Origin of the sequence: Planosporangium spinosum, assembly GCF_049999945.1 — a bacterium.
Taxonomy (GTDB): Bacteria; Actinomycetota; Actinomycetes; order Mycobacteriales; family Micromonosporaceae; genus Planosporangium; species Planosporangium spinosum.
This window is the reverse complement of record NZ_JBLYUB010000035.1, coordinates 1-56542: the sequence shown is the minus strand read 5'-3', so window position 1 is coordinate 56542 and position 56542 is coordinate 1. Positions and strand designations below refer to the sequence as shown.

Sequence of the window (56542 nt, the reverse complement as noted above, 5' to 3'; positions counted from 1 at the left end):
CCGGCGTCCTGCTGCTCGCGACGGTGTGGGTGTTCCTCCTGCGGTACGTCCCCGGCCGTGCGCTCATCGTCCCCGGCTCCACTGACATCCCCGCTGCCGATGTTTTTCCCGTGCGGTCCAGCCTCCTGCACGTCTTCGCGCCGAGGGTAGCCGCGGTGCTGGCCTTCCTGCTGGCGTTCGGCCTCGTCGGGGGGTGGATTCTCGCCGGCCGGATGCTCGCACCACTCGCACAGATCACGGATGCGGCCCGGATGGCCGGGAACGGGTCGCTGTCCCACCGGATTCGCTTGCCGGGTCGCCGGGACGAATTCCGTGAACTCTCCGACGCGTTCGACTCGATGCTCGAACAACTCGAATCCCACGTCGTCGAGCAGCAGAGGTTCGCCGCGAACGCCTCCCACGAACTGCGCACCCCGCTGGCGATCTCGCGGACGCTCCTCGACGTCGCCCGCCAGGACCCCACTCAGGACCGGGACGAACTCATCGAACGCCTACACGCTGCCAATACGCGGGCGATCGACCTCACCGAGGCCCTCCTGCTGCTCAGCCGCGGCGAGCGCGGAGACTTCACCCGCGAGAACGTCGACCTCTCCCTCATCGCCGAAGAAGCCGCCGAGACGCTGCTCCCCCTCGCCGAACAGCGCCGGATCACGCTGGACGTCACCGGCGGGGCGGCCCGTACCAGCGGCTCCGCCGAACTCCTGTTGCGGATGGTGACGAACCTCGTCCAGAACGCCATCGTCCACAACCTCCCCGCCGACGGCACCGTGACGGTCCACACCGAGGCGCACGGCGACACGAGCGTGCTGCGGGTCGAGAACACGGGTCGTCGACTCCCCCTCGAACTGGTGCCGACCCTCACCGAACCGTTCCAGCGGGGAACGGAACGGGTACGCACCGACGGGCACGCCGGCGTCGGTCTCGGCCTGGCCATCGTGCACAGCATCGTCCGCGCCCACGACGGGACCCTCGACCTCGTCCCCGGCCCCGCCGGCGGTCTCCTGGTCACGGTCCGGCTTCCCGGCACGCCATAGGATCCTCCCCGAGCGGGGCCTCGTTCGGGCTGGCGCCCTCAACGACCCGATGGCCGCTGCAGAGCTGGCCCGTCGAGGTGTCGAGCCGGCGTTGCACCCTTTCGTACGTCTGGCGTACCTGGCTCTGCATAGCCCCTTGCTTGGCACGCTGGGAACGCCCCAGAACACCAACTACAACAGTCCCAACCACCCGAAAGAAGTGCCGGCGTGCAGAACACCACGCTTCTGCTGCCGGCAGCGGCGACGTCCGCGCAGTCGACCGGGCAGCCGCCGAACCGGTCGACGTCCTCACCGCCGGGTTCCCGGGGACGGACATCTCGAACGCGGGCAAGCGGGCCGGCATCACCGGCGCGCAGTCCAACCTCTGGCGATGCGTCGTGGACGCCGTTCGCGCGCTTCGAATCTGGTCAGACGTATCTTGCGGATTCGATGGGTCGTGGCCGAATCATTGGGGCACTCACCGGGTGATGGACACCATGTGTCTACCTAGGTAGAGTGCGGTGTCGTGGCTGATCGTCCGAAGTTCTCCGCCCAGACGTTGTCCGTGCTGGCCGCGCTGGAGGCGGACCCTACCGCGTGGCTGCACGGGTACCTCGTCGCCAAACAGACCGGGCTGGCGTCGGGCACGTTGTATCCGATCCTGATCCGGTTGGCCGAGCGGCGGCTGATCGAGGCGCGCTGGGAGGACGAGCAGCCGGCCGGACGCCCACGCCGACACCTGTACCGGCTGACCTCCGACGGTCTGGTCGCCGCCCGCACGGCGCTGGCCCAGGCGGCACCCAAGCGGCAACCCGCGGCCGGACGGGCGGCCCGACGACGACTGTCGACGGAGGGCGGCGCGTGATGGACCGAGTGGTGCGGATGATGGCCGGTCTGATACGGGGCCTGGCCGGGCTGCTGGGCGAACACCGCCGCGACTGGGTGCACGCCCTGCTGGCCGAGACCGACCACCAGCCCACCTCCTCGGCCCGGCTGGCCTGGCTGGGTGGTGGACTGTGGCTGGTGGCACGAGAGGTACTCATGACTCGGATCATCCAGGCGCTGGCCTTCACGGCCGGGGCGGTGGGGCTGGTGTGGATCGCCTGGCCGGGGGCGTCGACGAACTCCGCCACCCCGGTCAACCGGATGTACGTGGTGGGCACGCTGGTCCTGCTGGCCGGCCTCCCACTGCTGGTGCGCCGCTACGTCGGGCCGGTACGCCCGGGCTGGAGGCCTCCGGCGGTCCGGGTAGGTGGGTACGCGGTGGTACTCGCGCTGATCGCCGCCACCGCCGTTCAGCAGCGCATCGGCAGTCAACTCGGCGGGTACTTCCCCGTCATCCTCCCGATCTGGGCGATGGACGTCGGGTTCCTGCTGATCCTCGCCGGCTACGTGGCCGGACTGCTCATCCTGACCTCCCGCCGCGTCCAGTTCACCCGCCGGGTCCTGCCGACCGCGCTGGGCGTCGGGGCACTGACCGCCGGGGTGCTCTACCCGCTGGCACCTTTCGGCATCAACGACACGGCCGAGACCGCCGCCCACTCCCTGCACGGCGGACCTGTCGTCGTCGCGGACTACCTGGTGCTCGCCTGCTTCGTCCTGGCCGCGCTGGCCGTCCCCGTGACCGTGCACGCCGCGGCCACCCGCCTGGCCGACCGCGACACCCGACCCGGCATCCTCACCCCGGCCCGGCAGGCCCTGCTGGCCACCACCGGCGCCATGGCCACCGCGGCCATCCTGGTGGCCCTGTTCACCACCCTGACGATCGCGCTACTGCCCCAGCACTTCACCGGGCCGCAACAAGCCGCCGGTGATGGCACCTGCCCCACCTGCGAGCCGAGCACCATCGTCATCCCCATCAACCTGCGCCACGAGTACTACTTCCAGGAGAGCGTCAACGGGGCCGGCGACGGGACCATCGCGTTGCTGATCGTGCCGCTCACCGGGGCCGCACTCGGCGCCCTGCGCGGCCACCTCCGCTACCCACCGGCCGCCACCCGACCCGATGGCCTCCCCGAGAGTGCGTGACGGACCCGTTGGGACGGTTCGCTGCCAGTCAGTCGATACCCGGGAAAGACCAGCCGCCGCGGCACATCGGACGCGTCCGGGCCAAGCCGGCGCGTGCCGGCGCTCGGTGCGGCGCCTGGCCGGGCTGCTTGGGAACAATCTCGCCGTCGCCCGGGACAGGACCTTGTCGTTCCTCGGTCCGGCAACGACTCGCAGGTTGATTCGACGAGCGGTGTCATCGCCGCTATCCGGCGAGCGACAAACGCGCCAGCTGTGATGCACCGAAGGCGAGCGTGATCCGGTCCATTCATCGTCATGATTGACTGCGGGACAGGCCGCGCGTCGATGAACGTCGGCGCGCGTGCGGCCGCCGCCGCAGAGCGACTGAACCTCTTGCCTGCGAGGACCAGCCGGCCTCGGCACAGTCGGTCACCGTAGGACACCACGACGGCGAGGACGGGCCCGGGAGGACAACGGGGAGCGGCTCTGCAATCCGGCGCGGCTGACCCAATCCCCGGGGTCATCTCTTCGGAACAGTTATTTCCAGGACCCGCCGACACCCACCCTGGAACACCTGCCCTCGCCGTCTCTTGACATAGCGGGGAGCCCGATCGGTCGCAGTGCCACTCGCCGATCATCCCGGCAGGTACCAGCCCACGAACCCCCAGCTCAACCGCACGGACGACGTTCTGGCGCCTACACGTTCGATGCAGATCATCGCCGCACTTAAATACCCGCGCGGTGACTAGTAATCGACGTCCATCACGTGTAGAAGTCAGTAACCGCCCCGCATCAAGCGGGCGTGGGAGGAGTTGAGATGAGTTCCAGACGTGTCCTGCGTTTCGCAGCGGACACCCGGCGAGGCATCCGTCTCGCCGGCATCGGTTTCGTGGCCACGAGCCTCGCCGCGCTCGGCGCCGCCTCACCGGCGGACGCCGCCACCCCCGCCCATCAGTTCACGCCGGCGCCTCCCGGCTCGACCGTCGCCCATCGGCCGCTGGGCCTGAGCAACGCGCAGGCCACCCTGATGGTGCAGTTGGCCGGCGACCCGGTCGCCGTCACGGACGCCGACGCGCCCGCGCCGCTGACCAGCGGCGAGAAGCAGGCGCACAAGAACCAGTTGAGATCGCAGCAGACCCCTGTCGAGCAGCGCGTCCGCGAGCTCGGCGGCACCGTGCTCGGCAACTACCAGTCCGCGTACAACGGCGTCAAGGTGCGCATGTCGGAGCGCCAGGCGGCGTCGCTGCTGAGCGTGCCGAACGTGGTGGCGGTGCACCGGATCCAGACGATGAAGCCGGACAACACCAAGGGCGTTCCACTCATCGGCGCGCCGGAAGCGTGGGCGGGCCTCGCCGGCTTCCACGGCGAGGGCATCAAGGTCGCGGTGATCGACACCGGTATCGACTACACCCACGCCGACTTCGGTGGTCCGGGCACGCCCGAGGCGTACCAGAAGGCGCACGCGACGGAGACCGCGCCGGCCGACCCCGCGCTGTTCGGTCCGAACGCGCCCAAGGTCAAGGGCGGCATCGACCTCGTCGGTGACAGCTACAACGCCGACCCGACCAGCCCTGACTACCAGCCGGTACCGCACCCGGACCCGAACCCGCTCGACTGCAACGGGCACGGCACGCACGTGGCCGGCACCTCGGTCGGCTCCGGCGTGCTCGCCGACGGTACGACGTACCACGGCCCGTACAACGCCACGACGGTCAGCAGCAACTCGTGGAAGGTCGGGCCGGGCGTCGCGCCCAAGGCCGACCTGTACTCGATCCGCGTGTTCGGCTGCCAGGGCTCCACGGACGTCACCGTCGACGCGATCGACTGGGCGGTCGACCACGGCATGGACGTCATCAACATGTCGCTGGGCTCGCCCTTCGGCACCGCTGACGACCCGAGCGCGGTGGCCGCCGCGAACGCCGCCCACGACGGCGTCATCGTCGTGGCGTCGTCCGGCAACTCCGGCCAGAACCCGTACATCACCGGCTCGCCGGCCTCCGGCACCGGCGTGATCAGCGTGGCCGCGAACGACCCGACGCCGAGCTTCCCGGGCGCGCACGTGGCGCTGAGCACCGGCACCACCGTCGACGCGATCGACGCGAACGGCTCCGCCCTGCCCAGCACCCCGCTGCCGGTGAAGGTGCTGAAGACGCCGAGCGGCGGTATCTCGCTCGGCTGCGACCCGCAGGAGTACGTCAACGCGGGCGTGACCGGAAAGCTGGTCGTCGTCCAGCGCGGCACCTGCGGTCGGGTTTCCCGCGCCATCTACGGCCAGCAGGCCGGCGCGGCAGCGGTCCTGATGGTGAACACCTCGAACAGCCTGCCGCCTTTCGAGGGTCCGATCACGAGCAACCCGGACACCGGCGAGGCGTACACCGTCACCATCCCGTTCCTCGGCGTCAAGAGCAGCGACGCTGCCAAGCTCGTCGCGGCGGATGGCGGCACCGCGTCGCTCTCCGCGTTCAACCTCGACAACCCGACCTACCTCGCCCCGGCGGACTTCACCTCGGGTGGCCCGCGCACGGGTGACAGCTGGCTCAAGCCGGACGTGACCGCGCCCGGTGTAAGCATCGCCTCGGCCGGCGTCGGCACCGGCAACGACTTCGAGGTGCTCTCGGGTACCTCGATGGCGGCGCCGCACACCGCGGGTATGGCCGCGCTGGTCCGCCAGGCCCACCCGACGTGGAAGAAGGTCCAGTACTGGAAGGCCGCGATCGTGAACACGGCCGACTCGGGCAAGGTGGCCGGCTACACCACGCGGGTCGCCGGTTCCGGGCTGATCCAGGCGGTCGGCGCGACCCAGACCCAGGTCGTCGCAGAGGGCGACAAGGGCACGGCGACGCTGAACTACGGCTTCGCGGAACTGGACAAGGACTACAACGTCAAGAAGACCGTCAAGCTGCGCAACTTCAGCGACAAGCCGGCCACGTTCACCGTGTCCACCGCCCGGGACGCGGGCAGCCCGCACACCATCGGGTTCGACAGGTCCCAGGTGACGGTCCCCGCTCGCGGTGACACCGAGGTGCAGGTCACGCTGCGCGTCCCTGCGGCCACCGCCGGCGACTCGAGCACGTTCAACGACGTGGCCGGCCTGGTCCGGTTCACGCCGAAGAACGGCGGCAACAACGGCGTCGCCCTGTCGGTTCCGTACTACCTGGTGCCGCAGGCGGTCTCCACCATCAACACGGAGATCGACACCAAGCAGCTGGCGCGTACGGGTACCGCGACCGCGACCGTGACCAACAAGAAGGGCGCGACCACCGGTACGGCCGACTGGTACGCCTGGGGTCTGACCGACGGCAAGGACAAGGGCCTCGGCTCCAACGACGTCCGCGCGGTCGGCGCGCAGGCCTTCGACGGTGGCCTGGCGTTCGCGATCAGCACCTACCACCGCTGGTCGAACGCGGCGGCGAACGAGTTCGACGTGTACGTCGACGTGAACGGCGACGGGGTCGACGACTACGACGTCGTCGGCGTCGACTACGGCGCGACCACGTCCGGCTCGAACGACGGCCGGATGGCCACGGCCGTGTTCAACCTGCACACGGGCGCCGGCTCGATCGAGTTCCTCGCCGACGCGCCATACGACAGCAGCACAATCGTGCTGCCGGTCCTGACCAGCCAGCTCTGCGACGCCGGCTCGCCGTGCCTGTCGAAGGACAACCCGCGGCTGCGCTACCACGTCACGTCGTTCGGCCTGACCGACAACACGTCGGACACGGTTGACGGCACGGCCACCTTCAACGCGTTCACGCCGGCGGTCAGCACCGGCATGTTCGACACCGTCAAGCCGAACAAGTCGGCGACGGAGAAGGTGACCCTGAACGCCACCGAGTTCGCGAAGTCGCCGGCCCTCGGCCTGATGGTCGTCAGCCACGACAACCGCAGCACCGACGAGGCGCAGCTCATCTCCGTCCGGAAGTAACAACCAACAATCAGCGGCGGCCGCCTCGACCAGTCGAGGTGGCCGCCGCTGCCGTTACCCGGAGGCGGTACTACGCGGCCTGCGAGTATTCGCCGATCAGGCCGACCCGCTGTCCTACGGCGCCGCGACGCCGACAGACCCGCAACCGCTGCTCGACGCGGCGGCCGCGGCCGAGAAGGCGCTCGGCGGTCACCTCGCGTCCACCGGTACGCGCTGCCCGACGGCTGACCGAGACGACCGACGGGGCCCGCCGAGCCGACGGCCGGGCTGGACAACCGGGCGCTGCACGGTATCCGTGCGTCACCGGCGACGGCCACGCAGGTGATCGGTCGGGTTCTGTCGACGCACGGCGCGACGTGAACACTCTGCGGTAGATCCGGTGCCGGGGAAACGGTGGCCGTTCGAGATCACCGGTTCAATCGCCACCCTGCTGGGGAGGTCACCCGGTGACGTGACCTTCAGCGCCGGAGGGATGCCATGGCGGACGACAACGATGCCTTCGACGTGATCGTGATCGGGGCGGGACCGGTCGGGTTGACCGCCGCCGCGCGCGCCGTACGGGGCGGCCTGACCGCGGCCGTCGTCGAGGAGCGCCTGGCCGGCGGCGAATGCGAGTACTACGCGTGCATCCCGAGCAAGGCCCTACTGTGGCCGATGGAGCTGGCGGCCGAGGTGGACCGGATGCCGGGACTGGAACTGCGCGGCCCGATCGACGCCGCCGCGGTGCTGGCCCGCCGCGACGCCACCGTGTCCCACCTCGACGACAGCCACAACGTGAGCTGGGTCGACAACCTCCCGGCGACGTTCGTACGGGGCCACGGACGCCTGGCCGGGCCCCTGCGGGTCGAGGTGAGCACCCCGGACGGCGGCCCCCGGACGCTGCGGGCCCGGCACGCCGTCGTCGTCGCCACCGGCAGCGACCCCGCGATCCCCAGCGTGCCCGGGCTGCGGGAGGCACGGCCGTGGACCAACCGGGAGGCCACGCAGGTCCAGCAGGTACCCAAGCGGCTGATCGTGATCGGTGCCGGGCCGGTGGCCTGCGAGATGTCCCAGGCACTGCACTCCCTCGGCGCTGTAGCGACGACGATGCTCGTACGCCGCGACCGCCTGCTCGAGCGGGCCGAGCCGTTCGCCGGCGACCTGGTCGCGGCGTCGATGCGGGAGTTCGGCATCGACGTGCGCTTCGGCCGCCAGGCCGCGCGGGTCGAACGGCCGGTGCCAGGTGGGCCGGTGACCGTCCACACCGACGACGGCACACAGATCGACGCCGATGAGGTTCTCCTCGGTACCGGCCGCCGGCCGGCGGTGGACGACATCGGCCTGGAGACCATCGGCCTGCGACCACACGGCCCGATCGAGGTCGACAACAGCATGCGGGCCACCGCCGTGCCCGACGGCTGGCTGTACGCCGTCGGCGACGTCAACGGCCGTAACCTGCTCACCCACATGGGCAAGTACCAGGCCCGGGTATGCGGCGACGTGATCGCGGCCCGGGCCGCCGGCCGGCCCGACGACGCGCCGGGGCTGCGCGACACCGCCGACGACCGGGGTGCCCCGCAGGTCGTCTTCACCGAACCGCAGGTCTGCATGGTCGGGCGCACCGAGTCCCGGGCCCGCGCCGACGGCTACAACGTTCGGACCGTGGAGTACGACATCGGCTCGGTCGCCGGCGCCGAGGTCCGCGGCGTCGGCTACACCGGCCGCGCGAAGCTCGTCGTCGACGAAGACCGCCGGGTCCTGCTCGGCGCCACCTTCGTCGCCCCCGACGTGGACAGCCTGCTGCACTCGGCCACCGTCGCGGTCAACGCCGAGGTCCCCCTCGACCAGCTGTGGCACGCGGTCCCGACGTTCCCGACCGTGAGCGAGGTCTGGCTGCGCCTGCTGGAGCAGTACGGCCTCTGACGCTCGCGTGCCATCCACCGCAGCGCGGCGTTTGTCGTGCACCCGGATCGGGTAGCGCGGGCCGTGTCGATGGTATTCGGATCCCCGCACGACCTGTGGTGGGTCGTGGTCAAGACCGTGCTGCTTTACGTCACCGCCGTGGCCTGCTTCCGCATCGGTGAACGCCGCACCCTGGCGGAAATGTCGGCGTTCGACTTCGTCGCAGCCGTCGCCGCGGGAGCGATCGTCGGTCGGGTACCCAATGCGCACGATGCCGGTTACCTGGCCGGCGCGGCGACTCTGATAACGGTTCTCCTCGCCCACCGGCTCACCGCCCGGCTGCGCTTCCGGCCGCTGTTCGCCAGGCTGATCGACCACCCGCCACGGCTGCTGGTCGCCGACGGCAAGGTACTTGACGCGGAGCTTCGCCGCAGCGGCGAAGATCCACCTGTTGCCCGATGTCCACCGCGCCTCGCGACCGTCCATTGAGATGGCATACGCGGACCCCGCCTGCCGTCCGCGGCCGGACGTCCCCTCGGGTACAAATAGGCCGTGGCTCATGTCCTGTTGATCGAAGACGACCAGGCCGTTCGGGACGGGCTGGAGTTCGCGCTGCGCCGGCAGGGCCATACGGTGGCGTGCGCGGCGACCGGCGAGGAGGGCCTGACCCGGGTCCAGGCGGCGACCCCCGACATCGTGGTGCTCGACCTGATGCTGCCGGGCATCGACGGGTTCGAGGTGTGCCGCCGGATCCGGGCCGCCGGGTCTGTCCCGGTGGTCATGCTGACCGCCCGGGGCGACGACTTCGACGTGGTGGGCGGCCTGGAGGCGGGCGCCGACGACTACGTGGTCAAACCGGTCGAGCCGCGGGTGCTCGACGCCCGACTGCGCGCGGTGCTGCGGCGCACCGCGCGCGAGCCGTCCCTGCCCGACACGGGCAGGTTCGGTGACCTCACCATCGACCGGGCCGGGCTGACCGTCCACAAACGAGGCGAGCCGGTCAGTCTCACCCCGACCGAACTGCGGCTGCTGCTGGAGCTGTCCAGCGCGCCGGGTCGGGTCCTCACCCGCGAGCAGCTGCTCCAGTCGGTATGGGACCACGACTACCTGGGCGACTCGCGACTGGTGGATGCCTGCGTGCAACGACTGCGTCTGAAGATCGAGAACTCCCCGTCCGCGCCGGTCTACGTGCAGACGGTGCGGGGCTTCGGGTACCGGTTCGGGCCGGTATGACCGACCGCACGGTCACGCCCGGCGACCGGCCCCCGCCGCGCCGCCCGGTCCGCTCCCGGCTGCTCGGCCTACGGCCCCGGCTGGTGGTGGCGTTCGCGCTGGTGGCCCTGCTCAGCGGTGCAGCGGTGGCCGGGGCCAGCTACCGGCAGGCGCGCACCATCGTGCTCGAGAAGACCCAGGACCAGTTCGCCGACCGGACCCGCAAGAGCCTGGAGTCGCTGAACCCGCCGCCGCAGCTTCCCCCCGGCCAGGAGGAACTGGAGCGGCTGGGTGACGCGGTCGGCGGCCTCGTGGTCTACGGCGACCTGCGGTCCAGTTACCGCCCGGTGCCGCTGGACCGGGTGCCGCCCGAGTTGCGCGCGGCCGTCCGGGAACGCGACCGGCTGGTCGTCCAGCGGATCGAACTGGACGGCCACCGGTACGTCCTCGCCGGCGGCCAGCTGCGGGACCAGCTCGGGCAGCCCACCGGCATCGAGGTGTACGGCGTGCAGGACCTCACCCCGGAGCAGTCGACGATCGACCGCCTGGCCAGGTCCGCGGCGGTCATCCTGCTGCTGGCCCTGCTGCCCGCCGTCCTGCTGGCGCTCATCGCCGCCGCCGGCGTGCTGCGGCCGGTACGGGACCTGCGGCGCGCCGCCCGCCGGCTGGCCGAGGGGCGGCTGGACACCAGGCTGCGCGCCCGCGGCTCGGACGAGCTGGCCGAGCTGGTCCGCACGTTCAACGCGATGGCCGGCCGGCTGCAGCACAACGTCGACGAACTGCGCCGCATGGAGGCGAGGGGGCGGCGGTTCGTCGCCGACGTCTCCCACGAGCTGCGTACCCCGCTGACGGCGATGACCGCGGTGACCGACGCCCTGGAGGAGGAGGCGATGGGCCTGGGCGGCGACGCCGCCACCGCGGCGCGCATCATGGGCACCGAGACCCGACGGCTGCGGCAACTGGTGGAGAACCTCATCGAGATCTCCCGGTTCGACGCCGGTGGGGCGGTGCTGCGGCGCGGCCCGGTGGACGTCGCGGCGGCGGTGTCGGCGACCCTGGCCGCCCGGGGCTGGACCGGCGCCGTACACGCCGACCTGCCCGCCGGGATCACGGCGGAGCTGGACCGGCGCCGCCTGGACGTGATCGTGGCCAATCTCGTCGGCAACGCGCTGCGGCACGGCGCCCCACCGGTCACCGTCGCGCTCGGCGTCGACGATACCGACCACGTCGTGGTGACCGTCACCGACCACGGCCCGGGGCTGGCGCCGGAGATCATGCCGCACGTGTTCGAGCGCTTCTACAAGGCCGACTCCGCGCGTACCCGCTCCGAGGGCAGCGGCCTCGGGCTGGCCATCGCGTGGGAGAACGCGCACCTGCACGGCGGGGCGCTGGAGGCGGCCAACGACACCGACGGCGGAGCCCGGTTCACGCTGCGCCTCCCCCGCCGCCCGCCGGCTGCGGCGTCGACCGCCGGCCGGGTCGGCGGTGCGGACCGGGGACGGCAGGAACGGGAAAGCCCGGAATGAGGAGGCCCGGAATGAGGAGACTGCGCCCGCTCGCCGCCGTACTGCTCACCGCCGGCGCCGCCGCCCCGGCGGCCGGTTGCGGGATCTCTCCCACTGAACCGATCTCGTTCGGTCCGGCGCCGCGGGCGAGCCTGGTCGCCGAACAGGTGTACTTCGTACGGGAGGGCCGGCTCCACCCGAGCGCGCGACAGGTCCCGCCCTCCCCGGCCAGCACCCGCCGGATCGACGAACGGCCGCTGCCCTCCCCGGCCGGCACCCGCCGGATCGAGGGGCTGGACCTGCTGGCGGCCGGCCCGCTGCCCGTCGAGCGCGACGCCGGCCTCACCACGGAGCTGCCGTCCGGCATCCGGATCATCCCGACGGAGCGGGCCGGCGGCGACCTCACCCTGCTGCTCGCCAGCGCCGACGAGCGGTCCGACGACGAGCGGTCCGATCCGGCCGGGCTGTCCGAGCTGGCGGTCGCGCAGATCGCGTGCACCGCGGCCGCCGACGTCACGGCACCGGCCCGGGTGACCCTGTACGACAAGCTCAGCGGTCACCAGCGGGGCCCGGTGAGCTGCCCCGTCACGCTGCCCGGACGGGACGGACCGAACCCGCCGGAATGTACGCACAGTGACCGCCCGAGCGGGGCCTGTTGCACGATCGTGACATGGCCCGGACGCGCCGGTGAACTGAGCTGTCCACCGTGGCCAGGTGATCGATGAAGGCCACACTGTTGTCATCCCCGGGGCGGTCGGTGCCCACCGGGCCGGCGAGGCGGTCGGTGCCCACCGGGCGGGCGGGGCGGGCGGTGGCCGGCGCTTCCGGGTGCGCCGGTCAGGGACGGTCCGGCACCTTGCCTTCTCACGGGCCGTCCGGCGCCTGACCTACGTTCTGGCGGCCGTCCTGATGCTGATCACGGCCGGCGGCGCCGGCGTCGCCGGGTACGCCGCCTCGGTGCCGCTGCCCGCCGACCCGGTGATCGACCAGGCTTCCGTGCTGTACTACCGCGACGGGCACACCGTGCTGGCCCGGGTCGGGGTCAACAACCGCACCGACGTCCCGCTGCGCCGGGTACCGCTGCCGGTGCGCCGGGCCGTGCTGGCCGCCGAGGACCGCGGCTTCTACGGCCACGCCGGCCTCTCGGCGCGCGGCGTCGGGCGCGCCGTACTGGCGAACGTGTTCGACGGCGCCGGCCAGGGCGCCTCCACGATCACACAGCAGTACGTCCGCAACGCGTACCTGACGCAGCAGCGCACGGCCGAGCGCAAGGCCAAGGAGGCGGTGCTCGCCGTGAAGATCGAGCGGCGCTACCCCAAGGACGCCGTCCTCGAGCGCTACCTCAACACCGTGTACTTCGGGCGTGGGGCGTACGGCATCGAGGCGGCCGCGTCGGCGTACTTCGGCACGACCGTGGACCGGCTCACGCTCGCCCAGGGCGCGGTGCTCGCCGCGGTGATCAAAGATCCCACGAACTTCGACCCCGCCGTCGACGCCGCGGCGGCGCGCGATCGATGGCGCTACATCGTGACCACGATGGCGGAGCTCGGCTGGGCGGACCGCGCCGAGGTCGCACGCCTGCCCTACCCGACGGTGCCGCCGCGCTCCGCCGACGCCACGGCCGGCCCGCTCGGCCTGGTGGTCGACCAGATCGAGCGGGAACTTGCCGGGCACGGGGTGCCGCCGCGGGCGCTGCGTACCGCCGGCCTGCGGGTGGTCACCACCCTCGACGTCGGGGCCCAGCGGGCCGCCCTCGACCGGGTCGCGGCCGCGCTCACGGGCCAGCCGGCACAGCTGCGCGCCGCGCTCGTCGCGGTCGAGCCCGCCACCGGGGCGGTCCGCGCCTACTACGGCGGCCCGCACGGCAGCGGGTTCTTCGACGACGCGGTGGCGGCCCGCCCGCCGGCGTCGACGTTCAAGCCGCTGGTCCTGGCCGAAGGCCTACACCAGGGGATCTCCTACCGTTCGCTGTGGAACGGCCGTTCACCGCGGACGTTCCCGGGCCGGCGCGGCGTGCCGCTGGTCAACCACGACGGGCTGCAGTGCCCGGTGTGCCCGCTCGACCAGGCGATGGTGGACTCGCTCAACACGCCGTTCTACGCGCTGGCCGAGAAGGTCGGGCCGCCCGCGATCCGCCGCCTGGCGACGGCCGCCGGCGTCGCGGAACGCTACGACGGCAAGCCGTCCCTGGTCGACCAGCCGGGCGATCCGGAGCCGGGCCGCACCCGGGCCGACATCGCGCTCGGCATCTATCCGGTCAGCCCGGCCGACCTCGCCAGCGTGTACGCCACGTTCGCCGCCGGCGGGGTACGGGCCGAGCGCCACCTGCTGGAGTCCGTGGCGGGGCCGGACGGCGCGCCGTGGTACCGGGCCGCACCGCAGCGGGTACGGGTCCTGCCGGCCGCCGTTGCCGCCGACGTGTCGGTGGTGCTCGCCGAGACCGTCGACGCCCACGGACCGGTCCCCGGCCGGGCGGCGGCCGGCAAGACCGGTACCCGCCAGTTCGGCGACACCGACGACAACTCCGACGCCTGGATGGCCGGGTACACCCCGCAACTCGCCGCCGTGGTGTGGATCGGCCGGGCCGAGCCGGGACCGATCCGCGACGCCGCCGGCACGCCCATCGAGGGCGAAGGGCTGCCCCTCACGCTGTGGCAGGGCTTCCTCGACGCTGCCCTGGCCGGTCAGCCGCCGGCCGCCCTGCCCCCCGCCGCCCACGTGGGCAGCGACGACGCCGGTGACGCCGGCCGGTACGGCGTGCTGCCCGCGCCGCAGCCGAGCCGGACGGCCGTGCGGCCGGCAGTGCCGGACCGGCTACCGGGCGCGTCGCAGCCGCCCTCCGCCCTCACCGCCGGTTAGCTGTCCGTGGCTCCGCTGTCCGGAGATTCCGGTGCGCGCCGTTTCAGCCGGCGACGGGAACCCACACCCGCATCGCGCCCGGGCCGCGGTTGCCCCACAGGAAGTACGGCACCGACGTGATCGTGAGCGGCCGCGACACCCCGCCGGTCAGGGGGTGGTCCCGGTACAGCTCCACGACCGGCCCGACCACCGCTCCGCTCGTGGTGAGCACGACCCGGTCTCCGTCGTCCCGGACGGTGACCGGCCCGTCGACGTCGAGGCGGACATCCTCGACGTCGACGCCGTCCGGCAGGTCCGCCTGCTCGACGCAGTACACCAGCGGGCCACGGGCGAGCGCGACGCAGCCGCGTACCGCGTCCACGCGCGGGTGGGCGACCACCAGCCGCGGCGGCATGGCCAGGTCCAGACGGACCACGGTCGGCCGGCTCCAGTCGCGCGTGAGCCGGACGTAACCGGCTTCGGCGGCGGCCGCGACGGCAACGCCGTCGACCTCGACGCGGTACTCCGCGCACCAGCCGGGCACCCGCAGGGCGAGGGTCCGTGGCCGCGCGGTGCCGGCACGGACGGTGACCTCGATCCGCCCGTGCCACGGGTACCCGGTGCGCACCTCGACGTCGAGGTCGCCCGCGCGGATCGTCCCCGCGCCGTACAGGTGCAGCTGGACGCCGTCGTCGTCGGCGGTCGCGACGTACCCGTGCAGCGAGGCCATCAGCCGCGCGAGGTTGGGCGGGCAGCAGGGGCACCGGTACCAGGCCAGCCGCTGCGCGGGCGCGTCCTCGTCGGACCCGTCGTGTCCGGTGCGCAGTTGCAGCGGGTTGGAATAGAAGAAGTGCCGGCCGTCGGCGGAGATGGCCCCCGCGACGGCGTTGTGCAGGGTGCGCTCCATCTCGTCGGCGTACCGGTGCCGGCCGGTCGCCAGCAGCATGCGCCAGTTCCACTGGAAGCTCGCGATCGCCGCGCAGGTCTCGGCGTACGCCCGGTCCGGCGGCAGCTCGTGCGGGTCGCCGAACGCCTCGTCGCGGTGGCGCGACCCGTGCCCGCCGGTGACGTAGGTCTTGCGGCTGAACGCGTCGTCCCACAGCCGGGTCGCGGCGTCGAGCAGCGGCGTGTCGTGCGTCTCGACCGCGACGTCCACCATGCCGGCCAACAGGTACAGCTGCCGCACCGCGTGCCCGGTCACCTCGCGGGCCTGCCGGACCGGTACGTGGTCCTGGAAGTAGCCGGGCCCGAACCGGTCGGCGCCCAGCAGGCCGTGACCGCGCAGGTCCACAAACCGCCGCGCCTGCTCCAGGTACGGCCGGTGGCCGGTGGTCCGGTACAGCTCCACCAGTGCGGTCTCGATCTCCGGGTGACCGCACACGCCGTCGGTGTGGGCGAACACGTCGACGACGAGATCGGCGAACCGGCGCGCGATCGGCATGAGTTCGCTGCCGACGCCGGCCCGTTCGGCGGCGACCGCGGCCTGGATGAGGTGCCCGGCGCAGTACAGCTCGTGGCTCCAGGGCAACTCGCGCCAGCGCTGTTCGGGCCGGTCCACCATGAAGTACGAGTCGAGGTAGCCGTCCTCGTCCTGTGCCTTGCCCAGCAGTGCCGTGGTGGCGTCGAGCCACTCCCGCAGCCCCGCGTCGGCCCGCGCGCCGGCCAGCTGCCAGGCCACCGCCTCGGCGGTCTTGTAGATGTCGGAGTCGGCGAAGAACAGCCCCCGGAAGTCCCGGGTGCTCTCCCCCACCACGCGGCGCACGTTGTCGAGCGGGCCGTGTGCCTCCACCTGCGCGACGCAGTGCGGCACGGTGGCCGTCGCGTTGCGCTCCTGCCATGCACCGAGCAGCCCGGCCGGATCGAGGCGTACCGCATCGAGTGGCAGCGGCCGCAGCGCGGCGACGGCGGACGGGGTCGGGGCGACCGGGCCCGGATGTGAGTTCGCCATGCTCAACCCTTCAGCGCGCCGGAGAGGAAGCCGCGGACGTAGTAGCGCTGCAGCAGCAGGAAGACCAGCACGCACGGCACGGCCGCCGTGACCACTCCGGCCTGCAGCGCGCCGAAGTCGACCGAGCCGAGGGTGCCGCTCTGCAGGTTGAACAGCGCGACCGGCAGGGTGAACTTGCCGCCGTCGGTCAGGAAGATCAGCGGCGCGACGAACTCGTTCCAGGCGGCCAGGAAGGAGAACAGCGCGACGGTCACCATGCCGGGTGCCACGCCGCGCAGCAGCACCCGGCGCAGCGCCCCGGTGGGGGTGCAGCCGTCGATGAGCGCCGCCTCCTCCAGTTCCACCGGCAACGCCTCGAACGAGTTGCGCATCATGAACAGCCCGAAGGGCAGCTGGAACACGGCCAGTACCAGACCCAGGCCGACCAGCGAGTTCTGCAGGCCGATCCAGCCGAGCAGGACGTACAGCGGCACCAGGATCGTGGTGTACGGCACCATCAGGATCGCCAGCGTCACCAGGAACAACAGGTTCCTGCCGGGGAAGTCCAGCCGCGCCACGGCGTACCCGCCGAGCGTCGTGGCCACGACCGTGACCACGACCGCGACCAGCGCGACCACGGCGGTGTTGAGCAGGTACACCGGCAGCCCGCTGCCGTAGTCGGCCAGGCGGCGGTAGTTGTCCACGCCCCAGCCGTCCCGGGCGCCGCCGGCGGCCTGGCGGCCGTGCACGGACTGCACCGTGGTCCAGAACATGGGCAGCAGGAACAGCACCGCCAGCACCGACGAGGTGGCGTAGAAGTCGACCGTTCGCCGGGTCATCGTCAGCCCTTTCGCCGGATCAGGTGGAGCTGTGCGCCGTTGAGCGCGATCAGCACGCCCAGGATGACCACGGAGATCGCCGCGGCCCGGCCGAGGTCCTGGGACAGGAACGCTTCCCGGTAGATGTCGATGACCATCGTCGCGGTGCCGTGCCGGCCGCCGGTGAGGATGAAGAACTGGTCGAAGGCCAGCAGCGACCCGGTGACCGACAGCACCATCATCAGCGCGAGCGTGGGCCGCAGCAGGGGCAGCGTGACGCGGGTGAGGATCTGCCAGCGGGAGGCCCCGTCGGTGCGGGCCGCCTCGTACAGGGCCGGGTCGATGCTCTGCAGGCCGGTCAGCAGGATCAGCATGTAGAAACCGGCGAACCGCCAGGTGATCATGCCTACCGTGGACAGCAGCGCGTTGCCGGTGCTGCCCAGCCAGTCCACGGTACCGAGGCCGACCAGCCGTACGAGCTGGTTCAGCGCGGAGGACTCGGTGTGGAACAGCCCGTAGAACAGCAGGCTGGCCGATGCCAGCCCGACCGCGCTGGGCAGGAAGTACACGGTCCGCAACAGCCCGACCCCGGGCCGGGCCTCCTGTACCAGCAGGGCGAGCCCCAGGGCCACGAGGCTGAGCACGACCGTGGTCACCGCGGTGTACTCGAGGGTGAACACGATGGCCCGGCCGAACAGCGGGTCGCCAAGGGCCCGGTAGTTGGCCACGCCGTTCGGCTCGGACGCGCCCAGCAGTGGCCAGTGGTTGAACGACATCCAGACCATCAGCCCGAGCGGGACGACGAACAGGACCGTCACGATCGCCGCCATCGGGGCCGCGTAGAGGGCGCCGAGCCGCCGGCGCGACAGCGTGGGCCGCGCCGGCGGGGCCGGTGTCCCGGCGGTTACCGGGGTGGCAACGGCAACCATCGCCTCAGCCGCCGGCCAGGGACTCGGTGATGGTCGGGTTGTGTTGTCTGAGTACCGCCGCGGGGTCGGCCGTGCCGAAGACCGCCTCGATCACGGTGGAGGTCCACGGGCCGTTGGGGTCGTTGTACGTGCGGCCGAAGTTGACCGAGATCGGCGTCCGCCCCTGCCCGGCCAGCCGGTTGAACATCGCCAGGCGCTTGTCCTGCTGGGCGTAGGTGTTGTCGGCCAGGTCGCCGCGTACCGTGATGTTCTTGTTCCTGGCCACGACGTTGACCTGGGCGTCGCGGTCCAGCGTCCAGGAGATGAAGTCCCATGCCTGCGCCGCGTGCTTGCTGGTGGCGCTGATGCCGAGCACGTCGCCGCCGACGAAGGAGGAGCTCCCCCCGGTCAGTCCGGGGATCGGTGCGACGCCGACGTCGAGGTCGGCGCCCTCCTTGAGGGTCTGCAGCACGGTGGCGCCCATCGGCTGGATGCCGATCGTGCCGTTGCCGAACTCCTGGGTCCAGGTGGGCCCGTTCTCGTTCTTCACCGCGGCCGGGGTCAGGCCCTCGGCGTACATCTTCCGGTACAGGCGGTAGACCTTGGCGGCGGCGTCGTTGTCGATCGTGGACGCGGTTCCCTCGTCGTTGCTGACCGTGGCGCCGGACGCCCAGATCATCGGCCATGTGGTGAACAGCATGCAGCCCGGGCACGCGCCGCCGAAGTAGTACCCGTGCGCTCCCCCGCCGAGGGCGTTGATCTTCTTGGCGTGGTCGTACAGCTCGTCCAGCGTGGTCGGCGGTCGCTCCGGGTCCAGCCCGGCCCTGCGGTACAGGGCCTTGTTGTAGAAGACCGCGGACAGGTCGATGTCGTGCGGTACGCCGTAGATCCTGCCGCCGTGGGTGGCGGTCTTCAGGTGCGCCGGGGCCAGGCTGTCCTTGAACGGCAGCCGGTCGACCCGGCCGGTGAGGTCGAGGAAGGTGCCCTTGGCGGCGTAGTTGGGCGCGTAGACCACGTCCGCGGCGAGGACGTCGGGCAACTGCTTGGCGCCGGCCGCCGTCCCGACCTTCTGCTGGTACGAGTCGGCCGGGATCACGGTCAGCTTCACCTTGTTGCGGTGGCCGGCGTTGTACGCGTCGATGAGCGTCTGGCTGAAGGTGGCGGTGGGCGAACGGGTCCACATGGTGATCTCGGTGCCGTCGTCCCTGGCGGTCGTGTCGTTCGCCGACGAGGACGACGGGGCGCTCTGACAGCCGGCGAGCAGCGCGGCGGCGAGGAGGACGGGTGCAACACGGGTGGTGACGGGTCGACGAGCCATCAGGTCTCCAGCCCCGGGACGGTAGGAAAATCAGGCAACCGTTTTCCCAGCCCAGGCTAGGTTTAAATTCATCAATATGTCAAGGTGAAGGTCCAATCCAGTTGTCCACAACAGAAGCGGTGTGAGGAAAGCGGGAAACTGTGAAGCAGCCGATCCGCCCGGCGACCATCAGCGACGTCGCCGCCCTGGCCGGCGTCTCGGTCGGCACCGCCTCCAAGGCGCTCAACGGCCGCGGCTCGCTGCGCGCGGAGACCCGCGAGCGGGTCCGCGCCGCTGCCGAGCGGCTCGGTTTCCAGGCCAGCGCGGCGGCGCGCACGCTGCACTCCGGCCGCAGCTACACCGTCGGGATGATCACGACGGACACCATCGGCCGGTTCAGCATCCCGTTGATGACCGGGGCCGAGGATGCGCTGGGCGCCGGCCGGATGTCGGTCTTCCTGTGCGACGGCCGGGACGATCCCATCCGCGAGCAGTACTACCTGCGTACCCTGCTCGGCCACCGGGTCGACGGCATCATCGTGACCGGCCGCCGGGCCCGCACCCGGTCACCGATCGCGACTGATCTTCCGGTGCCCGTGGTGTACGCGTTCGTCAGCTCCACCGACCCGCGCGACTGCTCGGTGGTGGCCGACGAGGAGGGCGGAGCCGCCAAGGCGGTCGAGCACCTGCTCGCCGTCGGGCGCCGCCGGATCGCCCACGTCACCGGGCCCGAGCACCACCACTCGGCGCGGGTCCGGTCGGCCGCCGCGGCGGACCGGCTCGCCGAGGCGGGGCTGGCGTACGTGACACCGACCCTGTACGGCGAATGGAGCGAGGCCTGGGGCCGCCGCGCGGCCGGCATGCTGCTCGCCTCCGGCGCCGAGTTCAACGCGGTCTTCTGCGGCAACGACCAGGTCGCCCGCGGGCTGACCGACGGGCTGCGCGCGAGCGGCCGGCGCATCCCCGACGACGTCGCGGTCGTCGGCTTCGACAACTGGGACGTCATGGCGCTCGCCTGCCAGCCGCCACTGACCAGCGTCGACATGGAACTCGAGGGGCTGGGCCGGACCGCCGCCGACCTGCTGCTGGCCGCCATCGACGGCAGGCCCGCACCGGGCCGGCACGTGCGGCCGTGCCGGCTGGTGGTACGCGAGTCCACCGCCGTCCCGCCCGGCTCCCCGGCCTAGCCGGCCGGCCCGCTCGAGTCGCGGACGACCAGCCGGCAGGGCTGCCGGATGACCCCGGAGGCCCGCTGGCCGTCGAGCGCGGCGGTCAGGTACTTCACCGCGGTCGCGCCCAACTGTTCGAGGTTCAGGTCGACGGTGGTCAGCGGGCGCCGGCAGTCGGTGGCGAAGACCTCCCAGTTGTCGTACCCGACGACCGCGACGTCGTCCGGTACCCGCACGCCGGAGTCCAGCAGCGACTCCACCACGCCGCTGGCGATCTGGTCGTTGCCGCAGAAGATGGCGTCGACGTCGGGCGTGGCGTGGCGGACCATCGCGACGGCGTGCCGCCCCCAGCGCTGGGACCACTCGCCGTACCGGGGCTCTCCGCCCGTCAGCGGCAGGCCCGCGTCGCGCAGCACCGCCTGCAGGCCGACGGCCCGCTCGCGGGCCGCCCGGTACGTCTGCGGGCCGGTGATGTGGGCGATCCGCCGCCGCCCCAGCGACACCAGGTGCTCGGCGGCCAGCCGCCCGCCGCCCCGGTCGTCGGCGATGACCGACAGGTCCGCGGGATCGTCCGACTCGCCGTAGACGTAGACCACCGGGACCGGGATGTCGCGGGTGACCGACGGCAGCACGTCGTTGGAGTCACCGAGCACGATGAAGCCTTCGACCTGCCGGGCGAGCAGCGTCTGGATGTGGTGCCCGCGCCGGATGACGTCACCGCGGGCGTCGCACAGCAGCACGCACATCTGCTCGTTGCCCAGCGCGTTCTCCACCCCGAGCAGGACCGGGAAGGCGAACCGCTGGCCGAGCTCCTCGGTCAGCAGCCCGATGGCGCGCGAACGACCCGAGATGAGGCTCCGGGCCAGCACGTTCGGCCGGAACGACAGCTGCTGGGCGGCGTGCATGACCCGGCGGCGGGTGGTCGGCGCCACCTCCTCGCGGGCGTTGAGCGCCTTGGAGGCGGTGGCCACCGACACCCCGGCCAGCTTGGCCACATCCGCCAGGGTCACGGACCGCGAACGTTGCCTGCCCACCGAAATCCTTTCCGGCTTTGGGGCGGGGACGCCCCCGGCGGTCAGGCTACCGGACCGCGACCGGCACGGTCACGACGTGCGACCGCACGTTCACGGCCGCCGCCGAAACGGTTTCGTCACCGGCCTCGGGCCGGGCTTGTCACGCGACCACGATCCGGTCGATGTCCGGTGCCCAGCCGCTGGTGTTGCCGAAGGTGAGGGTGTTGGTGCCGGCGGCGAGGGTCAGGCTCACCGTGACCGACCCGATGGTGTCCCAGCCACCGGTACTCGGCGTGCCGACCGTGACGGCCGCGCCGCCGTTGACGCTGATCTGGACCGACCGGTCCTCACCGGAGGCATAGTGGACGGTGACGGTACGGCTGCCGGCCGCCGCCGCGGTGACACCGTTGAACCGCAGGGTGTTGCCGCCGCCACCGCCGACGTACCCGACGACCCGGCCGCCGGAGGCGTTCGGCGAGGTACGCGCCGCGGCCTGACCGGTCAGGGTGTTGGCACTCGACTCCGCCTCGTAGCTGGTGCCCGTCGGTGGGGGCGGCGGCTGCCCGCCGCCCCGGTTGTAGACCTTGACCTCGGTCAGCCCGGTCCTGGCGCCGGACGCGTGGGTCATCACGACGCGCAGGCGCTGCGTGGACACGGCGGTGAACCGGACGTTGTTGTCGTTGCCCTGCGGCACGGCCGGCGTCTTCACCTGCCCGGCGACGTCGACGAACCCGCTGCCGTTGAAGTACTGGACCTGGTACGAGGCGGGCGCGCGGTACGTGCCGCTGGCCGGCCGGCTGTCCTTGACGTACAGCCGCACCTCGTCGACGGTCTTGGCGGAGCCGAAGTTCAGCTCGTACCAGTCGGAACTGTTGGCCGATCCCCCGGCGCCCCAGAACGGTTCGTTGGTCGGGTACCCGTCGACCGCGGCGCCGGTGGACGTGCCGCCGGCGGTGTACGAGGCGCTGACGGTCGCGCCCTGGGCGAGGTTGGTCAGGTTGGCGGTGAGGTCGACGCCGGCCTTGGCGAGCAGGTCCACCGTGCCGGGGTCGCTGAGCACGACCTGGTTGGGGGCGCGCATGGCCGGCATGGCGGCGGCGTAGGTCACCGTCGCGGCGGTACCGGGGAAGGTGACCGCGCCGGTGGCCGGGTCGTACACCAGCGGCACCAGCTTGTTCACCGTCATCGCCCGGGTGCCGTTGACGTAGATCGAGTAGCCTTCCGGCACGCCGCTGTAGCGCACCACGCCGTCGCTCGGGTCGTCCCAGACGATGGTGAGGTCACTGTTGCGGTACCGCAGGTTGTTGACGGTGAAGTTGGGCCAGCCGATGGTGATCGGCGAGAGCTCCACCTTGGCGTCGTTGCGGGGCCGCAGTCCGGCCACGTCCTCGATGACGGTCCAGTTGCTGCTGCCCAGGATGTTGTGGTGGATCCAGGACCGGTAGTCGATGTGCCGGGTCGTCGGGTTCCAGTTCGCCCAGAACTCGTTGGCGTCCGGCCACGCGGTGTTGCCGTCGACGTACTGCGCCCAGGCGTTCCAGTACAGCAGCTTCTTGTAGTCCTCGGTGCCGATCCACTGGTTGGGGTAGGTGCGCAGCGCCGACGACAACAGCCGGAACTGCACGGTGGAGTTGATGGTGGAGAAGTTGTTGCTGCCCGGTGAGCCGGCCGCGGCGGCGGCCGCCTTGTCCCGCTGGTTGGCCGTGTAGAAGGGGAATACCGGGTACTCGGCCGGGTCGGCGAGCAGGCGCAGCGCCTGCTTGTACTCGTCGGTGTTCGGCATCAGGCCGACGGCGTACGGGTAGTAGTTGTTGATCTCCTTCCACGGGTCGAGGGCGTTGCTCGCCACGTGGCGGTGCTTGAGGAGCTTGTCGCCTGGGTCCCACAGGACGGTACTCACCGCGGTCCTGATCCGGTTGGCCAGGTTGCGCAGCTCGGTCGCCTTGGCGCTGTCGCCGGTCGCGTCGTACGCCTGGGCGGCGGCGAGAGCGCCGCTGTACTGGTAGGCCGCCTCGGTGCGGTCGAGGTTCCCGCTGCGCCAGTGGAACGACACCGCGTCGGCGTCGTTGCCGGTCAGCGCGCCCCAGTCGTACTCGATGATGCCGTTGTTGTCGTGGTCGTAGTAGGCGAGCTGGCCCTTGACGTCGCCCTCGGCGTAGTGCGCCAGGTTGGCCGCGATCGCCGGCTGGCCGCCGTGGATCTGGTAGCTCTTCCACGCCGCCTCGGCGATGTACTGGGTGTAGCTGTTCGACCAGTTCTCCGGGTCACCGGGGTTGTCGACGAACCGGCCGCCCTTGGACACCTGCCCCACCGACAGCCAGTCGCCGTAGGAGTACTTCGGGTCGCGCAGGTACTTCAGGTCGTCGATGTGCATGGGCTGGGTGAGCACGATCGCGTTGTTGTACCCCAGGGCCCCCTCCACCGAGGTCGGGAACTGGTACGTCTGCCCCGGGATGTTGGCGTCCAGGTTGTTGAACCGCATCAGCCACCAGCGGTAGAAGATCTCCTTCTTGATCGCCGGCTCCGGCACGTCGATGTAGGGCACGTTGTCGGCCCACCACTTGTGGTAGGCGCGCACGTGGGTGGCGAACGCGTTGTCGGGGCTGGCATCCCGGTAGCTGGCGTACTCGGTGGCCGACTCCGGGATCTCGGTGGCGATGAAGCCCATCACCAGCTTCGTCTGCACCGCCTGCCCGGCGCCGACCGTCACGGTGCGGGTCAGCGCGCCACCGGAGGCGCCGAACCCGTCACCGGACAGCTTCGTGGTCAGCGTGGTCAGCCCGTTCTTCACCCCGGTCGAGCCGGTCATTTCGTTCCCGCTGCCCGCCGAGGCGTACGGCGAGGTGGCGCGCAGGGTCAGCGTGGTGGCGCCGGTGCCGTTGTTGCGGATCGCCAGGTTGGTGACCGCCACGTTGTTGTTCGTGATGAACTTCGTCACCGTGACCTGCACCGAGCCCGACGTGTACACGCCACGCCAGTGGCTCGGCGCCTGCCACCGCTGACCGCTCTGCTCGGTGAACGTGCCGGGGCTCAGCGTTACCGCGTACGCGTTCGCGTCGCTGATGCTCTCCCAGTACGCCACCCGCCCACCGAACCCGATCACCGCGGGATTGTGCTGCTTCATGAATAGCGCCCGCCCCCGGGTCATCAGGATCCCGCCGTCGGCGTCCGACGGATCGTTGCCGCCGGACCGGGCCAGCAGCCGGTCCACCCAGAAGTCGGTACCGGACTTCTCGGCGTCGTAGATCGCCTGCATCATGTTCCCGGTCGTATATCCCACCGGCGGCTGCGGCACCGCCGGGCCGGAGAACGACGGGTACCCGATCGTCTGCGCCGCCCCGGCGGGAGGCGCGGCCAGCGTGGTGACCGCACCGGTCGCCACGGTGACCGCCACGATGCCGACCAGCGCTTTCCACCGCAGGCTCCGGGGCTTCCGTCTGCTGCTCATGGGGTGACCTCCCGCGAGGTGTCGGGTGCTGCTTCGCACCGGTTCATCGGCGCCGGTGGGCGCGACGGAGTGTCGGAGGTACCCGGCCGCCCCGATGGGGGCCGCACCGGGGCGGCCGGGTACCGCCATCGCCGCCCACCCCACAACGGGCGGCGGGTCCGTGTGCCATCAGGACAGGAAACTGCCGTACGGGCCGTTCAGGATCCGGTTCTTCTGGTCGGCGCTGAAGTGCGTGTTCGGGTAGTTGTAGAAGGACGCCGACATCGGTGTGCCGTCGGTCGACGAGGAGTCGGGCAGGCCGAACGCGTGTCCGAGCTCGTGCACCATGCCGCCGTACCAGCGGTTCATGGTGCCGTTGATGCCGGCCGCGCCGTCGGCGTCGTGCCCGCTCAGGATGACCCAGCCGTTGCCGCCACCACCGCCGGCGCCGTCGCCTTCGGCGCTGATCTCACCGACGTTGACCCAGCGGCTGTCCGGCGCACCGAGGCCGAGCTTGCTGCGCAGTTCGGCCTGCATGTTGCAGACGGTCCACCAGTACTTCTCGCCGCAGTTGGGCGTGTTCTCGTACCAGTTGCGGGCGTGGTCGCCGTTGACCACCTCGACCACGGGGTTGTTGAGCGTGAACGTCTTGCCCAGCTCCTGCCGGTAGTACCGCTGCGCCTCGCGCATCACGTTCGCGATGCCGTCTGGGTACCGCTGGTCGTAGGCCACGTCGGAGGGTTTGAGCCAGTACACCCGGACGGTCCTGCTCGGCGGTACGCCGCCGGAGGGCCGCGCGGTGGGGGTCGCGGTGGGGGTCGGTGTGCCGCCGCCACCGGCGTACCCGGCCAGCCGCCACACCCGGGTGGCCGCGCCGGTGCAGCCGAGCTGTACCAGCCCGGTCCCTGCGGTACCGGCGTCACCGGCCGGCGCGACGCACCTGCCGGACGCCACCGAGACCACCTGGAAGGTGTTGCCCGCCCCGGCCACCGCGACCGGCTGCAGCCGGAACTGCTGGTTGCTCTGGCCGTGGCAGCCGTACTGGATCACCTGTGCCCCGTCGGCGCCGGACGCCCCGGCGATGTCCACGCAGTTGCCCGCCGTCGCCGTGCCGATCGTGTACGCGTCGGTGCCCGCGACCGGGGTGAAGGCGAACCGCTGCCCGGCACCGGTACCGCAGGCCGAGGCGACCAGCTGCGTCAGGCCGCCGGGGCCCGGCGCGGCCGGCACCTCCGCGCACAACCCACTGGCCTGGTTGACCACCGTCGTGGTGAACCCGGTAGCCGCCTCCGCGCCGGGCACCGCCAGCAACGATCCCACCGCGACGACGGCCGTCACGACGGCGGGCGCGAGGACCCGCCACCCCCGTCCGGACCTGCGCGCCCGGTGCACCGCCAACAATCTGCTCACGTGCCCCTCCTTTCGCCAGCGACGAAACGCGCGGCGCCGGGTGAGCCGGCCGCCGTGGCCCGGCAGCCACCGCCTGGCCCTTGTCGAAATCCTTTTCAGGAAGCTAGGCCTGCCATTGGCGAGTGTCAATAGATGCATACCGCTTTTGCTCTTCGCTGCGGTTGTCATTCGGGTACGGTGGCACCGAAAATGTTTCGGTGGCGTGATTGACCGACGCCCGATCGTCGCGGACACTGGTGGTCGTGGCGCATCCGGACCGGCCACCCCGCCGGCCCGTCACCTCCCCGAAGCGGCCGGACCGGTCCGGGGTTTGTCTGCGTGAGGCACAGCGAGTGGATAATCAGCGCATGCGAGCGCCTGCCATGACGGACGTCGCGCGCCTTGCCGGGGTCTCCCACCAGACGGTGTCACGGGTGCTCAACGACCACCCCAACGTCCGCGAACAGACCCGCCTACGCGTCCGCGCGGCCATCGCCGAACTCGGCTACCGCCCCAACCGGGCAGCCCGCGCCCTGGTCACCGGCCGCTCCCAACTCATCGGCGCGGTCACCATGAACTCCACCCTGTACGGACCGGCCTCCCTGCTCGCCGCGCTCGAACAGGCCGCCGCCGAAGCCGGCTTCGCCGTCAGCGTCGCCACCGTCAGCACCCCCGACCGCCGCTCCATCACCACCGCCGTCGACCGCCACCTCGACCACCGCGTCGCCGGCATCGTCGTCATCGCCCCCGTCGCCTCCGCCGCCGAAGCCCTCGACCACGTGCCCACCCGCATCCCCCTGGTCACCATTGACGGCAACCCCGACCACACCGGCGCCCTCGCCACCGTCGACCAGGCCGCCGGCGCCCGCCAAGCCACCCACCACCTCCTACAAGCCGGCCACCGCACCGTCTGGCACGTCTCCGGCCCCGACGGCTGGTTCGACACCGCCGGCCGCATCACCGGCTGGCAGGACGCCCTGCGCCACGCCGGCGCCGAAATCCCACCCGTCATCCCCGCCGACTGGACCGCCGCCGCCGGCTACCACGCCGGCCAGATGCTGGCCCGCATGCCCGACGTCACCGCCGTCTTCGCCGGCAACGACCACCTCGCCCTCGGCATTCTGCGCGCCCTCGCCGAACGCGGCCGCCGCGTCCCCCACGACGTCAGCATCGTCGGCTTCGACGACGTCCCCGAAGCCGCCTACTTCATCCCCCCACTGACCACCGTCCGCCCCGACTTCCACGCCGTCGCCCGCGCCAGCCTCACCCTCCTACTCGACCAGATCCTCACCGGCCAGCCCACCACCAACCGACACACCATCGCCCCCACCCTCATCACCCGCGACAGCGTCACCACCCCCACCCACTGACCCGTTACCGAGGTCACCCCGGGGGCGCTTTCGCGCTACACAGCGCGAGGGTCAGGTCCCGCGAGCGCACCCCGATGGCCCGGAGGTTCTCGCGGCTGGATCCACTCTGGAGCGTCAGGGCCAAGGCGTCGCCGACCTCCCGCGGCCTGGAACAGGTCCGTCCCTGTCGTGCGGGGCGCAGTATCGCGACGCCGGTGCTGATGCTGACGTGCGCGAAATGTTTGTGCCGTCGACATGAGGAAACTGTTCGGACCTGGCGCCGCCGCATAAGGCGTAAGCCTGAGGTGGCCGTGGGTGGGGCTCCATGTGGCTGCCGACAGAGGTCTGCAACCCTAGAAGAAGGTGACGTGCGTGGCGAAGTACCTGTTTCAATCCACTTACACGGCCGAAGGCGTTCGTGGCCTCCTCGACGAAGGCGGCAGCGGCCGCGTTACGCAGACTGAGAACTTGGTCGCTCGTCTCGGAGGCCGGCTGGAGTCGTACTACTTTGCCTTCGGTGGTGCGGACGTCTACCTCGTCGCGGATCTGCCCGACAACACAACGGCCGCCGCCATCGGCCTTGCCGTTACCGCCTCCGGCGCGGTCAGGACGAAGACGGTGGTACTGCTTACGCCAGAAGAAATTGACCGAGCCGCCCAGCAAGAGGTCGGTTACCGGCCACCTGGTGCCCGGTAGGCCCGAATCCAGGGCCACGCCGATCCACTGACATTCAGGGCGCTCTGCCCGGCATCCGCCACCCCGTTCAGAACCTGGTCAACATGGTGCAGATCGAGCGGCGCACCATGGACGTCCGGCCCGGCCACGGGCGCCCGTCAGGCCGGTGGGTCGCTATCTCTTCGGCACCTGGGAGAACGGCTGCCATCACCACACGTAGAGCGTCCGCTGATCGCCAACTAGGGAAGTTCCTTGGTTTGCTCACGCCGGGGACTGACCCCGACGGTAGTGGCCTAGCGGCCGCTCAGTTGAAGGCTGGCGGCGAGCGCCGTCAGTACTGCGATGGTGAGGATCAGCAGGGTGAGGCGTACGGCTCGGCGTCGGCGCGGTACCGGCGTCGGCTGGTTTGTCGGGTCCGATGTGGTCATTGGGTTCACACCCCCTGGACCGGGTCGGCGGCCAGTGGCGCGGCCGGTGTGGGCTTACGGCGCACCAGGTAGCCGGCGAGGGCGGCGGCGGCCCAGCCGACCATTGCGATGATCAGGGTCCCGACCAGGAGGTCGAGGAAGTTGTTGCCGAGGCGCTCATTGACCGTGCCGCCCACCGTGCCGCCGCCGGCCGCATCGGGTGGCCCGCCGCCGCCGAGGATGGCGACCGCGACGGTGCCGTACAGCAGTTGCAGCAGCCCGGCGCTGAGGGCGGCCAGGCGGGCGACGCGGCGCCCCGCGGCCGGGTCACGGCGCCACAGGGTGCCGGCGGCGCCGATCGCGGCGGGTACCGCGATCACCCGTACCCACTGCTGCCAGGGACTCGGGATGAAGGTGACCTGGTCGAGTGCGGTGAACCCGGCCATGCTCAGCCCCACCACGGTCGCGAATACGCCGCCGAGCAGGCCGGGCAGCGCGACACCGGGCCGGCGCAGCAACGCGCTGGCACCGAGCAGGTACCCGACGCAGATGATTCCGACGACCGTCAGCGCGATCCAGCCACCGAAGCCAAGCCGGTACTGGACGGTCAGGCCGGCGTAGATGGTGAAGCTGGCCGCGGCGATCCCGATCGTCGCCCAGAGGCCGCCGGCGGCCCGACCCCACGGCGGCATGATCAGCGCGGCGCCGCTACAGCCGAGCGCGAAGCGCATCCGCCGCAGCCGTCCGTCGAGGTGGCCGAGTTCGCCGAGCATGGCCTGCCCCCACTCGGCCCGCTGGGGGGACAGCAGGCTGACCGCCCAGCGCAGCAGCCGCAGCGGCGCGTCCTCGGTCGGGCCGTCCAGGAACCGGCGCGGGTTGCGGCGGTACAGCGCGACCGCCACGGCGATCGGCGTGATCAGGAGTACGAAGAAGAACGGCATCACGCCTCACTCAAGCGGCGGTGGGGGTGGGCGGCGCTACGGTCGCGGCGCGCGGCGGTCAGGGCGGCCACGAATTCGCGACCGGCGCCGGTCAGGCGGTACAGGTGCCGGGGCGGCCTGCTGCCGACGCCCGGCTCCCAGGACGTCTCCAGCAGGCCACGGTCGGCCAGCCGGACCAGGATCGGGTAGAGCGAACCCGATTTGAGGTTCACCTCGGTAACCAGGTCATAGCCGTAACGCCACCGGGCCGGGTCGGCGGCCAGCGCCCGCAGAACCTTGACGGTCTGCGGCGATGGGGGGCGGTTGCGCTGCACGGACGGTAACTCTACTCATGTAGCCGTTATCGTCAAGAGACGCTCGCCGCTCCCGCGGCCAGTCCCCACCGCGCCTCCACCCCGGGGAACGTTCGCGCGGCGTTGCCGCTGCCTCGCCTCGCCGACACCCGGGCCCGGAACCGGGCCACCGGGCCACCGGGCCACCGGGCCACCGGGCCACCGGGTACGGGTTGGCCACGCTCGACTGCGATGGCCGGGCCGCCAACGTCACCGTCGTCCGGGCGCCGGGTTGGGCGGCGGGTACCCGCCTGAATGTGCGCCAACGCGGTGGGATGGTATTCGTCACGGCCGACCGGCAGGGCGTATTCGGCCTGACCGGTCAGGGACACCTGCGGCTGCCGGTCACCGCCCGCCGTTGGTGCGGCCCGGCGGCCGGCGACCGGGTGCTACTGGCGGCCGACCCCGCCGACGGTCTGCTCGTGGTGTACCCGCCGGCGCCCTGGACGCGATGATCACCCAATTTCACGCCGCGTGCTGGGTGGTAATGCCGGATGACCGCACAACCGACGTCGGCGGTCGCGCGGCCCGGGTTGGGTCAAGCGCCCGGTCGGCGAAGGTGTCCGTGTCATCTCCAGCCAGGCCGGCTAGCCTCCAACCCGAGCGCTCAGCAGCTGCTTGCCCTGCTCAGCACCCTTGCGGCTCTCCGTCTGGGCCCGCCGGAAGAACTCGGCCAACTCCGTGTCGCCCTCACGTTCGGCGTCCTGTATGTACGTTTCCAGCCGGAGGGCATTACTCAGACACGCCTCGGTGAACCAGATGATGTCGTAGTCCTTGTCCTTGGTACCCGTCACCTGTCCGGTCTCACGATTGCTCGTCATCGCTTCCTCCTTGGAGGTTGCGCCCCATTCGGTCCTGCTACCCGCGCCGCACCGGGTCATGCCACCGATCCCGGGCGCGCATCGCATCGTCACCGTCTGGTTGAGCACCGTGAAGATCCTCACCCCACGTCACCTGATCGCGGTACTGCAACGCCAGCTGGGACCACACAATCCTCGGCTCGAACGGACCGACCGGGCGTTGCTGGCAGCGTTACGCAACACCACCAGCTCCGCCGCGACGACGGCATCGCTTCCGGCCAGGAGTACGAGCCGGCCGAACACCCGAATCATGACCAGGTAGAGCAGTCGCACAGCCACGAACCGGATCGCGCTTCAGCCCGACGGACCACCAGCCCGCCGCCCATACATCGCGTTCCGGCTCGGTACCGGGCACGGAGTCGTGGACGGCACCGGGCGGCGACAGTGCCCGCGTTCCCATCGGGCGAGGTGTCCCGCGTTCTGCCAGAGTGATGGCGGGGGCTGTCGGTTCGTCGTCGGCGTGTGGCCGCCCGGTGGCACGAGGAGAGGGGGCGCGCCATGACCATGGCCTCTGTCGTCCGGGACGTGGCGATCCTTGTCGCCCGCATCGGTGTCGGCGTCGTCTTCATCGCCCATGGCTGGCAGAAGCTGGTGACCTTCGGGGTCGCGGGTACCGCGGCGTCGTTTCAGCGGATGGGCGTGCCCGCGCCGACTGTCTCGGCCTGGTATGCCAGCATCGTGGAGCTGCTGGGCGGCGTCGCACTGCTCGTCGGGTTGGCCGTCCCTGTTGCCGGTCTGCTGTTGGTGCTGGACATGCTCGGCGCGTACCTGTTCGTCCACGCCGGTCATGGCATCCTCGTCACCGAGGGCGGCGGCGAGCTGGCGATCGCTCTGGGCGCGGCCAGCCTGCTGCTGGCTGCCGTCGGTGCCGGCTGGTTCAGCCTCGACCGTCTGATCTTCTCGCGCCGCCGGAGGTCCGCCGTACCGACAGCCGGCTGACCCCGGCGACCGGTACGCCGACCTGTGCGACATGCCGGCCGCCCGCAGGATGTTGGCCAGCCGCCCCTGTGGCGTCGGCCGTCAGACCGAGGCGACTGTCGGCCCGGCGTCCGCGGCCTCCATCCGCGGCGCGGAGCCGGTGGCACGGTCGTGGCGTGGCCGGCCGAGCTGCGCGTCGAGCGACCACGGGCCGGCGCCGAGGACGGCGATGGCGAGGAAGGCCCAGCAGAACAGCGCGGCGGATTCGCCTCCGTTGACCAACGGCCACAGCACCGTCGGCTGGTGGACCACGAAGGGCGTACCGAGTATCGGGAATCTTGGTGCCAGGTGCGCGCAGCTGACTCTCACGTAGCCGATGAGCGCCACGGCATGATGGTTGCCGTGCTGCGACTGGCGTTGTGGTGCCGGGACGTTGGTCGCCCTACGCGGCGTGCGAGTATTCGCCGATCAGGCCGCCGAGGCGATCGTGCCGCACCACCCGCCCACCGGCTACAGCCGTTGGTGGTGGCGCTGGCCCACGCGGCGGTCTCCGCCCCAGCGAGCGGTGGGGGGCGATGTGCGTTGCCAAACCATGCCTGAGCCCGCCGCCGGAGCGGCCGAGGGCCTCCCGGCCGCTCCTGATCTATCTACCGCATGGTCTACATGCGATCCCCGAGACACGGCCTAGCGCAGGTTGCCGGAAGTTATGTCCGCAACTCGCCCGAGTTGATGTGAGCCAATATGCGAGGACGTCGTCAGGGTTCTGATCAAGTTTCCACACTCCGATCATCCCGACGAGGTCATCGCCAGTAGGCGCCCCGCCCGCGTGTTCGCCAACGTCTCGACGAGCAGTACCGCGACCTGATCACCGCCCTGCACCAGCAGTGGCGGGTCGCTACCCGGGCGGTGATGGTGCCGCTGTCCGCACACGGCATGCCTGCCGCCGACATCGGTGCCCTGCCGCACGACAGCCCCCGCGCGGTCCGGCGGTGGATCACCTCGATGGCCGACCGCCGGGGTCGGGTCACTAGCATTTTCGATCACGCAACTGCACCACGGCCAGGGAGGCCTTTTCCGCATGCCACGGATCAACAACACCGATCTCGACGTCTTCCCGCTCGCCCTGGGCGGCAACGTGTTCGGCTGGACCGCCGACGAGGCCCAGTCGTTCGCCGTCCTCGACGCGTACGCGGAGGCCGGCGGCAACTTCATCGACACCGCCGACGCGTACTCCGCGTGGGCGCCGGGCAACTCCGGCGGCGAGTCCGAGGCGATCATCGGCCGTTGGATGGCCGCGCGCGGCAATCGCGACCGGATCGTGCTGGCCACGAAGGTCAGCCGGCATCCGGAGGCGACGGGCCTCGCCCGCGACACCATCCGGCGGGCCGTCGACGCCTCGCTGCGCCGACTGGGCACCGATCACATCGACCTGTACTACGCGCACTTCGACGACCCGGACACCCCGCTGGCGGAGACCGTCGCCGCCTTCGGTGACCTCGTACGCGAGGGCAAGGTGCGCCACATCGCCGCCTCCAACTACACCGCCGCACGGCTCGAGGAGTGGCTGAAGATCACCGAGGCCGAGAGCCTGCCCAAGATCGTGGCCCTGCAGCCGCACTACAACCTGGTCGAGCGGGACAAGTACGAGGGCGACCTGCGCGACCTGGCCGCGCGCGAGGGGCTGTCGGTGGTGCCGTACTTCGCCCTCGCCAGCGGCTTCCTCACCGGCAAGTACCGCGACGGCGTGACCGTCGACAGCGCCCGCGCCGGCGGTGCGTCCGCGTACCTCGACGAGCGTGGTCGCCGGGTGCTCGCGGCGCTGGACGAGGTGGCGGCGGCCCACGCCACGGCCGTGGCCACCGTCGCGCTGGTGTGGCTGGCCGCGCAGCCGACCGTGGTCGCGCCGCTGGCCAGCGCCCGTACCGTCGAGCAGCTGCCCGACCTGCTCGCGGTCGCGGACCTGCGGCTGACCGACGACGAGATCGCGCGCCTGACCGCCGCGTCGGAGTGACCGGAGAGCCGGCCCCGGGCGGTACGGGTCCCGGGGCCGGCCGGTCGCGGTGGGCACGCCGGACGGCGCGTTTGCACGAACAGGAAGTACCGCTAACGAATTCACGATGATCTCTCTAGTCTCGTAGCGTCACGGGTGCGCCGCGCACCACGTCGCGAGCGGAGAGCAGCATGACGAAGGCCCTGATCATCGGCGGCGGCATCGCCGGGGCCGCCACCGCGATCGCCTGTCGCAAGGCCGGCATCGACGCGATTGTCTTCGAGGCTTACCCGGAAGGAGCCGACGACGTCGGCGCGTTCCTGACCGTCATGGCGAACGGCATGGCGGCGCTGCGGACGATCGACGCCGACGAGCCGGTCGTCGCGCACTCCTTCCCCGCCGCCAGCGTCGAACTGTACGACCACACCGGCAGGCACCTCACCCACCGCGACATCGCACGCGGCGAAGGTCCCGGGGCCCGGACGCTGCGCCGCGCCGTCCTGCACCGCGTCCTGCACGCCGAGGTCGTCGCGCGCGGCGGCCGCATCGCACACGGCAAACGGTTGGTGACGGCCACACCGACGGCCGGGGGCGGCGTCGTCGCCACCTTCGCCGACGGCACCCGGGCAGAGGGCGACCTGCTGGTCGGCGCAGACGGACTGCGCTCCACCGTACGCACGGTCATCGACCCCGGCGCACCCCATCCCCGATACACCGGGCTGCACATCGTGTACGGCTATACCGACGACCCGCCAACCCCGACGGCGCCGGACGCCTACCACTTCATCTTCGGCCGGCGGGCGTTCTTCGGGTACACCACCGTCCCCGACGGACCGGCCTGGTGGTTCGTCCGCCTGTCCGGCACCGAACTGACGGACGCCGATCGCGCGGCGGCGACCCCGGAGTACTGGAAGCGGCGCGCGCTCGACGCCCTCGCCGGCGACGACACCCCGGCGGCCGGGATCGTGGCGGCGGCCGGCGACGAGGTCGTCGGCGGCAACGGGTACGACATCCCGACGACACCGGTGTGGTACCGCGCGTCGATGGTACTGGTGGGCGACGCCGCGCACGCCGCGTCGCCGGCCGCCGGGCAGGGCGCCTCCATGGCGCTGGAGGACAGCGTCGTGCTCGCCAAGTGCCTGCGCGATCTGCCCGACACCGGGCAGGCGTTCCACGCGTACGAGCGGCAGCGCCGGGAGCGGACCGAGGACCTGGTGGAGGCCAGCGCCCGGCAGGGCGGCGGCGCGACGCCGGGGCCGCTGCGGCGGGCCCTGCGCAACCTGGCCCTGTCCGGCCGGCTCGGGCGACGGCGACCCGATCCGCGCCCTGTCGACCAGCGCCTGTCCGACCACCGGGTCGACTGGGACACCCCGATCCCGCCGGACGCCGGCGGGGCGCGGTGAGCGACGGCGACGCGCGGGGTACGGCGGGCCACGGCGACGCGCGGGCCAAGCAGGACACCCGAACGGTCCTGGGCCGGGCGCTGGCGATCCTGGAGAGCTTCGGCAACGGCCGACCGGAGCAGACCCTCGCCATGATCACCCACGCGACGGGGCTACCCCCGGCGACCGTTCACCGCATGCTCGCCGAGCTCGTGGCGTGGGGCGTGGTGGAGCGGGTCGGCCGCGGCCGGTACCGCATCGGCCTGCGCCTGTGGCGGCTCGGGTCGCTGGCACCCCGCGGCCGGGACCTGCGGGACGCGGCGCTGCCGTTCCTCGAGGACCTGTTCGAGGCCACCCACCAGATTGTCCACCTGGTCGTGCGGGACGGCCGGGAGGCGCTGTACGTGGAGAAGCTGATGGCGCGCCCCTCGGTCGAGGTGGTGTCGCGGGTCGGGGGCCGGCTGCCGCTGCACTCCACCGGGCCGGGCAAGGTGCTGCTGGCGTACGCACCGCCGGCACTGTTCGACGAGGTCGTCGCGGCGGGCCTGCCGAAGCTGGCCAGCAACACCATCACCGATCCCGATCGCCTGCGGCAGGCCCTGGCCGACATCCGCCGCACCGAATTCTGCATCTCCCGCGACGAGATGACCGAGGGTGCGTCGTCGGTCGCCGCGCCCGTGATCGGGCCCGACCGGCGGGTCGTCGCGAGCATCTCGGTGGTCGTGCCGAGCCGGACCCGGAACCTGCACCGGCTGGTACCGGCGGTGCGGAGGGCCGCCCTGGGCATCTCCCGGGCGCTCTGACCCAGGTCTCGTTCGTCCGGTGCCCGCATGGTGCGCGCCGGTCAGCGCGGACACCGCGACCGCGTCCGGGTACGCGCGCCGCAGCGCCGCGACCCACCCCGGCGGGGCGATGTCGATCGGCGGGTGGGCCAGGTGCAGGTCGCGGTCGAAGTGCGGGTGCACCCAGACCGGCTGCACCCCGCTGATGATCACCGCCGCGATCACGGACTTGTGCGCGTTGCACGAGACCAGAACCTTCTCCCCCGGCCCGGCGACCGCCAGCATCGCCGTCTTCACCGACAACGAACTGCCGCAGGTGGAGAAGAACGCGTGCTCGGCACGGACCGCGTCCGCCATCAGCTCCTGGGCCTGTGCGATGACGCCCTGGGACATCCGCCGGTCGTCGAGCCCGTTGCGGCCGATCACGTCGGACGCGAACACTCCGGGACCCATCACCTCGAGGACGCGGGGATCCACCCCGCGGCCCTGCCCGTGCCCGGGCGCGGAGAACGGTACGTCCCCGCGCCGCCGGTACTCCTCAAGCGCCTCGAACACCGGCGCGCGCGAGTGGTCCGTCCACCGCCCCTCGATCGGTTCGACCCTGCCCGTACAGGCATTCACCTGCTGTTGTAGCCGCGCGGGGTCGGGTTGGAACGTGGACGGAGATCGTCAGTGGCGCCGCTCCCACTCCAGGAACCGTTCGGTCTCGTCCAGCAGCGCGCCGGCAAGCCAGGCCGCCAGCCCGGCGTTGCCGACGAACCCGACGGCGATGAGGAACACGTCGGCGATGAACTCCAGCGGGGAGAACAGGTAGCCGGCGACGATGACCATCCGCAGGACACGGATGCCGCCGTCGTAGTCGCCGCGTACGGTCGCGGCCAGCATCCGCGGGACCGCGGCCAGCCGCTGGCCCACGTCGGGGGTGTCCGGGTCGAAGACCCGTAGCAGCGCTTCGAGCGCCACGCGCCGGCGCAGCTTCGCCGGTGGTACCTGTTCGGCCCCGTCTCCAGGGGCCAACCGCGAATCGCCGCCCACTCCCCGATGGTGGCCCACCGGCGCCGGCCCCGCGACGGCAGCGACTCCCGGTCGCGGGTACCCGCCGCCACGGCGGGTCCCCGGGGTCGGAGGGTCCCGCGCCCACGGCGGGGGTCAGCCGCGGAAGCCGTCACCCCGGCGCTGGCGCGCGACCCGCAGCCGGGTCTTGAGGGTGTCCTTGGGTACGCCCATGGCCGAGGCGAGGGCGTTGACCGGCTCGGGGTGGCCCCGGCCGACCAGGTCCTCGAAGATGTCCAGCAGTCCGCTGTAGTAGGCGTCCCCGCCCTGGCGCGGGTTCTCCGGCAACGTGGCGAGCCGACCTTCGAGATACCGGCGCACCATCACCTGGAAGCCACCCACGGACGGCATCCGGTGCGCCTCCGCCTCCATGTCACCGAGGTGGCGTTCGACCCGGCGCAGGACACCGGAGGTGACGCCGCGTTGCCGGGCGCCGGGCGCGGCGCCGTCGGTGAGTCGGATGACCAGCTCACGGGGGCCGTCGGAGGCCGGCTCGCCGGTCCGCCCCGACCAGCGGCCCACGATCTCCAGTCCGGCGTCCTCGCGCCGGACCTCGGTCGTCCAGCCCGGCGCCGTTCCGGCATCAGCTGGCGGCTCGGCCGGCGTCCGGGCGGCTTCGGTTGGCCGCTCGGCCGGCGTCGGCACGGGGCCGGCTCCCCGCGCGGCGGGAGTGCTGTTCGTCATGACTCAAGGCTCACCAATTCAACCCTGCTTTGTCAACCCCAGGTTGCAACACCCGGGTGTGACATGTGACGGCTGAGAGCCGGAGCCGCGTCGGCGCGCGTGGGATGCGAGGCTGTGACCATGACAGGAGACCGGAACGTACTCGGCGGCGACCTCGAACCCTGCGGCACCGACCCGGTGACCGGGTTCTACCGGGACGGGTGCTGCAGCACCGGGCCGGATGACCTCGGCAGCCACACCGTGTGCGCGGTGGTCACCGCCGAGTTCCTGGACTACCAGCGCCGGATCGGCAACGACCTGACCACGCCGAGGCCGGAGTACCGCTTCCCCGGGCTGCGCCCCGGCGACCGCTGGTGCGTGGTCGCGTCCCGCTGGTTGGAGGCGTACGAGGACGGGGTCGCCGCACCCGTGGTCCTCGCCGCCACCCACGCCCGCGCCCTCGATGTCATCCCGCTCGAAGCGCTCCAGCAGCACGCCGTCGACGTACCGGCCGACCCCGGTTCCCTCCTCTGACGCGTTCCGGTACCCGGTGGCGGGTAGCAGCACCGCTCGCCGGACGAGATACCGGACGAGCCCGGCAAGACCCTGTCCACCACCAACCACGACGTGATCCGGACGTGGGCCGACGAACGCAGCGCCGTACCGGCCGGTGAGCTGGGACGAGTGGTTCGGCACGGTCGACCGCCGCCGGCTCAACGTCATCTTCCAGGAGACGCTCACCGACGGCCGGCAGAGCAACTTCTTCCGACTGGAAACCCCGGAGCGGGAGGACGCCTGACCGGCCGGTCAGCACTCGATGACGTTCACCGCGAGGCCGCCACGGGCGGTCTCCTTGTACTTGGTCTTCATGTCCGCACCCGTCTCCCGCATGGTCTTGATGACCTTGTCGAGCGAGACGTGGTGCCGACCGTCGCCGCGCAGCGCCATCCGCGCGCCGGTGATCGCCTTGACGGCCGCGACGGCGTTGCGTTCGATGCACGGGATCTGCACCAGACCACCGACCGGGTCGCAGGTCAGCCCGAGGTTGTGCTCCATGCCGATCTCGGCGGCGTTCTCGACCTGCTCGGGGGTGCCGCCGAGCACCTCGGCCAGGCCGGCCGCGGCCATCGAGCAGGCGGACCCCACCTCGCCCTGGCAGCCCACCTCGGCACCGGAGATCGAGGCGTTCTCCTTGAACAGCACCCCGATCGCCCCGGCGGTGAGCAGGAACCGGACGACGCCGTCGTCGTCGGCACCGGGTACGAAGGTCGTGTAGTAGTGCAGGACCGCCGGGATGATGCCGGCCGCGCCGTTGGTCGGCGCGGTCACCACCCGGCCGCCCGCGGCGTTCTCCTCGTTGACGGCGAGGGCGTACAGGGTCACCCAGTCCATCGCGCGCAGCCCACCGTCGTCACCGCTGCCCTGCTCCAGCGAGCGGCGCAGCGCCGCCGCGCGGCGGCGTACCTTCAGGCCACCCGGCAGGGTGCCCTCCCGGTTGCACCCGGCGTCGACGCATTCCCGCATGACCTTCCAGATGCCCAGCAGCCCGGCCCGTACCTCGGCCTCGGACCGCCAGGCCAGCTCGTTTTCGCGCATGACATCGCTGATGGACAGCCCGTTGTCGGTGGCGTGCCGCAGTAGCTCGGCGCCGGTGGTGAACGAGTAGCGCAGCGGGGTGGCGTCCGGGACGATCCGCCGGGCGCCGGCCGCCGACTCGTCGACGACGAAGCCGCCGCCGACGGAGTAGTAGGTGCGCTCGGACAGGACGACCCCGGCGGCGTCGCGCGCCCGGAACCGCATGCCGTTGGAGTGGTACGGCAACGACCGGCGCCGGTGCAGCGTCAGGTGCGCGTCCTCGGTGAACGCGATCGGGTGCCGGCCGAGCAGGTGCAGCCCGCCGGTCGCGCGGATCTCGGCGAGGCGCCGCTCGGCGGCGTCCGGGTCGACCGACTCCGGCCGGTACCCCTCCAGGCCGAGCAGGACGGCTTTCGGAGTGCCGTGACCGTACCCGGTGGCGCCCAGCGAGCCGAACAGCTCCGCCTCGACGCCTGAGGTGGCGGCCAGCAGGCCGTCGGTGGCGAGCGACTCGGCGAAGGTGGCCGCGGCCCGCATCGGGCCGACGGTGTGCGAGCTCGACGGGCCGATGCCGATCGAGAACAGGTCGAAAACGCTGAGGCTCATCAATTTCCGATCGTGACGGTGGCCCACTCGGGATCACCGACGTGGTGCCTGCGAGGGTACGAGAACATCGTCGCGCGCGTACGCGCGGGCGCCAATCGCCGGGCGGTGACGTCCGCCGACGGACATGTTCCGCACGTTCACCCGACGACCCCCAACGACGGCGTGGAATGAACCGATGTCCGCCGGGGCACGGTCCGCCGTGGTAACGTCGGCGCACTCAACCGCTGCTACCGCGAGGAGGTGGGACCGATTCTCGTCACGACCGGCGGGGTGCTCCCACCGTGCGGCCAGGCGGCTCCGCCGCGCCAGGCGACGCGACGGTAACCGCGGGAGCGCCCCTTGGCCTCCCGGAAGGTTATTACCCATTGCCGCCACACCACCCCGATCCGGCGTTGAGCCGGACCGCCATCGTCCGCACGTTGCGCACCGCCGGGTGCGTGTTCGCCGAGGACGAGGCGCGCATCCTCGTCGAGTCCGCACCGACCCCGGCGGCACTGCGGGCCATGGTCGACCAGCGGGTCACCGGACTGCCACTGGAACACGTCGTCGGCTGGGCCGCCTTCTGCGGGCTGCGGATCGCGGTCGACCCGGGGGTCTTCGTGCCCCGAAGCCGCACCGAACTGCTGGCACGGCGGGCCGCGGCGCTCGCCCCGCCGGGCGCCACCATCGTAGACCTGGCCTGCGGTTCGGGCGCGGTGGGCCTGGCGGTGGCGACGCTCGTCGGTGACGTCACGCTGTACGCCGTGGACGTCGAACCCGCCGCGGTGCGGTGCGCGCGGCGCAACCTCGCACCGCTCGGCGGCCGGGTGTACGCCGGCGACCTGTACGGCCCCCTCCCGGCCCGGCTGCGCGGCCGCGTCGACGTCCTGGTGGCGAACGTCCCGTACGTACCCACCGACGAGGTGGGGTTCCTCCCGCCGGAGGCGCGGCTGCACGAGCCGCTGGTGGCCCTGGACGGCGGCCGCGACGGCCTCGACGTCCTGCGCCGGGTGGCCGCCGCGGCCCGGGACTGGCTCGCGCCGCGCCGGCACCTACTGGTGGAGACGTCCACCGGCCAGGCGGAGGCGGCCGTCGACGCGTTCGTCGCGGCCGGGCTCACCCCGACGGTCACCACCGACGAGGAGCTGGGCACGGCCGTGGTCGCCGGCCGCTCCTGAGGCCCGGGGCACAGTCGTGGTCCGGCCACACCTGGTACGGAGAACTGTCGTAACGGTGACGTAGGGTCACCGCCCGTGAGGGACGACAGTGGCGTGAACGGGCCAGGCCATCCACGCGGGGGCCCGCCGGGCACGGTGCGGGTGACGGTCCGCGGGCTGACCCTGCGGTGCTGGAGCTGCGGACGGCCGACGACGGTCGTGGTCGGCCTGCATCCGGCCGCCGCGACCACCGCCGACCGGCTGGTGGCCTGTGACGACGAGTCGACCCTCGGCACGGCGGCGCGGCTGCTGCACGCCGCCGGCCGGTACGACGTCGCCGCGCCGGTGAAGGTCCGGTCCAGCCGCGCCGCCGGCGGCGACCACCTGTCCAACGGCTGCCAGCACTGCGACACGCTGCAGAGCGGTCACTTCGTGTTCGCGGACGCGCTGCCGGACGTGCTGTCGGTCGCCGGCCTGGACGGGCTCGACCACCTCGTCGACGTCGATCTGCCGGCGGCGGAGTGGCGCCGGCTGCGCGGCGACGCGTAGACCTCCCCGCTCCGCCTCCGGGCTTCCGGAGAACCACAGAGATGATCTTGGCGCTCCGCGCCGTGCGCGCCGGTCAGGGCGTGATCGAGGCGACGATGATCGCGGAGACGGCCAGCTGGGACGCGGCGGTGACCAGGCTGGCCGGGTGGAACGGCACCTCCACCACGATCTCGCCCAGCCGGCCGGGTGTGATGAGGTCCAGCACGACAAACGCGACCGCCTGCAGCACGATGCCGAACACTCCGAACGCCACTGTCCAGGCCAGGGCGCTACCGAAGCCGTTGGTGGCGTTCGTCCAGATCGCGGTGAACGTGATCGCGCCGATGCCGAGGAACCCGGAGGCGAGCACGATCCCGGCGTTGACGCTGCGGTGGTGGTAGATGTGCCTGCCGAGCCGTCCGGGGGTGAGCAGGTCCAGGGCGAAGAAGCCACCGGTGAGCAGGGCGATACCCACGGCGGTGTAGGCGACGGCGTAGCCGAGGCTGGCGAGCATGACGGGCGGGGCCTTTCGTGCGGGAACGGTGCGGTACGGGCGGAAGGGAGGGTACGTCAGCGGCGGGGCGCCGCTACTCGTCCAGCCACTGCCGGACCGTCGCCTTGTCCGGGCGCGGGGCGTCGATGACGTGCGGGACGAAGCGGGCGTAGTAGTCGGTCACCCAGGAGTCGGACTCCCGGATACCCAGGCCGGCGGCGTTGCCGTCGACGATCCAGCTGCCGAGGACGGCCTTGTTGCCGTCGAAGTCGGGCAGCGGCGCCCACTGCTGGTAGCACCACCCCTCGGCGCCGTACCCTCCGGGCTGGGTCAGCTCCACACCGTCGGCGTGGATCCTGATGTTGTCGCCCTCCCGGCCGTGCAGGGGCTTGGCCACCCACTCGGTCAGCGGACCGGGCGCGTCCAGGTACGCCGGGAGCAGGTTCGGGTGGTCGGGGTAGAGATGCCACATGGCCGCCAGCAGCGCCTTGTTGCTGAGCAGGACCTTCCACAGCGGTTCCAGCCAGGTGACGCTGCCGGGGTCGGTCATGACGTAGACGCCGAACCGCTCGGTGAGCATGTCCTCCCACGGGTACAGCTTGAAACAGGTGTCGATGGGCGCCTCGTCGAGGTCGACGAACCGGCCGGTCGCCGAGTCGTAGCCGATGTCCTCGACGGTGAGTCCGACGGTGTGCAGCCCGGCCTGGTCGGCGGTGTCGCGCAGGTACGCGACCGTCATCCACTCCTCGCCGCTGGTGTCGGCGGTGCTGTGGGCGAAGTGGACCGTCGGGGACCGGAACATCATCGACTGGTTCCGCCAGGCCGCCACCAACCGGTCGTGCAGGCTGTTCCACTGGTCGCGGTCACCGAAGACGTCCTCGGCCCAGAAGTACTGGACGACAGCCGACTCGACCAGCCCGGTCGGCGTGTCGGCGTTGTACTCCAGCAGCTTCGCCGGGCCGGTACCGTCGTAACGCAGGTCGAACCGGCCGTACAGGGACGGTGGGTTCTTCACCAGCGACTCGCGGGCCAGGTCGAGGGCGAGCGCGGGCAGGCCGAGGTTGCCCATCGCGCCGGTGGCGAGGAACCGGCCCACCTCGACGGCCATCCGGTGCAGGTTCTCGGTGGTCTCCTCCAACTCCTCGACCTGCGCCATCGTCAGCTCGTAGTAGGCCGACTCGTACCAGTACGGCGCCTCGGTGCCGTCCGGAAGGTCGGTGACGGGGAAGACCAGGCCCTGTGACTCGACGGTTCGCCGCCAGTCCGGCCGGGGCGTGCAGCGGTGCCGGCGCATCAGGAGCCGCTCCCGCCGGCCTTGCCGCCGAAGCCGCCCCGCGACACCGTGCCACTGCCGGCCTTGCTGCCGGTCCCGCTGCCTGTCTTGGTGCCGGACGAGCCGGTGACCGTGCCGCCGGTCGTGGACAGTCCGCCGTACCGGACCGCGGAGCCGCCGGCGGGCCGGGTGAACGAACCGCCGGACACCCGCTGGCCCTTCGCCGGGTAGGGCCGCCCGGACCGGATGAAGTACCAGCCGCCACCCGAGTGGTAGTGGTGGTCGTCGTCGCAGTAGTCGTCGTCGATGCGCTGGTTGGTCTTCGGGTCGACGCACACCGCGCCGTACTCGCCGGACACCCGCTGCGCCGGCCGCGAGCACCCGGTCGTGGTCAGCGCAACCGCGAGCATCGAGGTCACGCCCAGGGTCACGGAAGCGGATTTCCTCCGGGTCGGTGGCATCTGCCGTCCTTCGTCACTACAACGGGCGGCCCGGCCGCCCAGGGGGTGATCAACAGGATAGTTCCCCAGGTCAATGCCGTCTCAGCCAGATCGGCGAGGTGTGGACCTCTCCCCCGGGTGAAGCCGTGGCACCTTCGCACCGGTCCCGGCGGCCGGCGCGCCCGGCTCCCGAATTCCGATCGACCCGCACCCCGAGTAGCCCGGGCCGGTACCGGGTACCGTCCCCGCCATGCCAGGAATCGATCATGTCCTCGCCCGGGCCCGCGCCGGGGTACGCCGGCTGACCCCGCAGGAGACCGAGACGGCGCTGCGGGGCGGTGCGCTGGTCGTCGACACCCGTACCGAGGTCCAGCGCCGCGAGCAGGGCGAACTGCCGGGGGCACTGGTGATCGACCGAACGGTGCTCGAGTGGCGGCTGGATCCGCGCAGCGACGCGCGCATCCCGGAGGCCAGCGACCACGACGTCCAGGTCGTGGTGGTGTGCCGGCAGGGGTACAGCTCCAGCCTGGCCGCCGCGAGCCTGCGCGCCATCGGCCTGTGGCGGGCCACCGACATGATCGGCGGGGTCGAGGCGTGGCAGCGCGCCGGGTTGCCGCTCACGTCCGGCCCGGCCGACGTACGCCGCTGATCAGCATGCCCCGGTCACGTCGTGGTCGGGCAGCTCGCGGTGCCCGGTCGGCGCCAGCTCCCGCCTGGGCAGCAGGAACAGCCAGGTGACGAACACGAACGGGGCGGTGAGGGAGGGTACGCCGACCGGCGCCAGGGCGGTGTTGAGCGCCCCCTGGACGACGACCGTGAACACGACCCCGACCAGCGCATACAGGATCGCCCGGCGGGACGGGCGGAGGAAGACGCCGCCCAGGGCGACGGCGGTGAGCACCGCGCTGAAGCCGTACAGGCCCGCGGCGACGGCCGTGCCGCCGGCACCGAACCACGCCGCGATCACGGTGCTCACCACGGCACCGACGACGGCGCAGCCGGCCGTCCACAGCGAGTTCAGCGCCAGCGCGACCAGCATGAGCAGGCCGGCCACCCAACTGCCGAGCAGGAACACCTCCGAGACATCCCGCAGCAGGCTGGGGGTCAGGAACGCCCCGGTCACCGGTACCCGCGCGGCCCTCGGGTCGACGCCGTGCGGCAGCGTCGGCGGCCCGAGAGTGCCGGTGCTGATCCGCCCGAATTGGTAGGCCGCCAGCAGCAGCAGCCAGGTGGTGAGCACGAACGGGAAGGTGAGCGCCGGAACCTCCCAGGTACGGAAGACCGCGTTGACGGCCAGGGTCACCACGGTGGTGACCACGGCGCCGACCACGAGGTACACCCACAGCAGCGGGGTGGCTCTCAGGAAGATCGGCAGCGCGAGGCCGGTCAGCAGCGGGTTGAAGCCGAAGAGGCCGTCCCGGACCGCCGCGTACGGGACCCTGAGCAGCGTCGCCGTGGCGGTACCCACCACCAGCCCGGCGACGGCGCCGGCGGCGGCCTGCGGGACCCCGGCGGCGGCCGCGCCCCAGCCGACGGCGATCAGGATGATCAGGCCGGTCAGCGCGTTGTTCTGCAGGAACACCTGGGACGCCCCGCGCAGGCAGTCGTCGGCGAAGCGCACCACCCGGTGCCGCTCGGTGGCGCGGAACCAGCTGTCCGGGAGTTCCACGTGCGGGACGCCCCGGTACCCGGTGCCGTCACGCGACAGGTCCCGGTGCCGGTGTTCCATGTGCGGGAGTCGCATTGCGGTCACCGCCTCACTTCCTGTTCACCGCACGTCCGTGAGCCACCGGCCCTGGCGTCCTCCGGTCACCGCCACGGGAACGGCGGCGGTGCCGGACGGCCCGTGACCGCGCGCCGGGCGGTCGACCAGAAGTCGCGTACCATCGCGCGGACTGGCTCCGACTCCATGGCGAGGATCCGGTAGCTCAGGCCGGCGCCGTTCGGCAGCCGGCTCGCGCCCGCCGCCCGCCGTCCCGCCCGGTCCACCACCGCCGGGACCCGGGCCAGTACCCGCTCGGCGGCGGCCGCGGAGGTCAGCAGCAGCACGTTGCCGAAGACGCGGTACCCGTCGAGCACGCCGAGCCGGGCCGGGCTGCACCGCCCCGGCTCGATCAGGTACTTCTCCGCGAACAGCGGCGTCCCGTCCGGCCGGCTGGCACTCAACCCGCACGAGTACAGGTCGTAGCCGAACACCTCCCCGGTGCGGTAGTGGGTACGCCCCGGCAGCAGGATCTCGGCGTACACCAGGGTGGCCGTCTCCGGCAGGCGGACGTGGGTACGGGTGACGAAGCGGCTGTGCCGGTGCGGGATCACCGGCTCGGGCAGGTACTCGAGGTAGGCGCCGTCGCGCAGCACGAGGCGCTGGACCTGGCTGGCGTAGTTGGCGTCCATCTCCTGGATCCGGGTGGCCGACTGCGTGGTGACGTGGGCCCGGGCCCGCTCGCCCAGGTCGACGTCGACGGTGTACCGGTCGCCCTGCACCACGCCGCCGGCCGTGTCGACGACGACCACGCACGCGGCGTCCGGCAGTTCCTCGTCCCAGTGCAGTTCCCGCTGCACCAGCAGTGGCGGCCGGTACCGCAGGCCGACCAGCGCCGTGCGCGCCCCGCGGCGGGCGAAGCCGAGGTGCAGGGAGCCGTCCTTGCCGGACGCGCCGCTGGGCAACTGCGCCGGCTCGTCGTGGTAGGGGGCCAGCTCGGGCACCGCGTTCAGGGAGCGCACGCGCTCACGTCCAGGTCACGGCCGGCAGGTCGAACAGGGCGTCGCGCCCGATCAGCGCGACCAGGCGGTCGACGCCTTCCCCGGTCTTGCAGTTGGTGAACGCCACCGGCCGGTCACCGCGCAGGGCGGCGGCGTCGCGCGCCATCACCGCCAGGTCGGCTCCCACGTACGGGGCCAGGTCGATCTTGTTGATCACGAGGAGGTCCGAGCGGGTGATGCCGGGGCCGTCCTTGCGCGGGATCTTGTCGCCGGCCGCGACGTCGATGACGTAGACGAAGAAGTCGATCAACGCCGGGCTGAAGGTGAGCGTGAGGTTGTCACCCCCGCTCTCGACCAGCACGACGTCGGTGTCGGGGAACCGCGCCTCCATCTCCTCCACCGCGGCCAGGTTCATGCTGGGGTCCTCGCGTACCGCCGTGTGCGGACAGGCACCGGTCTCGACGCCGACGACCCGCTCGGGTACCAGGACACCGCCGAGCGCGTCCCGCACGTGCCGGGCGTCCTCGGTGGTCACCACGTCGTTGGTGACCACGACGAGCTTCAGCCCGCGGGCCACCAGGCGCGGTGCCATCGCCTCGATGAGGGCGGTCTTGCCACTGCCGACCGGGCCGCCGACGCCGATCCGACCGATCGTCTTCATCCCCGCCTCCGTGCCTTCGCTCTCCCGGCCCGCCCGGTGCCGCCGCCACGCCGGTCAACTCATGAACATCCGCACGTGCGCGCCCACATGCCGGGCCGCCAGGACGTCCAGTTGCGGGGTGAACGCCGACATGTCGGCCAGGGTCAGGCCCGCGACGGACCGGTAGTCGCCGGCGACCGCCGCGTCCACCGCGTACAGCACGGCCTGGCCGTCGAGGTGGTGCAGCGGCATCAGGCGCAGCGCCGCACCGAGCATCATCAGCGCCACCCCGTGCTGGTGGACCGCGAACGCGTCCGGCTCGGCCACCCCCGTCTCGGCGAGCACCAGCCCGAGGCCGACCGGGTAGGTCCCCGGCGTGGTCGCGTCGGTGATCTCGCGCAGCCACCGGTCCAGCGCCGGGCCGCCCACGACGCGCGCGGCGCCCTCGGCCAGTTTGCGCCCCATGCGGACGGTCATGGCGCGCGCCTCCTCGCCGAGCTTGTACGCGTGCACCGTCCGGTCGGCCACCCGGATCCGTTCCGGAGCACGGCACCGGGCGGCCCGGTGGGCCTCGAGCAGGGCGACGCCGTCGCAGGTAGCTGCCTGACGGGTGGCGGTACGCACGAACTCGGCGAGCGTCGCGGCGTCGTGGACCACCCGGTCCTGGACGGCCGACTCCAGGCCGTTGGAGAACGCGAACGCGCCGACCGGGAACGCGGAGTCTCCGAACTGCAGCGCGCGGACCAGCGCCGGGATCGCGGTCACCGCCACACCTCGCCCCCGGTGCCGGGCGGGTGCCGATGGGGTACCTGCGCGGCGCCGCCGAACACCCGCCGCGCCTCGTCCGACGACAGGACCGCGGCGGCCTCGGTGCCGGCGGTGAACCGGTGGGTGACACCCCGGAACGCGTGGGTACGCATCACCGCGTCCATGGCCGCCCGGTCGACGGTCACCGGTACGTACACCCGCGCGTCCCTGACGACCGCGGGCCAGTGCTGGTTGCCCAGCGCGTGCCCCACCTCCACCGCGGTCCGCAGGGCGTCGCCCGGCGGCTGCGCGGCCAGCCCGCTCAGGTCCACGACCATCACCTCACCGAGCCGGACACGGACCACGATGGCCGTGCCGGTGGTGCGGTCCCAGGACAGGATGTCGCCGTCGCGCAGGCGCCTGCCCCGGTCCAGGGCGAGGGCGACCGGGATGCCGCCCTCGGTCGTCTTGCGCAGCCGGTTGCGCTGGGCCTCCCACCGGTCGAGCACCAGGGCGTCGACCGTGACCGCGCCGAGCTGCGCACGCCGGTCGGGGTCGTCCACGTTGCCGAGTACCGACTCGATGAGCACTCCCGCCGTTCCTCTCCGCACCGTCGCTGACGCCGGCGGCACCGGTCAGCTGAAGAAGTAGAGCTGGTTGAGCGCGATCGACCGGGCCGGCGGCACGGTCGCGTGCGCGCCGTCGACGATGACCGCGTACGTCTCCGGGTTGACCTCGATGTGGGGCGTACGGTCGTTGCGCACCATGTGCCGCTTCGTCAGCGTGCGGGTGCCGCTGACCGGAAGCGCCCGCCGGCGCAGGCCCAGCCGCTCGGCCACGCCCGCCTCGCACGCCGCCCGCGACATGAACGTCACGCAGGTCTCCGGCAGCGCCCCGCCGTGCGCGCCGAACATGGGCCGGTAGACCACCGGCTCCGGGGTCGGCAGCGAGCCGTTCGGGTCGCCCATCACCGACCAGTTGACCAGCCCGCCCTTGATCACACGGCGCGGCTTGGCCCCGAAGAACGCGGGGTCCCAGAGCACCAGGTCGGCCAGCTTGCCGGACTCGATCGAGCCCAGGACGTACGCGATGCCGTTGGTGATGGCCGGGTTTATCGTCACCTTGGCCACGTAGCGCAGGACGCGGAAGTTGTCGTTTCCCTCGGCGTCCTCGGGCAGCTTGCCGCGGGCGGCCTTCATGGCGTCCGCCGTCTGCACCGCGCGGAGCCAGTTCTCCCCGACCCGCCCCATCGCCTGGGCGTCGCTCGCGATCATCGAGATCGCGCCGATGTCCTGCAACACGTTCTCGGCGGCGATCGTCTCGGGCCGGATCCGACTCTCCGCGAACGCGACGTCCGAGGGGATGGTCGGGTTCAGGTTGTGACAGACGATGATCATGTCGTACAGCTCGGCCTGCGAGTTGATGCCGTACGGCAGCGTCGGGTTGGTCGAGCTGGGCAGCACGTTCAGCTCGCCGGCGACCTTGATGATGTCCGGAGCGTGCCCGCCGCCGGAGCCCTCGGTGTGGTACGTGTGGATGGTCCGGCCCGCGAAGGCGGCGACGGTGTCCTCGACGTATCCGCTCTCGTTGGTGGTATCCGTGTGGATGGCGACCTGCACGTCGAAGTCGGTGGCGGCGGCGAGCGCGGTCCGGATCACCGCCGGGGTCGCCCCCCAGTCCTCATGGATCTTCATACCGGCGGCCCCGGCCAGGAGCTGTTCGTCCAGCGGCGCCCGGCCGGCGCAGTTGCCCTTGCCCAGGAACCCGATGTTGACCGGCAGGCCCTCCGCCGCCCGCAGCATCAACTCCAGGTTCCACGTGCCGGCGGTGACCGTGGTGGCCTTACTGCCGTCGGTCGGTCCGATCCCGCCGCCCAGGAACGTGGTGACGCCATTGCTGAGGGCGTGCTGGACCTGCTGGGGCGAGATGTAGTGCACGTGGCTGTCGATGCCGCCCGGGGTGAGGATCTGGTGCTCACCGGAGAGCACGTCCGTCGCCGTGCCGATCACCAGGCCGGGCGTGACGCCCTCCATCGTAGCCGGGTTGCCGGCCTTGCCGACCCCGACGATCCTGCCGTCCTTGACTCCGACGTCCCCCTTGACCACCCCGAGAACCGGGTCGATCATGGTCGCGTTCGTGATGACGAGGTCGAGGGCGCCGCCCGCCGAGGTCGTCTGGTTGTCCTGGGCCATGCCGTCGCGGATGGTCTTCGTCCCGCCGAACACCGCCTCGTCGCCCAGGACGCGCAGGTCCCGCTCGATCTCGACGTACAGGTCGGTGTCCCCCAGCCGGATCCGGTCGCCCACGGTCGGGCCGTACAGATCCACGTACTGCCGGCGTGAAATCTGGCTCATCAGCCGCGCTCCTCGACGCGGGGCGCCATCACCAGGCCCCCGTCACCTCGGCGTCGCCGCCACGGTCGTCGCCGCCGTCACCGCTGCCGCCGTCGTCGCCCGGCCGGGTCAGGAAGCCGCGGCGGGCGGCGCGCGCGATGGCCGCGGGCCGGTCGGGCTGGTAGCCGGGCGGCGGACCGGTACCCGTCCAGCCCTGCACCAGGCCGTTGAAGCCGTACGCACGCCGCGCGCCGGCGAACGGGACCAGCCTGACGGTCTTCCGGTCGCCAGGTTCGAACCGGACCGACGTGGCGGCCGGAATGTCCAGCCGCATCCCGAACGCCGCACCGCGGTCGACCGCCAGCACCCGGTTGACCTCGAAGAAGTGGAAATGGGAGCCGACCTGTACCGGCCGGTCACCGGTGTTGGTGACCTCGACGGTGATGGCCGGGCGCCCGGCGTTGAGTTCCAGCGGCTCGGACGCCAGGATGTACCCACCCGGCGGAACCGACGACGAGGTATCCGTCATCACGCCGCCCCCTCACTTGCGACGGGACCGTGTCACTGGATAGGGCCGTGCACGGTGACAAGCCGGGTGCCGTCGGTGAAGACCGCCTCGACCTGGACGAACCGCGCCAGCTCGGCGACGCCCTCCATCACGTCGTCCCGGGTCAGCGCCGTTCGGGCGGCGGCCATCACCTCCTCCAGCGGCTTGCCCTCCCGGGCACCCTCCAGCGCGGTCGCCGCGATGATCGAGACCGCCTCCGGATAGTTGAGCTTGAGTCCCCTGGCCCGGCGCGCCTGCGCGATCTGGGCCATCGACAGGATCTGCAGTTTGTCCAACTCCCTGGGCGTCAGGTACATGAGCGTCCCTCCGGCCGGCCGCGCACCCGCACAGCGGCAGAAGGTGCCCCTTCCCCGCGCACGGCCGGATAAGCGCCCGGCCGGGAGCGGGATGCACACCCCGGCCGGTGGCCGCAGGAACGCCCCCGGGCCGGGGGTCGGCCGTCAGCCGGGGTCGGCGACGACCCGGTTGCGTCCGGTGCGCTTGGCCGCGTACAGGTTGCGGTCGGCCTGGGCGAGCAGCGCCGAGGATGTGGTCTGCCCGGCGGCGGCGCAGGTGACGCCGATGCTGGCGGTGACCGGCAGCCCACCGGTCACCGGCCCCCACGCGTGGCGGGCGATCGCCTCGCGCAGCCGCTCGCAGTGCCGGACCGCGGCGTCGGCGTCGGTGTCGGGCAGGATCAGCAGGAACTCCTCACCGCCGAGACGCGCGGCGACGGCCGGGCCGGGCGCCGCCGCCTCGAGCAGCATGGCGACCTGCTGAAGCACGGCGTCGCCGGTAGCGTGCGAGCACGTGTCGTTGACCCGCTTGAAATGGTCGAGGTCGATCAGGGCCGCCGCCAGCGGCGCCCGGTCGGAGGCCGCGCGTTCCAGCAGGCCGGCCAGCTGCTCGTCGATGTAGCGGCGGTTGTACAGGCCGGTCAGCGCGTCCCGCTGGGCCAGCTCCCGGAACCGGACGCTCTCCCGGCGGGCCTCCTCGGTCTCGAAGACGGCCTGTAGCGCCCGCGCACGGGCCTCCCGCTGCGCCGACTGGAGCGCCATGGTGTCGTTGTGGAAGCGCCGGTGCTCCTCGTACGCCTCGCGGTAGCGGCCGGTCGCCGCGTACAGCTGGGCCTGCTCGTCGCGGGCCCGGGCACGCGCGGACGCCAGGCCACGCTCCTGGCAGACCCGGACGGTCCGGTCGAGGGTGATCTGGGCCGCCACGACGTCGCCGCGCAGCCGCTGGACCTCGGCGACCGTCAGCAGGCACTCGCCGAGCGAGTCGGCGTCGGCGAGCAGATGGCCGGCCGACTCGTCCAGGACCGGGCGCAGGGTGGCCTCGGCCTCGGCGTACCGGCCGCTCATCATCTCCACCCGGGCGATCGTGTCCAGGTAGCTGGCGTTCAGCGTCACGCCGGCGCGGGCCTGCACCGCCCGCATCTGCGCGATGTGGGCGTTCGCCGCGCCGCTGTCGCGGTTCTGGTATTCGGTGTAGGCCAGGTTGTTGAGGATCTGCAACTGCATCTCGCTGTCGCCGGTGGCCGTCGCGATGTCGAGCGCCTCCTGGAACCGCCGCCGCGCCTCGTCCCGGGAGCCACTCTGCTGCAACGTCGCCGCCAGGACCGACAGGTGCCGGGCGCGGATGCGGGCCGGCACGTCGTCGTGGGTGCGCGCTACGCACTGGACGGCGTGCGAGAGCGCGTCGGCCGAGTCGCCGATGTGCCGGAAGAAGTACGCCAGCAGGTGATGGCAGCGGGCGCGCAGGTAGTCGTCGCCGCGCTCGATCGCCGCCGCCAGGATCTCGTGGGCGATGCGGCTCGACTCGACCATGTCACCGTCGCGGCGCAGCACGTCGGCCAGGATCAGCCGGGCGCGCATCTGCAGGTCCGGACGGCCGAGCTCGGCCGCCAGCCGCTCGGCCCGTTCGGCGGGTCCGACGACGGTACGGTACTCGTCGACGGGGACCATCTCCATCGTCTGCAGCGCCGCCGCCAGCTCCCCCTCGGTGCGCGGCATCGGGTCGGTCAGTCCAGCAAGGTCGACGATGTACGCCGTCGGAGCATGAGCCTCGGACGCTGGCACCGTTTGCACAGCCGTATTCATGTTCACCGTACCCGTGTGATCTTGACTACCATGATCACGGTAGGGGTGACCGGTTGTAGACGTCGCATCGCCCGGTTGCCGTTCGGGTGCGGCGGACACCGGAGTCGGCCAGCCGCCGGCAGACCACGACCGGAAGGAGCCCCGGAATGGTGGAGGCCCGCGTCGACCCCACGACCGGGGACTGGACCGTCGTCGCGCCACGGCGGGCGGGGCGCCCGGCGGACGTACCGCGCCCGGCCGGGCAGCCGGCGGGCGGGCCGGCCGGGCCCCCGCCCTGCCCGTTCTGCCCCGGCAACGAGGCGATGACGCCGCCGGAGGTGCTGCGGGTACCCGCGGGTGCGGACGCCTGGCAGGTACGTGTCGTGCCGAACCGGTACCCCTTGGTGGAGACCGGGGACGGTACGCCGGCTCCGCCGGCGCTGCCGTTCACCGGACGGCACGAGGTGATCGTGGAGTCCGCCCGGCACGACTGGGACCCGCGCTCCGCCAGCCCGGACGAGGTGGCCACGGTCCTGTTCGCGATCCGGCAGCGGTGCCGGGCGCTCGACACCCGCCACCCGGGCGCGATCAGCGTCTTCCGCAACCACGGCACGGGCGCCGGCGCCTCCCTGGCCCACCCGCACAGCCAACTCGTGGCGCTCGACCAGGCACCACCGGGGCTGGTGCGCCGGTGGCAGCGAGCCCGCGAGCACTTCACCCGTACCGGACGCCGACTGCACGACGACCTGGCCGAGGCGCAGCGGCGCGCGGGTACCCGGGTGGTCAGCGACACCGACGCGATGCTGGTGTTCCAGCCCTGGTCCGCCACCGTGCCGCACGAGACGACGCTGCTGCCCGCCGACCGCGCCGCCGACCTGGCCCACGCCTCCGACGACGCCCTCACGGCCCTGGCCGAGACGCTGCCGCGGGTGCTGGCCGCCCTCGCCACGGTCCTCGACGATCCGGACTACAACCTGGTCGTGCACACCGGCCCGGCGAACGACCCGGCCGCGCCGGACTGGTACCGGTGGCACGTCACCGTGTACCCGAGGGTCACCACGCCGGGCGGGCTGGAGTACGCCACCGGGGTGGCGGTGAACCCGACCGCACCGGAGCAGACCGCACTGGCGCTCCGGCAGGCCCTCGCCGGTTGACCCGTCGGCCGCTGCCCGGCGGAACCCGCAATACACGGACGATCGTCGATGCGTGGCGGTACGGTCCGAATCGACTCGGGCGGCATGCGAGTCACGGGGAACCCGGCCGCTGCGGTGAGGGCGCTGGACCGTACGCCGGTCATCGGCATCCAGGGGCACAGCGCGCTGCGCCACGGTGCTCGCGGCACTCGACCGGGCCGGGGTACGGATGCGCCGTTCGACGATGGCCCGCCACCGCGAGGCGGTCGTACCGATGGTGCTCGCCGGTGCCGGTGCGGCGTTCCTGACCCGGCGGTACGCCGCCGAGGCGGCCCGGGCCGGTGCGGTCGTGCGGGCGCTGGAACCGCGACTGACCTGCCGGTTCGGGCTGGTGCACCAGCCCGAACCGGCGCTCCCCGGCGGCTTGAAGGAGATCCGCGCTCCGTTCCTGTCGGACCTGACCAAGGGGTATCTGGCGGGAGCCGACGCCAAGTAGGAGAGAGCACACCCTCGTCACCGGCCCGGCCTGCGCCGACCGCCATGGCGCTCCGGCTCACGGACCCGCACAGCGGCCGGGAGGTGGAGCGCCGCGGCGTGTGCCGACCCGACCGTCGAGTGCTCGTCGTCGATGTCGTATCGGCTACGCTGATGGCGTGCTCTCCCCAGGTGGACGGCCTCTCCTCAGGTGGACTGCTTTGACGATGCATAGCGTCGACGATGCACACGGCGATGACGATGCGCTGGCGCGGCAGCGTGGAAGCCGACCGCACCCGCCAGGTTCGCCTCCGTAGCGGCGCCCCGACCGGTCGGCTCCGCCCCCACACGATCGCCCACCCGGCCCATCGTTTCCCCGCCGCGCGCGGCCGAGGGAGAGGAGAGCGCAATGCGCTGGCCCACCCGTACCGCGCCGGCCGCCATCGTGCACGCCGGGTTCCTCGTCACGGCCGGCACGGTGACCGTCCTGTACGCGCTGGCCGGCGACTCCGGGCGCACCGCCATGTACGCGCTGGTGACGGCCGTACCCATCATCACCTTCCTGACCGCGCTCCGCGCCGACCACCTGCCGGATCGGTGGCCCTGGCGGATCGCCGTCGGTGGCCTTGCGATGTTGGCGGGCAGCAACCTGATCTGGCCGACCTGGATCACCGACCATCACCTGGGGCGCGCCGAGGGTTCGCTAGCCGACATCGCCATCGCGACGGCCCACCTGATCTTCCTCATCGGTAGCGGGGCGGCCCTGCGCCGGCACGCTGCCACGGACTTCGGCGGGATCCTCGACGCCGCGATGGTGGGACTGTGCTGCGGCGGTCCGATCTGGGAGTGGGTGATCCGACCCCGCCTGGGCGACCAGGGTACGGCGCTCGGGCAACTGCTGCTACTGACCGACGTACTGATCCTGTGTGGCGTCGCAGCCTCCCTGGCGCGCATCGGGCTCACCGCGAGGAGGGCGCGGGGGCCACTCGCGTACATGATCCTCTGCTCGGCACTGACCGTACTCGGGATCGCCACCGCCGTCGTCACGGTGCACGGCACCTCGCTGTGGACGGCCGAGTTCATGATGCTCGGCTACCTCACCCTCGCCGCCGCGCCGGTGCATCCAGCGGCCCCGTACTGCACCCAGCCCCAACCCACGACCCGGCTCACACCCTGCCAGCCACGGTTCGGTTGGCTCGGCGTCGCGCTGTGCGTCAACCCGCTGATCGCGGCGGTGCAGACGCTGCGCGGTACGGACGGCCAGAGCCTTCTGCTCCCAATCGGCTCGCTCCTGGTCGTACCACTGGTACTGATGCGCTTCCAGCTCCTGTCGACGCAGCGGGCGGCGGCGGAGCGAACCCTGGCGCACCACGCCAGCCACGACGAGCTGACCGGCCTGTACAACCGGCGGCACATCGTCGCGGAGATCGACCATGCGCTCGAGGAGGTCGACCGAGGTGACCTCGACGGGATCGCGGTCGTGCTGTGCGACCTCGACGGATTCAAGCCGGTCAACGACCGCCTGGGGCACCGGACCGGCGACGCCGTCCTTCAGGCCATCGCCTCCCGGCTCGTCGGATGTGTCCGCCGCGGCGACATCGTCGGCCGACTCGGCGGAGACGAGTTCCTGATCCTCTGCCGCGGCGAGCCGGAGCAGGCCGTACAACGGCTCCAGGAGCGAATCTCCGATGCCATCGCAGCGCCGGTACGCCTATCGGGAGTCACCGTCACCGTCGGGGTCACAATGGGGGCGGCGGTCGCGGTACCGGGCTCCATGGTCGGCCGGGACGCGCTGATCGGCACGGCGGACGCGACCATGTACGCCGGCAAGGCACAGCGCCGGTACCACTCCACCGTCCCGCCGGTGAACGCCGCTGCGAGCGCGGACACTTCCCGCGGCACCGCGCTCCCCCGTTCCTCCGCACCACCGGTGGGATCCTCAGCCGTCAGTGGCGACCGGTGAGCGCGCGACACCCGCGGGTGCCCGCTGCCCCCGTCGTGCCGGTTGCCCCCGCGCCCTGCCCGCTGCCCCGTCGTGCCGGTTGTCCCCCATCCTGCGGTTGGCCCCCGTCGTGCCGGTTGCCTCCGCGCGCTGCCCGCTGCCCTGGGCCGCCCGTCCGGACGGCGCCCGGTGCGGCGTCGGCGCGGCGTCGGC

At 72.0% G+C, this 56542-nt stretch carries 52 protein-coding genes and 2 pseudogenes (1 of these 54 cut by a window edge); 27 read left to right on the top strand and 27 right to left on the bottom strand.

From position 1 onward, the window contains the following. From ACNTMW_RS30805 to ACNTMW_RS30755, 11 genes are all read left to right on the top strand, one after another. Positions 1–1034, top strand: partial view of a sensor histidine kinase gene (locus ACNTMW_RS30805; RefSeq protein WP_426637475.1) — the 3' portion only. The gene continues 70 nt to the left of window position 1, outside the view; only the last 1034 of its 1104 coding nucleotides appear in the window; its start codon lies beyond the left edge, outside the window; it ends in the stop codon at positions 1032–1034. A 77-nt stretch (positions 1035–1111) separates the two neighbouring features. Beyond that, positions 1112–1528 carry a DNA cytosine methyltransferase gene (locus ACNTMW_RS30800; protein ID WP_426637474.1) on the top strand — a complete coding sequence of 139 codons (417 nt, stop codon included), beginning with the start codon at positions 1112–1114 and terminating at the stop codon, positions 1526–1528. Positions 1529–1539: 11 nt separating this feature from the next. Beyond that, positions 1540–1878 (top strand): PadR family transcriptional regulator, encoded by a 339-nt coding sequence (locus ACNTMW_RS30795; protein WP_426637473.1) that lies wholly within the window; start codon positions 1540–1542, stop codon positions 1876–1878. Next, positions 1875–3041, top strand: coding sequence for a hypothetical protein (locus tag ACNTMW_RS30790; protein WP_426637472.1), 1167 nt, complete (start codon positions 1875–1877; stop codon positions 3039–3041). Before ACNTMW_RS30795 ends, ACNTMW_RS30790 begins: the two co-directional genes overlap by 4 nt. Positions 3042–3837: 796 nt before the next feature. After that, positions 3838–6945 (top strand): S8 family peptidase, encoded by a 3108-nt coding sequence (locus ACNTMW_RS30785; RefSeq protein WP_426637471.1) that lies wholly within the window; start codon positions 3838–3840, stop codon positions 6943–6945. 477 nt (positions 6946–7422) lie between these two features. Further along, a complete protein-coding gene (locus ACNTMW_RS30780) occupies positions 7423–8847 on the top strand; it encodes a dihydrolipoyl dehydrogenase family protein (RefSeq protein ID WP_426637470.1) in 1425 nt (474 codons plus the stop codon). A 63-nt stretch (positions 8848–8910) separates the two neighbouring features. Further along, positions 8911–9315, top strand: a complete 405-nt coding sequence (locus ACNTMW_RS30775; RefSeq protein WP_426637469.1) for a DUF421 domain-containing protein — start codon at positions 8911–8913, stop codon at positions 9313–9315. A gap of 63 nt (positions 9316–9378) precedes the next feature. Next, positions 9379–10059 (top strand): response regulator, encoded by a 681-nt coding sequence (locus ACNTMW_RS30770; protein WP_426637468.1) that lies wholly within the window; start codon positions 9379–9381, stop codon positions 10057–10059. Continuing rightward, positions 10056–11564 carry an ATP-binding protein gene (locus tag ACNTMW_RS30765; RefSeq protein WP_426637467.1) on the top strand — a complete coding sequence of 503 codons (1509 nt, stop codon included), beginning with the start codon at positions 10056–10058 and terminating at the stop codon, positions 11562–11564. The genes ACNTMW_RS30770 and ACNTMW_RS30765 overlap by 4 nt, the downstream gene beginning before the upstream one ends. A gap of 11 nt (positions 11565–11575) precedes the next feature. Then, the gene (locus ACNTMW_RS30760; protein ID WP_426637466.1) at positions 11576–12268 is read left to right on the top strand and encodes a hypothetical protein; all 693 of its coding nucleotides are present in this window, start codon (positions 11576–11578) and stop codon (positions 12266–12268) included. Continuing rightward, positions 12258–14402, top strand: coding sequence for a transglycosylase domain-containing protein (locus tag ACNTMW_RS30755; RefSeq protein ID WP_426637465.1), 2145 nt, complete (start codon positions 12258–12260; stop codon positions 14400–14402). The genes ACNTMW_RS30760 and ACNTMW_RS30755 overlap by 11 nt, the downstream gene beginning before the upstream one ends. A gap of 43 nt (positions 14403–14445) precedes the next feature. On the opposite strand, the gene ACNTMW_RS30750 is transcribed toward ACNTMW_RS30755, so the two are convergent. The 4 genes from ACNTMW_RS30750 to ACNTMW_RS30735 are packed head-to-tail and all read right to left on the bottom strand — an operon-like array spanning position 14446 to position 19352. Continuing rightward, on the bottom strand, positions 14446–16329 hold the full coding sequence (locus tag ACNTMW_RS30750) for a glycoside hydrolase family 127 protein (protein ID WP_426637464.1): 1884 nt from the start codon (positions 16327–16329) through the stop codon (positions 14446–14448). A gap of 2 nt (positions 16330–16331) precedes the next feature. Continuing rightward, entirely contained in the window at positions 16332–17147 is an 816-nt protein-coding gene (locus tag ACNTMW_RS30745) for a carbohydrate ABC transporter permease (RefSeq protein ID WP_426637463.1), read from the bottom strand. Between the two features lie 2 nt (positions 17148–17149). Next, positions 17150–18055: a carbohydrate ABC transporter permease gene (locus tag ACNTMW_RS30740; protein WP_426637462.1), complete on the bottom strand. Its 906-nt coding sequence runs from the start codon at positions 18053–18055 to the stop codon at positions 17150–17152. Positions 18056–18059: 4 nt separating this feature from the next. Then, positions 18060–19352: an ABC transporter substrate-binding protein gene (locus tag ACNTMW_RS30735; RefSeq protein ID WP_426637461.1), complete on the bottom strand. Its 1293-nt coding sequence runs from the start codon at positions 19350–19352 to the stop codon at positions 18060–18062. Positions 19353–19492: 140 nt separating this feature from the next. Between ACNTMW_RS30735 and ACNTMW_RS30730 the strand changes: the two genes are divergently transcribed. Then, positions 19493–20518, top strand: coding sequence for a LacI family DNA-binding transcriptional regulator (locus ACNTMW_RS30730; RefSeq protein ID WP_426637460.1), 1026 nt, complete (start codon positions 19493–19495; stop codon positions 20516–20518). Here ACNTMW_RS30730 and ACNTMW_RS30725 read toward each other — a convergent pair. The 3 genes from ACNTMW_RS30725 to ACNTMW_RS30715 all read right to left on the bottom strand — a co-directional run bounded on the left by ACNTMW_RS30725 (position 20515) and on the right by ACNTMW_RS30715 (position 26350). Then, complete coding sequence (locus ACNTMW_RS30725) at positions 20515–21534, bottom strand: LacI family DNA-binding transcriptional regulator (RefSeq protein ID WP_426637459.1); 1020 nt, start codon at positions 21532–21534, stop codon at positions 20515–20517. The genes ACNTMW_RS30730 and ACNTMW_RS30725 overlap by 4 nt on opposite strands. 139 nt (positions 21535–21673) lie before the next feature. Beyond that, positions 21674–24961, bottom strand: coding sequence for an MGH1-like glycoside hydrolase domain-containing protein (locus tag ACNTMW_RS30720; RefSeq protein WP_426637458.1), 3288 nt, complete (start codon positions 24959–24961; stop codon positions 21674–21676). A 168-nt stretch (positions 24962–25129) separates the two neighbouring features. Next, positions 25130–26350, bottom strand: a complete 1221-nt coding sequence (locus ACNTMW_RS30715) for an RICIN domain-containing protein (RefSeq protein ID WP_426637457.1) — start codon at positions 26348–26350, stop codon at positions 25130–25132. Positions 26351–26697: 347 nt separating this feature from the next. Between ACNTMW_RS30715 and ACNTMW_RS30710 the strand changes: the two genes are divergently transcribed. Next, positions 26698–27699 (top strand): LacI family DNA-binding transcriptional regulator, encoded by a 1002-nt coding sequence (locus ACNTMW_RS30710; RefSeq protein WP_426637456.1) that lies wholly within the window; start codon positions 26698–26700, stop codon positions 27697–27699. Positions 27700–28050: 351 nt separating this feature from the next. Then, positions 28051–28374, top strand: a complete 324-nt coding sequence (locus ACNTMW_RS30705; RefSeq protein WP_426637455.1) for a GYD domain-containing protein — start codon at positions 28051–28053, stop codon at positions 28372–28374. Between the two features lie 412 nt (positions 28375–28786). Here the strand turns inward: ACNTMW_RS30705 and ACNTMW_RS30700 are convergent, their stop codons facing one another. Further along, entirely contained in the window at positions 28787–29701 is a 915-nt protein-coding gene (locus ACNTMW_RS30700) for a hypothetical protein (protein WP_426637454.1), read from the bottom strand. Beyond that, positions 29701–30015: a PadR family transcriptional regulator gene (locus ACNTMW_RS30695; protein ID WP_426637453.1), complete on the bottom strand. Its 315-nt coding sequence runs from the start codon at positions 30013–30015 to the stop codon at positions 29701–29703. The genes ACNTMW_RS30700 and ACNTMW_RS30695 overlap by 1 nt, the downstream gene beginning before the upstream one ends. Before the next feature lie 293 nt (positions 30016–30308). Here ACNTMW_RS30695 and ACNTMW_RS30690 point away from each other — a divergent pair, with 293 nt between their 5' ends. After that, positions 30309–30488 carry a hypothetical protein gene (locus tag ACNTMW_RS30690; RefSeq protein ID WP_426637452.1) on the top strand — a complete coding sequence of 60 codons (180 nt, stop codon included), beginning with the start codon at positions 30309–30311 and terminating at the stop codon, positions 30486–30488. A 132-nt stretch (positions 30489–30620) separates the two neighbouring features. On the opposite strand, the gene ACNTMW_RS30685 is transcribed toward ACNTMW_RS30690, so the two are convergent. Then, the gene (locus ACNTMW_RS30685; RefSeq protein ID WP_426637451.1) at positions 30621–30854 is read right to left on the bottom strand and encodes a hypothetical protein; all 234 of its coding nucleotides are present in this window, start codon (positions 30852–30854) and stop codon (positions 30621–30623) included. Between the two features lie 537 nt (positions 30855–31391). On the opposite strand from ACNTMW_RS30685, the gene ACNTMW_RS30680 reads away from it, so the two are divergent. Then, on the top strand, positions 31392–31832 hold the full coding sequence (locus tag ACNTMW_RS30680; protein ID WP_426637450.1) for a DoxX family protein: 441 nt from the start codon (positions 31392–31394) through the stop codon (positions 31830–31832). A gap of 81 nt (positions 31833–31913) precedes the next feature. Here ACNTMW_RS30680 and ACNTMW_RS30675 read toward each other — a convergent pair whose 3' ends face one another. After that, positions 31914–32198, bottom strand: coding sequence for a DoxX family protein (locus tag ACNTMW_RS30675; RefSeq protein WP_426637449.1), 285 nt, complete (start codon positions 32196–32198; stop codon positions 31914–31916). Between the two features lie 691 nt (positions 32199–32889). Between ACNTMW_RS30675 and ACNTMW_RS30670 the strand changes: the two genes are divergently transcribed. The 3 genes from ACNTMW_RS30670 (at position 32890) to ACNTMW_RS30660 (ending at position 35986) form a co-directional block, all read left to right on the top strand. Then, the gene (locus ACNTMW_RS30670) at positions 32890–33822 is read left to right on the top strand and encodes an aldo/keto reductase (RefSeq protein ID WP_426637448.1); all 933 of its coding nucleotides are present in this window, start codon (positions 32890–32892) and stop codon (positions 33820–33822) included. A 170-nt stretch (positions 33823–33992) separates the two neighbouring features. Beyond that, complete coding sequence (locus ACNTMW_RS30665; protein ID WP_426637447.1) at positions 33993–35204, top strand: FAD-dependent monooxygenase; 1212 nt, start codon at positions 33993–33995, stop codon at positions 35202–35204. Then, a complete protein-coding gene (locus ACNTMW_RS30660; RefSeq protein WP_426637446.1) occupies positions 35201–35986 on the top strand; it encodes an IclR family transcriptional regulator in 786 nt (261 codons plus the stop codon). The genes ACNTMW_RS30665 and ACNTMW_RS30660 overlap by 4 nt, the downstream gene beginning before the upstream one ends. 135 nt (positions 35987–36121) lie before the next feature. Here ACNTMW_RS30660 and ACNTMW_RS30655 read toward each other — a convergent pair. The 3 genes and pseudogenes from ACNTMW_RS30655 to ACNTMW_RS30645 form a co-directional block, all read right to left on the bottom strand. Further along, positions 36122–36520: pseudogene (locus tag ACNTMW_RS30655) on the bottom strand (ornithine decarboxylase); the annotation flags it as partial. 114 nt (positions 36521–36634) lie between these two features. After that, positions 36635–37000, bottom strand: coding sequence for a hypothetical protein (locus ACNTMW_RS30650; protein ID WP_426637445.1), 366 nt, complete (start codon positions 36998–37000; stop codon positions 36635–36637). A 114-nt stretch (positions 37001–37114) separates the two neighbouring features. Continuing rightward, positions 37115–37702, bottom strand: a complete 588-nt coding sequence (locus ACNTMW_RS30645; RefSeq protein WP_426637444.1) for a hypothetical protein — start codon at positions 37700–37702, stop codon at positions 37115–37117. A gap of 120 nt (positions 37703–37822) precedes the next feature. Between ACNTMW_RS30645 and ACNTMW_RS30640 the strand changes: the two genes are divergently transcribed. Together ACNTMW_RS30640 and ACNTMW_RS30635 are read left to right on the top strand one after the other, a co-directional pair. Then, positions 37823–38215, top strand: a complete 393-nt coding sequence (locus tag ACNTMW_RS30640; RefSeq protein ID WP_426637443.1) for a DUF2237 family protein — start codon at positions 37823–37825, stop codon at positions 38213–38215. A gap of 136 nt (positions 38216–38351) precedes the next feature. Beyond that, positions 38352–38480 carry a hypothetical protein gene (locus ACNTMW_RS30635; RefSeq protein WP_426637442.1) on the top strand — a complete coding sequence of 43 codons (129 nt, stop codon included), beginning with the start codon at positions 38352–38354 and terminating at the stop codon, positions 38478–38480. A gap of 8 nt (positions 38481–38488) precedes the next feature. Here the strand turns inward: ACNTMW_RS30635 and ACNTMW_RS30630 are convergent, their stop codons facing one another. Beyond that, positions 38489–39862: an L-serine ammonia-lyase gene (locus tag ACNTMW_RS30630; RefSeq protein ID WP_426637441.1), complete on the bottom strand. Its 1374-nt coding sequence runs from the start codon at positions 39860–39862 to the stop codon at positions 38489–38491. Positions 39863–40254: 392 nt separating this feature from the next. On the opposite strand from ACNTMW_RS30630, the gene ACNTMW_RS30625 reads away from it, so the two are divergent. Continuing rightward, positions 40255–41019 (top strand): putative protein N(5)-glutamine methyltransferase, encoded by a 765-nt coding sequence (locus ACNTMW_RS30625; RefSeq protein WP_426637440.1) that lies wholly within the window; start codon positions 40255–40257, stop codon positions 41017–41019. Between the two features lie 75 nt (positions 41020–41094). After that, complete coding sequence (locus ACNTMW_RS30620; RefSeq protein ID WP_426637439.1) at positions 41095–41547, top strand: hypothetical protein; 453 nt, start codon at positions 41095–41097, stop codon at positions 41545–41547. Between the two features lie 73 nt (positions 41548–41620). Here the strand turns inward: ACNTMW_RS30620 and ACNTMW_RS30615 are convergent, their stop codons facing one another. The 3 genes from ACNTMW_RS30615 to ACNTMW_RS30605 form a co-directional block, all read right to left on the bottom strand. Continuing rightward, positions 41621–42040 (bottom strand): DUF350 domain-containing protein, encoded by a 420-nt coding sequence (locus ACNTMW_RS30615; RefSeq protein ID WP_426637438.1) that lies wholly within the window; start codon positions 42038–42040, stop codon positions 41621–41623. Between the two features lie 73 nt (positions 42041–42113). After that, entirely contained in the window at positions 42114–43313 is a 1200-nt protein-coding gene (locus tag ACNTMW_RS30610; protein ID WP_426637437.1) for a glutathionylspermidine synthase family protein, read from the bottom strand. Continuing rightward, positions 43313–43723, bottom strand: a complete 411-nt coding sequence (locus ACNTMW_RS30605) for a hypothetical protein (protein ID WP_426637436.1) — start codon at positions 43721–43723, stop codon at positions 43313–43315. Before ACNTMW_RS30605 ends, ACNTMW_RS30610 begins: the two co-directional genes overlap by 1 nt. Positions 43724–43982: 259 nt before the next feature. Here ACNTMW_RS30605 and ACNTMW_RS30600 point away from each other — a divergent pair, with 259 nt between their 5' ends. Continuing rightward, positions 43983–44381 (top strand): rhodanese-like domain-containing protein, encoded by a 399-nt coding sequence (locus ACNTMW_RS30600; RefSeq protein ID WP_426637435.1) that lies wholly within the window; start codon positions 43983–43985, stop codon positions 44379–44381. Here the strand turns inward: ACNTMW_RS30600 and yut are convergent, their stop codons facing one another. The 9 genes from yut to ACNTMW_RS30555 form a co-directional block, all read right to left on the bottom strand. Next, positions 44382–45476, bottom strand: a complete 1095-nt coding sequence (gene yut / locus ACNTMW_RS30595; RefSeq protein ID WP_426637434.1) for an urea transporter — start codon at positions 45474–45476, stop codon at positions 44382–44384. It lies immediately after the preceding gene. A gap of 65 nt (positions 45477–45541) precedes the next feature. Beyond that, positions 45542–46456: an urease accessory protein UreD gene (locus tag ACNTMW_RS30590; protein ID WP_426637433.1), complete on the bottom strand. Its 915-nt coding sequence runs from the start codon at positions 46454–46456 to the stop codon at positions 45542–45544. A gap of 4 nt (positions 46457–46460) precedes the next feature. Then, positions 46461–47096, bottom strand: a complete 636-nt coding sequence (gene ureG / locus ACNTMW_RS30585; protein WP_426637432.1) for an urease accessory protein UreG — start codon at positions 47094–47096, stop codon at positions 46461–46463. A 54-nt stretch (positions 47097–47150) separates the two neighbouring features. Beyond that, entirely contained in the window at positions 47151–47840 is a 690-nt protein-coding gene (locus ACNTMW_RS30580) for an urease accessory protein UreF (RefSeq protein ID WP_426637431.1), read from the bottom strand. Next, the gene (locus ACNTMW_RS30575) at positions 47837–48412 is read right to left on the bottom strand and encodes an urease accessory protein UreE (RefSeq protein WP_426637430.1); all 576 of its coding nucleotides are present in this window, start codon (positions 48410–48412) and stop codon (positions 47837–47839) included. Before ACNTMW_RS30575 ends, ACNTMW_RS30580 begins: the two co-directional genes overlap by 4 nt. 45 nt (positions 48413–48457) lie before the next feature. Further along, the gene (locus ACNTMW_RS30570) at positions 48458–50176 is read right to left on the bottom strand and encodes an urease subunit alpha (RefSeq protein ID WP_426637429.1); all 1719 of its coding nucleotides are present in this window, start codon (positions 50174–50176) and stop codon (positions 48458–48460) included. A 28-nt stretch (positions 50177–50204) separates the two neighbouring features. Next, a complete protein-coding gene (locus ACNTMW_RS30565) occupies positions 50205–50684 on the bottom strand; it encodes an urease subunit beta (protein WP_426637428.1) in 480 nt (159 codons plus the stop codon). A gap of 32 nt (positions 50685–50716) precedes the next feature. After that, positions 50717–51019 carry an urease subunit gamma gene (locus tag ACNTMW_RS30560; RefSeq protein WP_426637426.1) on the bottom strand — a complete coding sequence of 101 codons (303 nt, stop codon included), beginning with the start codon at positions 51017–51019 and terminating at the stop codon, positions 50717–50719. Positions 51020–51163: 144 nt separating this feature from the next. Continuing rightward, positions 51164–52780, bottom strand: coding sequence for a GGDEF domain-containing protein (locus tag ACNTMW_RS30555; protein ID WP_426637424.1), 1617 nt, complete (start codon positions 52778–52780; stop codon positions 51164–51166). A 167-nt stretch (positions 52781–52947) separates the two neighbouring features. On the opposite strand from ACNTMW_RS30555, the gene ACNTMW_RS30550 reads away from it, so the two are divergent. From ACNTMW_RS30550 to ACNTMW_RS30540, 3 genes and pseudogenes are all read left to right on the top strand, one after another. Next, on the top strand, positions 52948–53934 hold the full coding sequence (locus ACNTMW_RS30550; protein ID WP_426637423.1) for a galactose-1-phosphate uridylyltransferase: 987 nt from the start codon (positions 52948–52950) through the stop codon (positions 53932–53934). 166 nt (positions 53935–54100) lie between these two features. Then, positions 54101–54409: pseudogene (locus ACNTMW_RS30545) on the top strand (LysR substrate-binding domain-containing protein); the annotation flags it as partial. A gap of 387 nt (positions 54410–54796) precedes the next feature. After that, the gene (locus tag ACNTMW_RS30540; RefSeq protein WP_426637422.1) at positions 54797–56350 is read left to right on the top strand and encodes a GGDEF domain-containing protein; all 1554 of its coding nucleotides are present in this window, start codon (positions 54797–54799) and stop codon (positions 56348–56350) included. Positions 56351–56542 lie beyond the last annotated feature (192 nt).

What these genes read in the sequence shown, in the direction of transcription:
- ACNTMW_RS30785 (WP_426637471.1), top strand. Translation starts at nt 3,838, where the DNA reads ATGAGTTCCAGACGTGTCCTGCGTTTCGCAGCGGACACCCGGCGAGGC.
- ACNTMW_RS30780 (WP_426637470.1), top strand. Translation starts at nt 7,423, where the DNA reads ATGGCGGACGACAACGATGCCTTCGACGTGATCGTGATCGGGGCGGGA.
- ACNTMW_RS30765 (WP_426637467.1), top strand. Translation starts at nt 10,056, where the DNA reads ATGACCGACCGCACGGTCACGCCCGGCGACCGGCCCCCGCCGCGCCGC.
- ACNTMW_RS30760 (WP_426637466.1), top strand. Translation starts at nt 11,576, where the DNA reads ATGAGGAGACTGCGCCCGCTCGCCGCCGTACTGCTCACCGCCGGCGCC.
- ACNTMW_RS30750 (WP_426637464.1), bottom strand. Translation starts at nt 16,329, where the DNA reads ATGGCGAACTCACATCCGGGCCCGGTCGCCCCGACCCCGTCCGCCGTC.
- ACNTMW_RS30745 (WP_426637463.1), bottom strand. Translation starts at nt 17,147, where the DNA reads ATGACCCGGCGAACGGTCGACTTCTACGCCACCTCGTCGGTGCTGGCG.
- ACNTMW_RS30740 (WP_426637462.1), bottom strand. Translation starts at nt 18,055, where the DNA reads ATGGTTGCCGTTGCCACCCCGGTAACCGCCGGGACACCGGCCCCGCCG.
- ACNTMW_RS30735 (WP_426637461.1), bottom strand. Translation starts at nt 19,352, where the DNA reads ATGGCTCGTCGACCCGTCACCACCCGTGTTGCACCCGTCCTCCTCGCC.
- ACNTMW_RS30720 (WP_426637458.1), bottom strand. Translation starts at nt 24,961, where the DNA reads ATGAGCAGCAGACGGAAGCCCCGGAGCCTGCGGTGGAAAGCGCTGGTC.
- ACNTMW_RS30710 (WP_426637456.1), top strand. Translation starts at nt 26,698, where the DNA reads ATGCGAGCGCCTGCCATGACGGACGTCGCGCGCCTTGCCGGGGTCTCC.
- ACNTMW_RS30700 (WP_426637454.1), bottom strand. Translation starts at nt 29,701, where the DNA reads ATGCCGTTCTTCTTCGTACTCCTGATCACGCCGATCGCCGTGGCGGTC.
- ACNTMW_RS30690 (WP_426637452.1), top strand. Translation starts at nt 30,309, where the DNA reads ATGGTATTCGTCACGGCCGACCGGCAGGGCGTATTCGGCCTGACCGGT.
- ACNTMW_RS30685 (WP_426637451.1), bottom strand. Translation starts at nt 30,854, where the DNA reads ATGACGAGCAATCGTGAGACCGGACAGGTGACGGGTACCAAGGACAAG.
- ACNTMW_RS30680 (WP_426637450.1), top strand. Translation starts at nt 31,392, where the DNA reads ATGACCATGGCCTCTGTCGTCCGGGACGTGGCGATCCTTGTCGCCCGC.
- ACNTMW_RS30670 (WP_426637448.1), top strand. Translation starts at nt 32,890, where the DNA reads ATGCCACGGATCAACAACACCGATCTCGACGTCTTCCCGCTCGCCCTG.
- ACNTMW_RS30665 (WP_426637447.1), top strand. Translation starts at nt 33,993, where the DNA reads ATGACGAAGGCCCTGATCATCGGCGGCGGCATCGCCGGGGCCGCCACC.
- ACNTMW_RS30645 (WP_426637444.1), bottom strand. Translation starts at nt 37,702, where the DNA reads ATGACGAACAGCACTCCCGCCGCGCGGGGAGCCGGCCCCGTGCCGACG.
- ACNTMW_RS30640 (WP_426637443.1), top strand. Translation starts at nt 37,823, where the DNA reads ATGACAGGAGACCGGAACGTACTCGGCGGCGACCTCGAACCCTGCGGC.
- ACNTMW_RS30630 (WP_426637441.1), bottom strand. Translation starts at nt 39,862, where the DNA reads ATGAGCCTCAGCGTTTTCGACCTGTTCTCGATCGGCATCGGCCCGTCG.
- ACNTMW_RS30615 (WP_426637438.1), bottom strand. Translation starts at nt 42,040, where the DNA reads ATGCTCGCCAGCCTCGGCTACGCCGTCGCCTACACCGCCGTGGGTATC.
- ACNTMW_RS30610 (WP_426637437.1), bottom strand. Translation starts at nt 43,313, where the DNA reads ATGCGCCGGCACCGCTGCACGCCCCGGCCGGACTGGCGGCGAACCGTC.
- ACNTMW_RS30600 (WP_426637435.1), top strand. Translation starts at nt 43,983, where the DNA reads ATGCCAGGAATCGATCATGTCCTCGCCCGGGCCCGCGCCGGGGTACGC.
- yut (WP_426637434.1), bottom strand. Translation starts at nt 45,476, where the DNA reads ATGCGACTCCCGCACATGGAACACCGGCACCGGGACCTGTCGCGTGAC.
- ureG (WP_426637432.1), bottom strand. Translation starts at nt 47,096, where the DNA reads ATGAAGACGATCGGTCGGATCGGCGTCGGCGGCCCGGTCGGCAGTGGC.
- ACNTMW_RS30570 (WP_426637429.1), bottom strand. Translation starts at nt 50,176, where the DNA reads ATGAGCCAGATTTCACGCCGGCAGTACGTGGATCTGTACGGCCCGACC.
- ACNTMW_RS30565 (WP_426637428.1), bottom strand. Translation starts at nt 50,684, where the DNA reads ATGACGGATACCTCGTCGTCGGTTCCGCCGGGTGGGTACATCCTGGCG.
- ACNTMW_RS30560 (WP_426637426.1), bottom strand. Translation starts at nt 51,019, where the DNA reads ATGTACCTGACGCCCAGGGAGTTGGACAAACTGCAGATCCTGTCGATG.
- ACNTMW_RS30550 (WP_426637423.1), top strand. Translation starts at nt 52,948, where the DNA reads ATGGTGGAGGCCCGCGTCGACCCCACGACCGGGGACTGGACCGTCGTC.
- ACNTMW_RS30540 (WP_426637422.1), top strand. Translation starts at nt 54,797, where the DNA reads ATGCGCTGGCCCACCCGTACCGCGCCGGCCGCCATCGTGCACGCCGGG.